Origin of the sequence: uncultured Bradyrhizobium sp., from assembly GCF_936943645.1 — a bacterium.
Lineage (GTDB): Bacteria > Pseudomonadota > Alphaproteobacteria > Rhizobiales > Xanthobacteraceae > Bradyrhizobium.
Map to the genome: position 1 here is coordinate 1 of NZ_CAKZJO010000023.1, position 42918 is coordinate 42918.

Here is a 42918-nt window from a genome sequence, read left to right on the forward strand (position 1 = left end):
GCCTGCAGATGAAAACGTCCGCGAAACCCGAAAGCTTCACAAGCTCTCAGGGTGAGGCTAAGCAGCACTCATACGGTAAAATTGCAGTTGTGGATTCCGCCCTCATCCTGAGGGCCCGCCGCAGGCGGGCGTCTCGAAGGATGGCCGCAGACGAGAATCTGCGCCACGCTCTCCCTCAAATGCGATGGCTCGGCAATCTACCCGTACAGCACCCGCGGCAGGATCGTGACGATGCCTGGCCACAGCGTCAGCAGCAGCACGAAGCCGACCATGATCATCAGGTAGGGCATCGTGACGCGCGCGATGTAGCCGAGGCCGTCGTCCGTCAGGCCCTGGATCACGAACAGGTTGAAGCCGACCGGCGGGGTGATCTGCGCCATCTCGACGGCGAGCACCAGGAAGACGCCGAACCAGACCTCGTCGAAGCCGGCGCCCTTCACGATCGGCAGCACGATCGGCAGCGTCATCACGATCATCGAGAAGCCGTCGAGGAAGCAGCCGAGCACGAGATAGAAGACGACCAGCACCACGATCAGCATGAAGGGCGACAGGCCGAGCCCCTTGACGAAGGCCGCGACGGCCTGGGGGATGCCGAGGAAGGCGGCGGCATTGCCGAGGATCGAGGCCCCTAACACGATCAACGCGATCATCGAGCATGTCACGACCGAGCCGATCAGGACGTCGCGGACCACCTGCTGCGACATCGCGCCTTGCGCCCAGGCAACCAAGGCAGCGCCGAGCACGCCGACGGCGGCGGCCTCCGACGGCGTCGCCAGCCCGCCATACATCGAGCCGAGCACGCAGGCGATCAGGAACAGCGCCGGCGCCAGATCCTTCAGCGCCGCGAAGCGTTCACTCCACGGCACCTCGGAGAGTTTCGCTTCCGTCTCCGGCACCATCGCGGGCTTGAGGCTCGTATGCAGCATCACCCAGGCCATGAAGGTGGCGGCAAGCAGGAATCCCGGCAGCACGCCGGCGGTGAAGAGCTTGAGGATGGAGACGTCGCCGAGCACGCCGTAGATGATCATGATGTTGGACGGCGGGATCAGGAAGCCGAGCGTGCCGGCGCCGGCGAGCGAGCCGATCGCGATGTCGCGCGAATAGCCGCGGCGCGTGAGCTCGGTGAGCGACATGCGGCCGATCACCTGCGTGGTCGCCGCCGAGGAGCCCGAGATCGCCGCGAAGATGGTGCAGCCGATCACGTTCACATGCAGGAGCCGGCCCGGCAGCAACCCCGCCCAGGGCGCCAAGCCCTGGAACAGCGAGCGCGACAGGCGGGTGCGAAACAGCAGCTCGCCCATCAGGATGAACAGCGGCAACGCCAGCAGCTCCTGCGTGGTCAGGATGTTCCAGGCGTATTGCGGCAGCAGCTTGTCCAGCGGGATGGAACGAAACATTGCAAGCAGCAGCGTCGCGGTGAGCGCAAGCGTGAGGCCGATCCACACGCCGCAGGCCAGCAGCGCAAACAGGATCGCGAACAGGGCAACGACTTCGATGGTCATGCGATCCTAGATCCAGGTGCGGGCAGGACGGTCATTCGACGGGCGACGCCTTCATGCGGTGATCCTCCAGCGCCAGGCCGAGCACGGCCTGGATCGCGCGCGCCAGGAACTGCAGCGTCAGCAGCAGCATGCCGAAGGTGACGACGGCTTCCGGAAACCACAGCGGCGTGTCGCTGGAGGTCGAGACCTGGCCGCGCGTGTAGGCGGCAAAGGCAAACTTCGCCATGGCTGAGGTCAGGAACGCCATGAAGGCGAAGCCGGCCGCCGCCGAGAGAATCTCGAGCGCGCGCTGCACCGGCACTGGTGCGTTCTTCAGGAGCAGCACGACGCGGATGTGCCCGCCGACGCGCAAGGTCATGGCGGCGCCGAAGGTGAAGGACGCCGCCATCAAATAAGAAGAGTATTCCCACGCGATCGAGATGGTCGGCGGGAAGAACGGCAGGAAGTTCGAGAGGAAGCGGGTGGCGACCTCGCACAGCATCAGCAGCGTCAGCGTGAGCAGACAGCCGCCGCCGATCCAGCCGTCGAGCCGGCCGAGCCGGTCGATGCCGTCAAGCAGGATGCGCAGCGGCGCGGGCGCCGCTGCATTGAGGCTCTGCGGTGCGTCGGACGAAACGCTCGCCACTATCCCGCCCTCAGCCGCGCTTCATTTCGGCGAGATAGGACCGCACCGGCTTGTCCGCGGCCGGCACGCGCTTGAGGAAGGCATCGAGCTGCGGCGCGGTCTTGGCGCGGATTTCCGTCATCATCGCGTCCGAGACCGGCACCACCTCCATGCCGCCCTCCTTGAGGCGGTTCAGGCTGTCGACGTCCGCCTTGAGCGAGTTGGCCCAGAAGCCGGGCTCCATCTTCGCCGCGATATCCGCAACGAGCTTCTGCTGATCGGCGGAGAGCGCCTTCCAGGAATCGAGATTGACGGTGAGCATCTGCGACGACCAGACGTGATTGGTCGGGTAGACGTATTTCAGGAATTCCCAGAACTTGCCGTCGACACCCGACACCGACGACGTCGAGACGCCGGCGACCGCGCCCGAGGCGAGCGCGGGGATCGTCTCGCCCCAGGGGATCATCACCGCCGCCATGCCGATCGCATTCAGCATGTCGACCGCATTCTTGTCGGGCACGCGGATCTTGATGTTCTTCAGACCCTCGACGTCGGCGACCTTCGCCTTGAGGTGCAGATATTGCGTCGGCCACGGCACGATGTAGAGGATCTTCTGGTTGTTGCGCGCGGCGATCTTCTCGTATTCGGGCCGCACATATTTGTGCAGCACCTTGAGCTCGTCCACGGATCCGCACAGGAACGGGATGCTCTCGACGCCCATGAAGGGCTCGTCGCCGACCTGCTGGATGTTGAGGACGTCGGCGAGCGGCACCAGGCCGTCGCGCACGGCGCGCAGATGCTCGGGGCCCTTGAAGCCGAGCTGGCCGCCCGCCTTCACGGTGATCGCGACCGCGCCACCCGTCTGCTTCTTCACTTCCTCGGCGAAGGCCATCGCGTTCTGGGTGTGGAAATTGCCGTCGGGCCACACCGTCGACATGTCCCAGCTCGTCGTCGCCGCCCGTGCGCGGGTGGAGATGTGGCCGGCAGCGAGCAGCGTTGCCGCACCCGCGGTGAAGTTCCTACGTGTGATCATCGAGCCCCTCCGTTTGTTATCACGCGCGCCGACGCATCAGCGCGCGTAGCCGTAAACTGCAACTGCGTTGTCAGCGGACACGAGCCCGCTTTCGATGTCTTCCTTGACCGCCGCGCGATCACGCGTCGAGGGCGCGCCGATGCCGGCGCCGCCCGGCGTCAGCACCACCAGCCGATCATCGGGCGGCACCTGCTGAAAGCCCTTGCCGCGCAGCTTCTTGCCGGACTTCAGGCCGACATAGCCGGCCTCGCCATTCCTGCCGCCGTCGCGGCCGCGCGGCGGATGATCGATGCGATCGAACGCGGCGAGGATATCGAACGGCGCATCGACGCCGCTGCCGACCTCGATGATCTGGCCGAGCCCGCCGCGGGTGCGTCCTGCTCCGCCGGAATCCGGACGCAGCTCCTTGCGCCAGAAGATCAGGGGCGTCTGCGTCTCCGCGATCTCGACCGGCGTGCCGCGCACGCCGCTCGGGTAAGCGGTGGCCGACAGGCCGTCCTTGCCGAAGCGCGCGCCGGTGCCGCCATTGGAGGTCACCGCCATCGAGAACCCGTAATTGCCGCCGACGCCGGAGCGGGTCTGGCCGCGCACGTTGAGATTCCACAGGCACGAGGTGCCTTCGGCCGGGACACGCTCGGGAATGATCTGGCGCAGGCAGCCGAACACGACGTCGGGCAGCATCTGGCCGATGATGTGGCGCGAGGCGACCGGCGCAGGCTTGGGCGCATTGAGGATCGCGCCTGCAGGTGCCGATACCGTGAGAGGCGACAGCGAGCCGGCATTGTTGGGGATCTGCGAGGCGACGACGCAGCCGAGGCCGAACACGGTGTAGGCGGTGGTATAGGACAAGGGCACGTTGATGCCGAACTTCGAGGCGGCCGAGGTGCCGTCGAAATCGACGTGGATGCCTTCGTCTGAGATCGTCAGCGTTGCCGCGAGCGTCACCGGCGCATCATAGCCGTCGACCACCATGGTGTTGCGCCAGCTGCCCTTCGGCAGCTTGGCGATCTCGGCCAGCACCGCCTCGCGCGAGCGGTCGCAGATGTAGTCGCCGAGCTCGTCGAGCGTGTCGATGCCGAACTCGGTCATCATCTCGACCAGGCGCTCGCAGCCGACGTCGTTGCAGCCGGCGAGCGAATAGGTGTCGCCCTCGGTGTCGATCGGCAGCCGCGTGTTGGTGCGGATCATCGCCATCAGCGTCTCGTTGACGACGCCCTGGTCAATCAGCTTCAGCATGGGGATGTAGAGCCCCTCCATGAACACGTCGGTGGCATCGGGCCCGAAGCCGATGCCGCCGATGTCCATGAGGTGGCTGGTGCAGGAGAACAGCGCGACGGCCTTGCCGTCCTTGAAGCAGGGCGTGGTGACAACGAAGTCGTTGAGATGGCCGGTGCCCATCCAGGGATCGTTGGTGATGTAGGCATCGCCCTCCTTCATCGTCTCGATCGGGAAATGGTCGATGAAATGCTTGACCGATTCCGCCATCGAATTGACGTGACCGGGCGTGCCCGTCACCGCCTGCGCCAGCATCCGCCCCTTGAGGTCGAACACGCCGGCCGAGAGGTCGCCGCATTCGCGCACGATCGGGCTGAAGGCGGTGCGGAGCAGCACCTGCGCCTGCTCCTCGACCACGGCGATCAGCCGGTGCCACATGATCTGCAGGTCGATCAGGCTCGCGCCATTCGTCTTGCTCATGATCAGGCTGCCTTCCGTTCCATGACGATGCTGCCGGCACCGTCGATATGCGCGTCGAAACTGGTGGAGACGAAGGTCGAGGTCTCGTCCTCCGCGATCACGGCGGGCCCGGCGATGGTCGCGCCCGGCGCCATGTCCTCGCGACGATAGAGCGGGATCTCGATCACCTCGCCCGCCCTTCCGTCGAAGAATTTGCGGCTGCCGACCGCCTTGGCCGCGGGCTTGCGCGCAACCGCGGCGACAGCAGACGGATGACGCGCCTCCGTCGTCGCAAGCACCGACCAACTCAGCACCTCGATTGCGGCGCCCGGAATCGGGCGCTCGAACATTGCCGCATAGTCCGCCTCGAACTTCTGGCGCAGCCCGGCGAGATCGGCTGACGTGAGCGGCCGGTTCGGCAGCTCGACGCTGATCTCGTGGCCCTGGCCGACATAGCGCATGAAGGCGGCGCGGCGCTCGCGCACCGGCGCGCCGGCGGCGCCGGGCTCGACCAGCGCACGCGCCTCGATCACCATCTCCTGCAGGAGATCAGAGACGGCGGTGGTGTCGAAATCGTCGAGCCGGACGTGACGGCTACGCACCAGCTCATAGGCGATGGGCGCGGCCAGGAAGCCGACCGCCGAGCCGACGCCGGCATTGGACGGCACGATCACGCGGGAGACGCCGATCTTCTCGGCAACGCGCGCCGCGTGCAGCGGCGCCGCGCCGCCGAACGCGATCAGCGTGTGCTGGCCGACCACCGCGCCGCGCTCGACCGCGTGGACGCGCGCCGCGCTCGCCATGTTCTCGCAGACGACCTCGTGAACGGCATAGGCCGCGGTTTCCGCCGACAGGCCGAGCGGTTCGCCGACGCTGCTCAGCAGCGCCTGCTTCGACAACTCCGGATCGAGCTTGATCGTGCCGCCGGCAAACGCGTCGGGATCGATCATGCCGAGCGCGACGTCGGCATCGGTCACCGCGGGGCGCTGGCCGCCACGGCCGTAACAGGCCGGCCCCGGCTCAGACGAAGCGCTCTCCGGGCCCACCGTAACGCGCTTCATCGCGTCGACATGGGCGATCGAGCCGCCGCCGGCGCCGATCTCGACCATCTCGATCACGGGGATGCGCACCGGCAGGCCCGAGCCCTTGAGGAAGCGCGCGGCGCGATCGACCTCGAACACGCGCGAGGTCTCGGGCTGGTACTTCTCGATCAGGCAGATCTTTGCGGTGGTGCCGCCCATGTCGAAGGACAGCACCTTGCTTTCACCGAGCCTTGCCGCGATCTGCGCCGCGAAGATGGCGCCGCCGGCAGGGCCGGATTCGACGAGGCGCACCGGAAAGCGCCGCGCCGTCTCGATCGAGGTGACGCCGCCGCCCGAGGTGACGAGATAGATGGCGCCGCGGAACTGCTCGACCTGCAAGGCATCGGCCATGCGGGCGAGATAACCGTCGATCAGGGGTTGCACATAGGCGTTCGCGACCGCAGTCGATGTGCGTTCATACTCGCGAATTTCGGGACAGACGGCAGAGGACACCGTCACGGAGATGCCGGGCATCTCCTCGGCCAGGATCGCGGCCGCGCGCCGCTCGTGCTCGGGATTGGCGTAGGAGTGCAGGAAGGCGATGGCGACGCTCTCGACGCCCAGCTCGCGCAATTTTGGCGCGAGTGCGCGCACGGAGGCTTCATCGAGCGCGAGGCGGACGGCGCCGTGCGCGTCGATGCGCTCGGGCACGGTGAAACGCAGGGAGCGCGGCGCCAGCGGCCTCGGCTTGTCGATGCCGAGATCATACTGGTCGTAGCGGCTCTCGGTGCCGATATCGAGCACGTCGCGAAAGCCTTCGGTGGCGATCAGGGCCGTCTTGGCGCCGCGGCGCTCGATGATCGCGTTGGTCGCGAGCGTGGTGCCGTGAATGAAGACGTCGATGTCGCTGATATGAGCACGCGCGTCAGTGAGGATGAGGCGCATGCCGTCCAGCACGGCCTGTTCGGGACGCTGCGGCGTGGTCAGCACCTTGCGCGTCTTGCGATCCTGCCCCACGTCCAGCACGATGTCGGTGAACGTGCCACCGATATCAACGGCAAGCCGCACCTCGGCTCCCTCAAGCATTCCAAATTCTCCGCGCTGATCGTCAAGACTGAGGTCGAAAGCGCAGCAATTTCCATGCCATGGACGGCAAGGACGACGCCGCGCCCGGCCATTCTGCTTGGCACCTATGCAATAGGCAAGGCGTGTTCGCGGCCTGCGCGATCAGAGCAGGAATGCAAGCGCCGCTTCGCAGCGCTCCTCGACCTTCAGCGCCAGGAGATCGTCGGCGCGGGTGCGGCCGAGATTGACCGCGGCAATCGGAATATTGCGCTGCGCTGCAGCCTGCACGAAGCGAAATCCGGAATAGACCATCAGCGACGAGCCGACGACCAGCATGGCGTCGGCCTGCGCCAGATGATCCCGCGCCGTGGCGACGATCTCGCGCGGCACGTTCTCGCCGAAGAACACCACGTCAGGCTTGAGAATGCCGCCGCAGGCCTCGCAAGCCGGCACCTGAAAGGACGAAAAATCCTCGTGCTCCAGATCGGCGTCGCCGTCGGGTGCATCAGCGGCATCGAGCGTCAGCCATTTCGCGTTGGCGTGGCCGAGCGCGTGCTGAAATTCTTCGCGCGGCGTCTTCGCTTCGCAGCCCATGCAGCGGACGAGATCGAGCCGGCCGTGCAGGTCGATCACCTCGCGGTGGCCGGCGCTCTGATGCAGCCGGTCGACGTTCTGGGTCAGCAGCATCCCGCAGCGCCCGTTCGCCTCCAGACGTGCGAGCGCATGATGCGCATCGTTCGGGCGGGCCTGGCCGAACCGCCGCCAGCCGATCAGGCTGCGCGCCCAATAGCGCTGGCGCGTGGGCTCGTCCGATATGAAGGCCTGGAAGTTGACCGGCTGGGTCCGCTTCCAGTTGCCTTGACTGTCGCGATAATCGGGAATGCCGGAGTTGGTGCTGCAGCCGGCGCCGGTCAGCACGAACAGCTTTTCGTGCCGGTCGACGAAGTCCTGGAGGAGGGAGCTTGCCATGACGCAGATGTAGTCCGCGACGGCCGGTTTTGCCAGATCACCCTCAGCTCGCCCAGTTCTCGCGAAACTCCGGAAACAGCGTCAGGCCTCCGCAGGCGTAGAGGGTCTGTCCGGTGATGTAGCTGGCATCGTCCGAGGCGAGGAAGGCGAAGACGGCGGCGATCTCCTCCGGCGTGCCGACACGGCCGAGCGGAATATGACTGGTGACTTCGCCGCGCTTCTTGGGATCATCCCGCCAGGCATCGTTGATCGGCGTGTCGATCGCGCCCGGTCCGACGGCGTTGACGCGGATGCCCCGGCCGGCGAACTCCAGCGCCAGCGTGCGCGTCAGGTTGGCCATGCCGCCCTTGCTGATGGAATAAGCGAGATAGCCGGGTTTCGGGATGATCTGGTGCACGCTGGAGCAGTTGATGATGCTGCCGCCTCCCCCGCGCGCCACGAAATGCGCGAGCGCCTTCTGTGCACAGAGCACGGCGCCGTTGAGATTGACGTCGATGATGCGACGATAGGTTTCGACGTCGAGCGCCTCGCTCGGCGATTCCTGCTGGAAGCCGGCGTTGTTGACGAGGCAGTCGAGACGTTTCCAGCGCGACAGGATCGCCTCGAACATCGCGGCGATGTCCTGCTCGTTGGCGACATTGGCCTTGACGATGCAATGATCGCCCTCGCCGTGGCCGCGATCGCGCGAAGCTGCCCGCGCGAGCGCGAGCGTCTCCGCCGCCCGATCCTCGTGCTCGAAATAATTGATGGCGACGGTCGCACCTTCCTGGGCGAGCCGGATGGCGACGGCGCGGCCGATGCCTTGGGAGGCGCCGGTCACCAGCGCGTATTGGCCGACGAGGCGCGAGGGGAACGAAGTCGAGCGATCGGGGTGCGGCATGATTTATCTCCGGGTGCCTCATCATCGACGAGAGGCGCTCTTTGTTCCATCACTTCGGCGCCTTGCCAGGATTTAATCCGCGCGGCGCGCGAGCGGCGAGGTCAGGATCTGGTAGAGAATGATCGCGCCAAAGGTTGCGGTGCCGATGCCACCGACCGTGAACGCACCGAACTTGAGCGTGAGATCGCCGGCACCTGCGGTGAGCGCCACGGCAACGGTGATCAGGTTCGCAGGGCTTGCAAAGTCGACCTTATTCTCGACCCAGATCCGGCCCGCCATCGCCGCGATCAGTCCGAACAACACGATCGAGAGGCCGCCGATGACGGGCCCGGGGATCGACAGGATCAGCGCGCCGAACTTCGGCGAGAAGCCGAGCAGGATCGACACGATGGCGGCGAAGGCAAACAGCAATGTCGAATAGACCTTGGTCGCGGCCATCACGCCGATGTTCTCGGCATAGGTGGTGACGCCGGTGCCGCCGCCGGAGGCTGCGACGATGGTCGCCAGGCTGTCGGCGAACAGCGCGCGGCCGAGATAGGCGTCGAGACTCCGGCCCGTCATGGCACCGACGGCCTTGATGTGACCGAGGTTCTCGGCGACGAGGATGATCGCAACCGGCGCAATCAGGAAGATCGCATCAGCCTGGAACGTCGGCGCAGTGAAGTTCGGCAAGCCGATCCACGGCGCAGCCGCCAATGCTGCGAAGTCGATCGGCTTGCCGAAGCCGAGGCCGTTCGCAAACAGCAGGTACAAGAGATATCCACCGATGGCGCCGAGGATGATCGGCAGCCGGCGCCACAGGCCGCGAGCTGCAACCGCGACCACGCCGATCATCAGCACGGTGGCAAGCCCGATCCCCGTGTCGAACGTGTTGGCGCTCACCGCCTTGACCGCCACCGGCGCAAGGTTGAGGCCGATCGCAGCGACCACAGCGCCGGTGACGGCCGGCGGCAGCAGCCGCTCGACCCAGCCGACCCCGGACCACATCACGACCAGCGCAATCACCCCGTAGAGCACGCCGGCTCCCACGATGCCGCCGAGTGCCACCGAAATATTGGGATTGGCTCCCTGCCCCGCATAGCCGGTAGCGGCGATGACCACGGCGATGAACGCGAAGCTCGACCCGAGATAGCTCGGCACGCGCCCGGCGACGATGACGAAGAAGATCAACGTGCCGACGCCGGAGAACAGGACCGCCACATTGGGATCGAACCCCATCAGCAACGGTGCGATGATCGTCGAGCCGGACATCGCGACGCAATGCTGAAGACCGGAGACGACGGTCTGGCCCCAGGACAGCCGTTCCTCAGGCATGATCACCCCCGAGGTCTTCAGCGTCCAACGCGGAAAATAGCTCTGTGCTTGCTCGTCCGAGCCGGTTGCTGTCGACATGTTCCCCCCAGTTGCGGTGCAGCGATCGATTGTCGTGCGATCCGACAAAAATGTGATTGTCGCTTCTGCGGTGACCATCACATGATGCAAAGATTCAAATCTTTGCAAGATCAATGCGTTCCAGGGCCCACACTATGACACAAGTTGCGATCCAGCCAGCCGTCCATCGCCGGTACCAGCCCTGGTACAAGATCCTCTATGTGCAGGTCCTGATCGCCATCGCGCTCGGCGTGCTGATTGGCTACTTCTATCCCGATCTCGGCAAGTCACTGAAGCCGCTCGGCGACGGCTTCATCGCGCTGATCAAGATGATGATCGCGCCGGTCATCTTCTGCACCGTGGTGCACGGCATCTCCTCGATGGGCGACCTCAAGCGCGTCGGCCGGGTCGGGCTGAAGTCGCTGATCTATTTCGAGACGATCTCGACCGTTGCACTCGCGGTGGGCCTGCTGGTCGGCGAAATCCTCCAGCCCGGCCACGGCTTCAACATCGATCCCGCCACGATCGATCCGAAATCGGTGGCAACATACGTCACCAAGGCCAAGGAAGAGGGCATCGTCGCCCATCTGATGGCGATCATCCCCGACAGCTATCTGGGCGCGATCGCGCGCGGCGACCTGTTGCAGGTGCTGCTGATCTCGATCCTGTCGGGCTTTGCCATCGCCTTCCTCGGCAAGGCCGGCGAGCCGATCGCGGATGCGATCGACAAGGCGGCGAAGATGTTCTTCGGCATCATCCGCATCATCGTGCGCGTCGCCCCGATCGGCGCCTTCGGCGCGATGGCGTTCACGGTCGGCGCTTACGGCCTCGGCTCGCTGCTCAACCTTGCCGCCCTGATCGGCACGTTCTACCTCACCAGCATCCTGTTCGTGGTGATCGTGCTGGGCGCGATCGCGCGGCTCGCCGGCTTCTCGATCCTGCGCTTCATCGCCTACATCAAGGACGAGCTCCTGATCGTTCTCGGCACCTCGTCGTCGGAGACGGTGCTGCCGCAGATGATCCAGAAGATGGAGCATCTCGGTGCCTCGCGCTCGGTGGTCGGCCTCGTCATTCCGACCGGCTACAGCTTCAACCTCGACGGCACCAACATCTACATGACGCTGGCGACGCTGTTCCTGGCGCAGGCGACCAACACCCATCTCACGATCTGGCAGGAGCTCGGCATTCTCGGCATCGCCATGATCACGTCCAAAGGTGCTTCCGGCGTCACCGGCGCGGGCTTCATCACGCTCGCGGCGACGCTCTCGATCGTGCCCGACATCCCGATCCAGTCGATCGCGATCCTGGTCGGCATCGACAAATTCATGAGCGAATGCCGCGCGTTGACCAACCTGATCGGCAACGGTGTTGCCTGTGTCGTCATCAGCATCTCCGAAGGCGAGCTCGACCGCGAGGCGCTGCACGAGACCATGGCGCATCCGCTGGAGATCGGCGAAGCACTGGAACCGGGTGGAAGCGTAGCCTCGTAGGCCCGTTCACCGACGACGCGGCCCGGTTCCAACGCGGTAGTTTCCCGGAGTAGAAAAGTGATGCGGCACGCGTCACAACAAACGCGTTGGGATCACGGATTGATACTCATTTTTTCCACCCGACGCGCTGGGGGCAGGGCGTCGGGTTTTTGAAAATCACTGCCACATCCAAATCGCCAGGCGGGATCAGACGGTCCCGCCATCGTGCAGCGCCTCGGCGGCAAGATCGATCCGCCGCGTCATCCCGATCGCTTCCAGGAACGCTTCATCGTGGCTGACGACGAGCAGCGCGCCGTCATAGGCCCGCAGGCCTGCTTCGACCGCTTCGATGGACTCGATGTCGAGATGATTGGTCGGCTCGTCCAGGATCAGCAGCGAGGGCGGCGCTGAACTGCCCAGCACACAGGCCAGTCCTGCGCGAAACATCTGCCCGCCGCTCAGGCTGCCGACGATCTGCAAGGCAGCGTCGGCGCGAAACATGAACCGCGCGAGCGCGGCATGACATTCATTCGCTCCCGCCATCGGATTAAGGCGCTGGAAGTTCCCGAGGATCGAGATTCCGGGATCGAGCAAGCTGACTTTCTGATCGAACAGCGCGAAGTCAGGCCGGACCCGCATGATGCCGGCGAGCGGCCGCATCTCGCCCGCGATCAGCTTCAGCAGCGTGGTCTTGCCCGAGCCGTTCGGCCCCACCAGTGCGACCCGCTCGGGGCCGACGATCGAGAACGACAGATCGCGCAAGACCGGCCGCTCCTGTTGATAGCCGGCGCAGACACCGTCGAGCGAGACCACCTCCCGCCCCGCCGGCAGGTCCGTCGCGGGCAGCTTCACAGACAGCGGCTGCAGGATTTCGACGCGCCGGCGCGCGGCATCGACGGCCTCGAGCGCTTCCGCCCGCCGCCGTTCGGCGATCTGCGTGGTCTTGCCGCCGGTATCCTCGCTGCGATCCTTGCGCGCGCCGGCGAGAATGCGCGGCATGTCGCCCTTGGCTCGCTTCTTCCGCCCGCCGCTGTCCCTGCGCGCTTTTTTCTCCGCGGCCTCCTGCGCCTTCCCGTCGATCTCCGACAGACGCTTCTCGGCATGCGCGAGATCGTGCCTGACAGCCGCGAGCGCGACGGCCTTCTGCGCACGAAAGCTGGTCCAATTGCCGCCGTATCGCGTTGCGCCGAGCGAGGTCAGCTCGACGATCGCATCCATGGTTTCGAGCAGGTCCCGGTCGTGGCTGACCACGATCGCGCCGCCGCGCCACGCCCCCAGCAAATCGGTGACGGCATTGCGCCCGTCCCGATCGAGATTGTTGGTGGGCTCGTCCAGCAGCAGGAAGTCGGGCTGGGCGAAGATCAGCGCAGCGAGCCGAACCCGTGTGATCTGGCCGCCGGACAAGCACGACAGTTCCGTGTCGGGAGACGGATCGAACCCCAGGCGTGCCAATGCGGCTTCAAGCCGAGCTTCCAGTGTCCAGTCGACCTCAGCGAGGTCGTCGACCGAAGCATCGCCGCGCTCGGCCCGGTGCAGCAACTCCAGCGCCGGCCGTACGCCGAACAGGTCGGCCACGCTCGCCTCTGCAGGCAATTGCACGTCCTGGCGCAGCAGTCCGACGCTGCCTTTGACGAGAACGCGGCCGGAGTGTGGACGATGGTCGCCCGAGATCGAGGCAAGCAGCGTGCTCTTCCCGACGCCGTTGCGGCCGACGAGACCGGTCCGCTCGGCCGCGAATGTCAGATCGACGTTGGAGACAAGAGGACGGCCGTCAGGCGTGGACAGCGACAGGTTCGACAGGATGATTGAAGCAGGCATGGAATTCCCCGTGAGCAAGGCGGATGGGCTTTGCGATCGGGTTGAAATCCATGGCTGCGAAGTTCCTGATTGAGGAGCTCTCTAGGTAGCCCCATCAGGGGGCGAGATCAAGGCGCGGAGACGGCAGCGCAAGCGTTGCTGCCGCCCTTCATGGCCGCGCGGCGCGATCAGCCCTTGAGCGCGGTGACCACCACCTCGATCAGCGCGCCGCCGAGATCGGCGACGCCGACGGTGGCGCGGGTCGGCAGATTGTCGCCGAAGAACTCGGTCCAGACCGGATCCATCTCGTTCTTCTTGGAGAGGTCGGTCACGAAGATCGAGGCACTGACGACGCGCGACTTGTCGGTGCCGGCCTCCTTCAGATAGCCGGCGATCTTGCCGAGGATATTGCGGGTCTGCTCGCCCATCGAGCCCTTGATGTCGTCGGCGATGGTGCCGCCGATGAAGACGAAGCCGTTGGCCTCGACCGCGCGGTGCTGGATGGGCGTGCGGATTTTGCGGGTGATGCTCATGAGTTCCTCTTGTGGTTAGAGCGTGGAGGGATGGAAGCGATCGATACCGAGATCGCCGATTCGGGTCTGCGTGCCGCCGTTGACGATCAGCTCCGCCATCACGGCGCCGGCGCCGGGGCCGAGCTGGAAACCGTGCAGCGAGAAGCCGAACTGGTGGTAGAGCCCCCTGTGGCGGCTGCTCGGGCCGAACACGGGAATGTCGTCCTTCATCTTCGCCTCGATGCCGGCCCAGGCGCGCACGATGGTGGCGCTGCGCATCACCGGAAACAGCTCGAACACGGTCTGCGCACTGGTCGCAAGGCTCTTCCAGTCCAGCACCGTTTCGTTGCGGTCCTGGTAGGGCGTGGCCAGATGGCCGCCGCCGATCAGCACGGTGCCGTTCTTGAACTGCTTGAAGGACAGCTTTCGGCCGCGCAGGATCACGACGGGATCGATGAAGTGCGGCACGCGCGAGGTGATCATCAGCATCGGCGCCACGGTCTCGACCGGCACGGGCTCGCCGAGATCGGCTGCGATCCTGCCGGCCCAGGCGCCGGCGGCGTTGACCAGCACGGGTGCAGCAAAGCTCTCCGTGCCGACATCGACGGACCAGAGGCCGTCGCTATAGCGGATGTTCGTGGCGGCCACGCCTTCGCGCACGGTGGCACCTAACTGCTGGGCCTTGCGCCGGAACGCGGTCGTGGTCTGCGCGGGATTGGCCGCGCCGTCGCGGCGAGAGACCACGCCGCCGGGACAGGTCTCGGCGACAGCGGGCACGAGGCGCCGCAACTCCGCCGCGTCGATCAATTCCTCATGGATGAAGCCGAGCGCATTGAGCTCCGCGACACGCGCGCGGCAGACCGCGAGCTCCTCCTCGTTCTCTGCGACCAGGACCTGGCCGTAGCTTTCAAAGCTGCAATCGTCGTCGAGAAGATCGTTGATCCTCTCCCAGATCCCCATCGAGCGGATCGAGAGCGGGATCTCGGGGATGTGCCGGGCGAGCTGGCGCACGCCGCCGGCATTGACGCCCGAAGCGTGGCGGCCGGCATAGTCCTTCTCGATCAGCACCGGCCTCAGGCCGGCGAGGCACAGATGCAGCGTGGTCGAGCATCCGTGGATGCCGCCGCCAATGACGATCGCATCCACGTTTGTTGTCATCCGCGCACCACCGCCTTGACGTCGGCCTCGCTCTTCGGCACGGCGGCGAGCTCGGCAAGGGTGATCGGCTTCACCGGCGCGCGCAGCCGGTAGTAGCCGATCTCCTGCGGGGTCTTGCCGCGCGCCTGTGCCATCAGCTCGGTGACGGTGAGGCCGCAAAGTCGGCCCTGGCACGGGCCCATGCCGGTGCGCCGATAAGCCTTGAGCTGGTTCGGCCCGGTCGCGCCGATCGCGACGGAATCGAGCACGTCCTTGGCGGTGACCTCCTCGCAGCGGCAGACGATGGTATCGCCGGAGGGGATGCGAAACTGCGGCGCCGGGCGGAACAGCGTGTCGAGGAAGACGCGGCCGCGCTCGGCCTTGGCGAGATCGGAACGGAGCGTGGCCATCGCGGGAAGTCTTACGGCAGACGCGGGCGCCAGCGCCTCCACCGCCGCACGCGCGGCGATCCGGCCGCGCACCACGGCGGCATTCGCGCCGCCGATGCCGGCGCCGTCACCGGCGATCGCAATGCCTGATACCGACGAATTGCCGCTCGCATCGAGCACAGGCGACCAGCACAATTGCAGATCGTCCCAGCGATGCTCGACACCGGCGGACATCGCCAGATTGACGTTGGGCACGACACCCTGATGCAGCAGCAACAGATCCGCCGGAATGGTCTCACGCTTGCCGCCGGCGACATAGGTCACGCTGGCGAGCTGGCCGTCGCCGGCGGCAGCAAGCTCGGTGACGCCGGAGACGACCTGCACCTTGGCCTTGACCTCGCGCATCATCGCCAGGCCCTTGGCGAAATAGGGCGAGGTCAGGAAGGCGAAGGCGTGCGGCAGCGCGGCGAAATAATTGCCGCGCTCGGTGGTGTCGAGGATGCGGTCGATGCGGCCGCCGAGGCGCAGGATCTGCGCGGCGAGCAGCCAGAGCAGCGGCCCCTGCCCCGCGATCACCGTGCGACCGTCTGGCACCAGGGCCGAGGATTTCAGCATGGTCTGCGCGGCGCCCGCGGTCATCACGCCCGGCAGCGTCCAGCCGGGAATCGGGAACGGCCGCTCCAGCGCGCCGGTCGCGAGGATCACGCGCTTGGCCTTGACGAAGGCCGAGGCGCCGCCGATCGAGACGGCGATATCGAGATTGCGGTCGAGGCTCCAGACCGTGGCGCGATGGATCACCTCGGCATTGCCGGCGCGCAGCGCCTGCACGAGATCGGCGCCGACCCAATAATCCGCGCCGAGCTGATCGCGATCGGTCACCGGGGTCGAGGAGATCGCGCGAAACACCTGGCCGCCGGGGCCGATGTTCTCGTCGAGCATCAGCGTCGTCAGACCTGCGCTGGCAGATGTCGCCGCAGCGGCAAGGCCAGCCGGCCCGGCGCCGATCACCACGACGTCGTAGTCTTCGCGCTTGGGAGCCACGCTCATCGTCCGATCTCCCGCTTGCCCTTCTGGATTTCGATCTGCATGCCCTCGGCGACCGGCACGAGGCAGCCCTGGCGATTGCCGACACCGTCAATGGTGACGAGGCAGTCGAAGCACACGCCCATCATGCAGTAAGGCAGACGCGGCGCACCGCTCACCGCGGTCCCGCGCCGCGCGTCGACGCCGGAGGCCAGCAGCGCGGCGGAAACGGTGTCGCCCTGACGCGCCGCGACGGCGACGCCATCGACGAAGATCTGCACCTGTGGCCGCTTGTCCTGTTCGGATCGTCTAAACATCCTGGCTTCCTCAAAATCCCTAATAGCCGCTGTTGTTCGCCGCGCCGGCGCCGCCGAAGCGGCTGGCGGAGAACGCGCCGACAAGCGCGGGCTCGAGCGCGCCCTGCGCCACCATGCGCGCGATATCGAAGGCGTGGTTGGAAGCAAGCGTCACGCCGGAATGGCAGCAGGCGACGAAGGCGCCGGGATGCGTCTCCGACTGGTCGTAAATCGGAAAGCCGTCCTGCGGCATGACGCGGATGCCGGCCCAGCTCCTGACCACGTTGAGCCGCGACAGATGCGGAAACATGCGCTGCGCGCGATCGGTCATGACCGCGCTGATCGAATGCTTCAGCGTGCGATCGTCGAGCTCGTCCTCCTTGCTGTCGCCGATCATCACCGTGCCCTCGTCGGTCTGGCGGATCGTGGTCAGCGGATGCGGCAGGAACGGCATGGTGCGCTCGGTCACCACGATCTGGCCGCGGGTCGGACCCATTGGCGCGAAGAGGCCGACCATCGGCGCCAGCGTCTGGTTGGCGTTGCCGGCGGCCAGAACGATCTTGGCGGCGCGCAGCTCACCCTTCGGCGTGGTCAGGCGGAATTCGCCGCCGCTCCTGCTGATCGCCGAGACCGGGCGCTCCGGGAAATAGTCGATGCCGAATGCCTTGAAGCCGGTGTGGAAGGCGCGGAACGTGCGTAGCGAATTGACATGGCCGTCGAGCGGGCAATAGCTGCCGCCGGAAACCTCGGGCCCGATCAACGGCAGCGACTTCTTCACCTCGGCGGCAGACATCATCTCCATCTTGTAGTCGGCTGCGCCGACCTGGTTGTGCATGCGCTTGACCAGCTCGGTACGCTGGCCGAATTCGTCCTCGCCGAGCGTGAGATGGAAGCCGCCATTCTGCTGGAGCGAAACGTCGAGCCCCGTCTGCTGCTTCAGCTCGGACGCAAGCCGGCCCCACGCCTGCGACGCCTGCACGGTCCACACCGTATAAGCGGGCATGCCGAGGCCCTTGCTCTGCACCCACACCAACGCAAAATTCGCACGCGAGGCGCGCTTGGTAATGTCGCCTTCGTCGAGCACGGCAACCTTCTTGCCGAGCCGGCCGAGGCCCCAGGCAATGGCGGAGCCGAGCAGCCCGCCGCCGACGACGGCGACGTCGTAGTCTCCTGACATGGATTCTCCTATCGTCCTGTGTCGCCCTTGCCGGCGAGCACGCGGTCGAGCCCGTAGAAACGGTCGAGCAGAATGAGGGCGGTCATGGTCACGGCGATCACGCAGGCCGAGACCGACGTCACCAGCGGATCGATGTTGTCCTGGATATAAAGGAACATGCGCACCGGCAACGTCTCGGTGCCGGGGGCCGCGAGGAAGACGGTCATGGTGAGATCGTCGAAGGACTGGATGAAGGCGAGCGCCCAGCCGCTGATGACGCCGGGCAGGATCAGCGGCAGCGTCACGCGGCGAAACAGCGTCCAGCCGCCGGCGCCGAGCGAGACGGCGGCCATCTCCACCGTGCGGTCCATGCCGGTCGTCGCCGCCAGCGTCAGCCGCAGCGCGAACGGAAACACGATGATGACATGCGCGATGATCAGCGCGGCGAAGCTGCCGCCGATGCCAACTGAGGTGAAGAAGCGCAGGAAGGCGATGCCGAGCACGACATGCGGGATCATCAGCGGCGACAGGAACAGCGCCGCCAGCGCATCGCGGCCGCGGAAGCGATAGCGTGCGATCGCCAGCGCCGCGGGCACCGCGAACAGCAGCGCCACGAAGGACGAGAGCGCGCCGAGGCCGAGGCTGACCCAGAAGGCGTGGATGAATTCGGGGTAGTTCGCAATGGTCCTGAACCAGCGCAGCGAAAATCCGTTGGTCGGCAGCGACAGGAAGCCTTCGGGCGTGAAGGCGACGAGGCAGACCACCAGGATCGGCGCCACCATGACGATGACGAAGATGATGTGGAAGATCAGCGCGAGCGGGCCGTTCCGGCTCATCGGAACACCTCCGCATAGCGGCGCTCGATCAGCGCATTGCTGCCGACGACGATCAGCACCAGCGCGATCAGCAGCAGCGTGGCGACCGCGGCGCCGAGCGGCCAGTTCAGGGTATTGAGGAATTCGTCATACGCCAGCGTCGCGGCGACCTTGAGCCGGCGGCCGCCGATGATCGCGGGTGTCGCGAAGGCGCTGGCCGAGAGCGAGAACACGATGATGGCGCCTGACAGCACGCCGGGCATGATCTGCGGCATGATGATGCGGCGGATGATGGTGACGGGGCCGGCGCCGAGCGACATCGCGGCATTCTCGATCTGCGGATCGAGCCGCTGCAGCGCCGCCCACACCGACAGCACCATGAAGGGCATCATCACATGCGCGAGCGCGACCACCATGCCGGTTTCGGTGAACATGAAGGGAATGGGCGAGCGCATCACCCCGAGCGACATCAGGAGCTTGTTGACGAGCCCGTTGTTGCCGCCGAACAGCAGCGCCCAGCCGAGCGTGCGCGCCACCACGGAGATCAAGAGCGGGCCGAGGATGACCAGCAGGAAGAAGCTCTTCCAGCGGCCGCTCATGCGGTTGAGAATGTAGGCCTCGGGTGCGCCGAGCAGAGCCGTGAGCAGCGTGGTCAGGATCGCAATGCGAAAGGTCCGCCAGAACATCTCGGCATAATAGGGATCGGTCGCGATCTCGTGCCAGTTCTTGAGGATGAAGACCGGCTCGATGCCCTTGTACTGGCCCCAATCGTGGAACGACAGCATTACCGTCATCGCCAGCGGAATCAGCAGCACGCCGACGAACAGCATCAAGGCGGGTGCTGTCAGCGCCCATGGCGCGCGCGCACTGCGCTCCTCGGCGGCCATGCTCATGCGCCGGCCCTCGCGCGCACGCTCATGTCCTCCGGACGCCAGGTGAGGTGAACCGCCTCGCCTTCGGCCGGCTGAGGCTGGCCGTCATTCTGGCGGATCACGATGGCGGGGCCGCACTCGCTGTCGCACTGGAACAGCCAGTGATTGCCCTGGAAGATGCGCGTGACGATCTTTGCGCCGAGACCGGCATCGCCGAAGCCGATGCGCTCGGGGCGAATGCTGACAATGACGGGGCCGCTCACGCCCGCCGGCGCCGGCGCGCGCCAGGAGCCCGCCACCAGTTGCGTCGGCGCGACGGTCCGGTCGATCGTTCCGGCAAAATCATTGGTCTTGCCCAGAAATTGCGAGACGAAGGCGGAGGCCGGCTTCTCATAAGTCTCCTGCGGCGTGCCGATCTGCTCGATCTTGCCCTGGCTCATCACCACGATGCGGTCGGACAGCGACATCGCCTCGTTCTGGTCGTGGGTGACGAGGATCGTGGTGGTGCCGATGGTACGCTGGATCTGGCGCAGCTCGATCTGCATCTCCTCGCGCAGCTTGGCGTCGAGGTTCGACAGCGGCTCGTCGAGCAGCAGCACGCTCGGCTTGATCACCAGCGCCCGCGCCAGCGCCACGCGCTGCTGCTGGCCGCCGGACATGCGGCGGGGGTGGCGGTCCTCGAAACCGGCGAGGCCGACCATCGTAAGCGCGGCACGGACGCGTTCGGCCCGCTCGTTGCGCGGCACACTGCGCATCTCGAGGCCAAAGGCGACGTTCTCCGCCGCCGTCATGTGCGGAAACAGCGCATAGCTCTGGAACACGATGCCGAGGCCGCGCTTGGCCGGATGGATCGCGGTGAGGTCCTTGCCCTCGAGGCGGATCGCGCCGCGCGAGGGATCGAGGAAGCCCGCGATCATCTGCAAGGTCGTGGTCTTGCCGCAGCCGGACGGGCCGAGGAAGGAGATGAACTCCCCTTTCCCCACGGACAGGCTGAAGTCGTCGACCACAGTCTGCGCGCCGAACTGTTTTGCGACCCGGTCGAGCTCGAGATAGGCCATACGCTGTCTCCGCGAACGATCAGATCAGCGCTCGACCTCACGATTCCAGCGCTTGGTCCACTCCTCGCGCTTCTCGTTGATGACGGTCCAGTCCGGATTGTAGAGCTTGGCCGCGCGCTCGCCGATCGGGGCCATCTTGCCGAGCTCCGGCGGGATCACCAGCGATTTCAGCACCGGGCCGTATCCATAGTCCTTCAGCATGACGAGCTGGATCTTGGGATCGAGCAGCATCTTGACGAAGCTCACCGCCAGCGGCGAGGCGTTCGGCTTGTTGATCGGACACGCCGTCGTCAGCAGCGTCGCGGCGCCTTCCTTGGGATAGACGAAGTCGACGGGGAAGCCGGTATTGGCAAAGCTCTGCACGCGGCCGGTGCCCCACACCGCGAGCACGGCCTGACCGGACTGGAACAGCTCGGTCATCTTGCCCGGCGACGGCTCATAGGCGAGCACGTTCGGATTGATCTGTTCCTTGAAGATCTTGAAGCCGGAATCGACGTTGGTCTCGCCGCCGCCGTTCATCTTCGACAGCATCACCAGCGCTTCGAGCCCATAGGTGTTGTTGATCGGCGGGATCACGAGCTGCTTGGCGTATTTCGTGTCCTTGAGATCGTTCCACGAGGTCGGCGGCGCCCAGCCTTTCTCCTTGAACACCTTGGTGTTGTACATCAGGCCGGTCGCGACGATGCCGATGGCGACGGCGCGATCGTCCTTGAAGCGCGCGGCGGCGTAGAGATCGGCGGGCAGGCCGTCGAGCTTGCCGCAGAAGCCGAGCTGGATCGCCTGGTACATCGGGCCGTCATCGACGATGGCGACGTCGATCTGCTGGTTGCCCTTCTGCGCCTGCAGCTTGGCCAGCGTGTCGGTGGAGTTGCCGGCGACGTATTCGACCTTGACGCCGTTCTCCTTCTCGAAGGCCGGGATCACCTCGTCGCGGATGGTCTTCTCGAACGAGCCGCCATAGCCGGCAATGTAGAGTGTCTTTTGCTGGGCCGAGACGACCGACGGGGCGGCAATGAGCGCTGCGATGCTGACCGCGGTCAGAAGGCGAAAAGTTGTCATGTGGACCGATCTCCATACCGGAATGAGGTGACGTGCCGTCCGGCTGGGGCGCCTTCCGCATTTCCTTCCGCGCCAGTCCCCACTCCGACCAGGACTCCGGCCCCTGGTCAGCGGGTTCTGACGCGATTTGGAGGCTTGAACCCCTCCAATCTGCCGAAAAAGCGGGCTGGCTCCAGCCCTGATGAAAAAGATCGCAGACCTATACTTCCATCGTCCAATGAATAATGGCACCCTCTGCATGCCAAAATGTTATGATTGGACTACGAGATGGCGCGGATCAATTCGCGGCAGGTGGAGGCCTTTCGCGCGATGATGCTGACCGGCAGCGTCACGGAGGCGGCGAAGCTGATGGTGGTGACGCAGCCGGCGGTGAGCCGGTTGCTGCGTGACCTCCAGGCCCTGCTGAAAATGGAGCTGTTCGAGCGGCGCGGCACCGGCCTGGTGCCGACTGCGGCGGCGATGGCGCTCTATACCGAGGTCGAGCGCTCCTTCGTCGGCCTCGAACGCATCACGGCCGCGGCCGAGGAAATCCGGGGCCGCCGCACCGGCTCGCTGCGCATTGCGGCATTGCCGGCGCTGGCGAACGGCTATCTGCCGCGTCTCGCCGGACACTTCCTGCAGGAGCGGCCGAACCTCAACCTCGCCTTCTTCGGCGTGATCTCGCCGATCGTGGTCGACTGGGTGCTGAACAATCAATGCGACATCGGCTTTGCCGAGGTGCCGATCGCCCATTCCGGCCTGCCGAGCCTGCGACTGCCGGCGCCCGCCCGCGTCGCGGTGCTGCCAACCGGCCATCGCCTCACGGAAAAGGAGGTGCTGGAGCCGCGCGACTTCGAGGGCGAGACGTTCATCTCGCTGTCGGCGGGATCATCGAGCCGGCATCTCGTCGACCAGGTCTTCAATCGTCACGAGGTCCGCCGCGTGCTGCGCGTCGAGACCACGCTGTCGGAGATCATGTGCGGCATGGTCTCCTCGGGGCTTGGCGTTGCGATCTGCGATCCCTTTACCGCGCGGGAATTCGCCACCCGCGGCGTGGTCGCGCGCCGTTTCCTGCCGCGCATCGACTTCGAATTCTCCGCCGTCTTCCCGGCACAGCGCAGTCCGTCGCCGGTGGCGCTCGATCTCGTGGAAACCATGCGCAAGGCGCTCGACAGCTTCGAGGATTAGACAGAGAGCCCGTCTGAAGGCGGTTGACGCGGCGGCCATGGGCGCAGTGTTATGGATATGAAAACGAAGCAGGGCATATGGCACGCATCACCATCATCGAGACCGGGCTCGTCCCTTCAGAATATCGCGAGCGCCACGGCTCGTTTCCCGACATGTTCGTGCGCATGGTGCACGCCGAGGATCCGGCGGCCACGGTCGAAATCGTCAGCATCCCCAACGGCGATCCCCTGCCCGATCCGGGCAAGCTCGAGGCGGTGCTGATCACCGGCGCGGCGGCCGGCGTCTATGACGGGCTCGACTGGATCGCGCCGCTGGAGGATTTCGTCCGCACCGCCTACGCCAACAAGACGCCGATGGTCGGCGTCTGCTTCGGCCATCAGCTGATCGCGCAGGCGCTCGGCGGCACGGTGCGCAAGTCGGAGAAGGGCTGGGGCATCGGCCGGCACGTCTATCGGGTGCTGCCCGAGAACGGCGTCGTCGAGGGCGAGGCGGTCGCCATCGCCGCCTCGCATCAGGACCAGGTGATCGAGCCGCCGAACGACGCGCTGACCATCCTGTCGTCCGACTTCACCCCGCATGCCGGCCTGCTCTACGCCAACGGCGCGACGCTGACCGTGCAGCCTCACCCGGAATTCGACGTCGGTTTCGCGCAAGTGTGCTGCGAACTGCGTGATGGCAAGGCGCCGGATGACGTCGTTGCCACAGCAAGGGCATCGCTGGCGCAGCCGATGGATAACGCGAAGCTCGGTGGAGCGATTACGCGGTTTCTGGCGAGGCGCACGGCGGCTTAGGCGACGAATCCGCGGCTGCTCTTACCTTCGCCCCTTGCGGGAGAAGTAAGAACAGTGCCGCTTGCGATGAATTTCAAAACGGATCGCGCCCCAACCCCGGCACATCTGCCGGCCGCGGCCCCGGCGCCGCCCAGTGAAACCGGCGATCCTTTTCCGCGATCATGATGTCGTTGATCGAGGCCTCGCGCCGCTTCATCAGGCCGTGCTCGTCGAACTCCCACTGCTCGTTGCCGTAGGAGCGGTACCACTGGCCTTTTCCGTCGTGCCATTCGTATTGGAAGCGCACCGCGATGCGGTTCTCGTCGAAGGCCCAGAGGTCCTTGATCAGGCGGTAGTCGTGCTCCTTCTCCCATTTGCGGGTGAGGAAGGCGACGATGGCCTCGCGGCCCTGGAACACCTCGGAGCGATTGCGCCAGCGGCTGTCCTCGGTATAGGCGAGCGAGACGCGCACCGGATCGCGCGAGTTCCAGGCGTCCTCGGCCATGCGCGCCTTCTGCGCGGCGGTTTCACGGGTGAAGGGTGGAAGCGGCGGGCGCGACATGATGGCCTCATCGGTTGGAGTGGGCGGCAATCTATCGCCGCACGCCACGGAGTCGAGAGGCCGTCCCCTATCGGGCGATCACGAAATCAGATCGGCCTTCATCAGCGTGCGGATCGATTTCGGGATCGGCTGCGCGCGGCCGCCGCTGATGAAAGCGACGCGGACCTCGGCTTTCACCAGCACGTCGTCGCCGCGCCGCACCTCCTGCGCCAGCATGATCGAGGCGCCCTTCACCGCGACCGGCCAGGTCACGACGTCGAGCACGTCGTCCATCCGCGCGGGCTTGAGGAAATCCAGATGCATCGAGCGCACCACGAAGGCAAAGCCCGTGCCTTCCGTTTCGGCCTGATCGAACAGTGCCTGCTGCTCGGCGCCCATCAGCCTGAGATGATTGGTGCGGCCGCGCTCCATGTAGCGCAGATAATTGGCGTGATAGACGATGCCGGAGAAATCCGTGTCCTCGTAATAGACGCGAACCTGCATGTGGTGGCGGCCGTCGCGGATCTCGCCGTCGAGATGGGCAGTCATTTCGGCTTATCGATTTTCTGTTTGCGAGCTTCCTCGAGAAACTCTTTCAAGTTCCAGGACACAACGCGGCCCGCAGCCACGTCCGCCATTCCTTCATCAATGGCGGATCTCAGCGCGCACAGCTTCTCGACATTTTCGACACGTGGCTCCATCAAGCAATGCTAGCAGTTCCAACCGCTGCTGCACAGTCCGCGGCAGTGCACTACACCATCACCGGTGCCCGCCCCAGCGTCACCTCGACGATCTCAGGCGGCACGCCGACGCGGACCGGCATGATGCTGCAACCGAGGCCGCCGGAGACGATGAGATCGCATTTCAGGCGGAAGTGGCCATAAGCGAGCCGCATGCCGTTCTTGGGCGACACGGCCGGCGACCAGCCGAGCAGGCGGACCTGGCCGCCATGGGTATGGCCGGACAGTTGCAGCGCGACGCGCGCGGGCACCAGCGGCGCGATGTTGGGCTCGTGCGCGAGCAGGATGACCGGCGCATCGTCGGTGACCTTCGCCAGCGTGCCCGAGAGATCGTCCGCGCCCAGCCGGTGCGCGCGGCCATAGCGCTTCGAGGGATAATAGGCCAGCTGATCGCCGAGCCCGGCGAGCCAGAACGGACGGCCGTCCTTGGTCAGGCGCACGACGTCGTTTTCGTAGACGGGAATGCCGGCCCCCTCCAGCGCCCGATGCGCGATGGTCGGCCCGTGCCCGGCCCGCTGCACGGTCAGGTCGTCCCAATAATCGTGATTGCCCATGACGGCATGGACGCCGAGCGGCGCCTTGAGGCCGGCCAGCACCCTCGCCCATTCGCGCGACGGGATCAGCCGCGTGACGTGGTGAAGCCCGGCGACATAGTCGCCGAGCAGCACGATGACATCAGGCTTCAGCGCATTGGTGCGGTCGACGATGCCCTCGATCCGCTCCAGCGACATCCAGGGATCGCAGGCATGGATGTCGGCGATGGCGGCGATCTTCAGCGGGAAATCCTTCGGCCATTGCCGCGGCGTCGGATGATAGCGGGTGACGCGAAGCCGCAGCACCGGCTCGACGCCGACGCCATAGGCGGCGGTCGAGATGCCGAGGGCGGACAGACCGCCAATGGAACGGATGAAGTGACGGCGCGTGATCATGGAAACCCGCTTCAGCTACATGATCTCGATGAGATCGGATTGGAGCGGAATTGGGGTACGATCGTGCAGATGGCCAGCATCTGCGTGCAGACGGTCTGCATAGGGATTACCAACGGCTCTCGCCGACCAGCGCATCGAGCCGTGCCTTCAGCTCGTCGGACGCGCGGTAGTACCAGACGCCGCCGAGCAGATCACGAAAACGTTCGTTGCTCCGCGCCTCGCGCTCGATGCGATCGATCGTGGCGGTACTGATCACGTCTTCGAGGGGACCTGCGGCCAGGAGCGACAGCAGCACCGGGTTGGCTTCGATCTTCAGGATCTCAAGGACGAGATCAATCAATTTGTCGGGATCGTCCTCGCACAGCTCGTGCTCGAAATCCATCAGCGCGAACAGATTGTCGTCCTGGTCGCGCTCGGATCTGGAATACTGCTCGACCCAGGCCCGCGCCAGCGCGGCCACCGACATGCCGGCGCAATCGAGCGGCTCGCGCGGCGTGCGCTGCGCCTGATGGTCGGCCTGCCAGGCCTTGCTGTCGGCAAGTCCTGCAATGCGCGACATCGAGGGATCGTCGGGCGCGACATGCACGCCGCCGAGCAGCCAGCGCAGCCGGTCATTGTGTTCGGCCTCACGCTCGATACGCGCGATCAAATCAGGGTCGTGCGCATGGAGCAGCACCGGCAGGAATTTGTCGTCGAGCTGCATCACCGTCGGCTTGTCGGCCTCGGTCCTGAGCACCTCCAGCACGAGATCAAGCGCGGCTTGCGGCCTGCGATGCGGCAGATGATCGAAATAGAGCTTGAGAGCCCAGACGCTGCTGACCTGGTCGCGGCGGCTGACGCGCTGAAGCGCACACCACATCGACGCCAGCTCATCGAGGGCCAGGGAGTCGAGGAACGCCTCGGTCTCGTCGGGCGTGCGCAGCTGCGGCGCGGCCGCGATCACCTCGAGCAATCCAGCGTCTCCCGTCGGCTCCATTCTTCCCACTCCAATCCATCGGCATGAACGGCGAAGTTCGCCGCGCGTTCGGATTAGTGACGGGATTGGACTTGAGGGTTCACCGGCTGCGGCCGTCAATCGTCCTCGGCCTGGTCGGTGCCGAACAGGCCGAACTGTGCGGCCGCATCACGCGAGGGTTCGGCGAGGCCGAGATGGCGGAACGCGTGCGAGGTCAGCAGGCGGCCGCGCGGGGTGCGCTGGAGATACCCGCACTGGATCAGATAGGGCTCGATGATGTCCTCGATCGCATCGCGCGGCTCGGACAGTGCGGCAGCCATCGTCTCGACGCCCACCGGGCCGCCGCCATAGTTCGTCGCGATGGTCGTGAGATAGCGGCGATCCATGGCGTCGAGGCCCGCGGCGTCGACCTCGAGCGCGCTCAGCGCGTGGTCGGCAATCTTGCGGTCGATCGTGTCGGCATTGGCTGCTGAAGCGAAATCGCGCACGCGGCGCAGCAGACGGCCGGCGATGCGCGGCGTGCCGCGGGCGCGGCGCGCGATCTCGTTGGCACCGTCGGCGCTCATGCCGACATTGAGCACGCGCGCGCCGCGGCTGACGATGCTCTCCAGCTCCTCGATCGTGTAGAAGTTCAGCCGGACCGGAATGCCGAAGCGGTCGCGCAGGGGATTCGTAAGGAGACCTGCGCGCGTGGTGGCGCCGACGAGGGTGAATTTCGACAGCTCGATCTTCACCGAGCGCGCTGCCGGGCCCTCGCCGATGATGAGGTCGAGCTGGAAATCCTCCATCGCGGGATAGAGCACTTCTTCGACCGCCGGGCTCAGGCGATGGATCTCGTCGATGAAGAGCACATCGCGCTCTTCGAGATTGGTGAGGAGCGCTGCGAGATCGCCGGCCTTGGCGATGACGGGACCCGAGGTGGCGCGAAAGCCGACGCCGAGCTCTTTCGCCACGATCTGCGCCAGCGTGGTCTTGCCGAGGCCGGGGGGACCGACGAACAGCACGTGATCCAACGCCTCGCCGCGCTTGCGCGCCGCCTCGATGAAGATCGAGAGATTCTTGCGCGCCTGCGCCTGGCCGACGAAATCGGACAGCGATTGCGGGCGCAAGGCGGTGTCGCCGACATCGTCGCTGCGGCGCTCGGGCGAAACCATGCGGTTGGCCTTCGGATCTGCCTTGGGGTCGCTCACTTCGCGAGCTCCTTCAGGCCGAGCCGGATGAGCTGCGCGGTTTCGGCACCCTCACCGGCGCTGCGCGAGGCCGATGCGATGGCGGCCGCCGCCTGCGGCTGGCCGTAGCCGAGATTGACCAGCGCCGAGATCGCATCCGCCACGGGGCGCGGCGCACGCTGGTCGTCGACGGCGCCGGCCAGATGCACCACGGCGGGATCGACATTGGCGAAGGCCGGGGCCTTGTCCTTCAATTCCGTCACGATGCGTTCGGCCACCTTCGGGCCGACGCCCGGCGTGCGCGACACCGCCGCCTTGTCGCGCAGCGCGATCGCATTGGCGAGGTCGGACGGCGCCAGCGTACCGAGCACGGCGAGCGCGACCTTGGCGCCGACGCCTTGCACGGTCTGCAGCAGACGAAACCATTCGCGCTCCTGGTCGGTGCGGAAGCCGAACAGCTTGATCTGATCCTCGCGGACATAGGTCTCGATCGAGAGCACGGCGGCCTCGCCGGGCTTGGGCAGATGCTGCAGCGTACGCGTCGAGCAGTGCACCTGATAGCCGACGCCGCCGACGTCGAGGATGACAAAATCCTCGCCGTAGGAATCGATCAGGCCCTTGAGCTTGCCGATCATCTCTGCGCACCCACTGCTTGAAGGCCGCCCGGCATGGCCTCTCCATTCCCTCCCCCCTTGTGGGGGAGGGGTAGGGAGGGGGGTGCCACACGGGGATTGTCTCGAAGGTGGACGGATTGCGCGCCAGACTCTTCAACGACGGCGGCACCGTCCCTGCGGCTACCCCTCTCCCCGCCCCTCCCCCACAAGGGGGGAGGGAGCACACCGTCCATGCGGCTCATCTGTGCCTCACAACGCGCATTAGAGGCTCGCCACCTTCAGCCTGAGCGCGGTGCTCTGGCGGTGATGGGCGTGGGTGATGGCGATGGCGAGCGCGTCGGCGGCGTCGGCCGACGGCGGATCGGCCTTCGGCAGAAGAATCTTCAGCATCATCGCGATCTGGGCCTTCTCGGCGTGGCCGGCGCCGACGACGGTCTTCTTGACCTGGTTGGGCGCGTATTCTGCGACCGGGATGCCAAACATTGCGGGCGCCAGCATGGCGACGCCGCGGGCCTGGCCGAGCTTCAACGTCGCAACGCCGTCTTTGTTGACGAAGGTCTGCTCGACCGCGGCCTCCATCGGCTGATGGTTCGAGAGCACGGAAGCGAGCCCTTCGTGGATCGCGAGCAGCCGGCCGGCCAGCGGCAGGTCGTTCGGCGGTTCCACCGAGCCGCAGGCCACATAGATCAGACGGTTGCCCTCAGCCTCGATCACGCCCCAGCCGGTGCGGCGCAGGCCGGGGTCGATGCCGATGATGCGGACGGGGCCACGAATCGGAAGTGCGGTCATGGGCCAGTGATAGCGCCATAGCAGCGTGAACGAAACATAAACAACGACCCATCCCCCGAAGGCTTTTCGCAAATCGGTGCGAAGGATCCGCAACCACGAACGGGATTTTAAGAGCGGTGCAAATCGCGCTTTGGCCGAGGCGACAACAATTTCCGTTGGCTAACTAAGTCGAACCGCTCCACGATCGCCACTAGTTCTGCCAGCGACTGCACCTTCATCTTCTCCATCAAGTGATGACGATGAACCCTGACAGTGCGCTCGCTTGTCCCTAGTTCTTGCGCAATCTGCTTGCTCAGTTTGCCGCGGACGACCAATTCAAGAACTTTCCGCTCGCGCGGGGTGAGCGTGATAGCAAGCGCCAGCATCTCCTCAGCTGTCTGCCGCTTGTCGGATACATTCGCGCGCCGCGCCAACGCACGCTCTATGGCGTCGAACAATTGCCTTTGCTCGATCGGCTTGACGAGAAAATCTTCTGCGCCCGCCTTGATGGCACGAATGCTGGTCGGCACATCAGCAACCTCAGCAAGGCACACGATCGGGAGCCTAGAACCTAGTTCGTTGAGAGAATGCTCGATGTCCAGTCCGCTCAAGCCGGGGATCCGAACGTCAAGCAGAATGCAACTGCGATCACTCTCATCCGGCAGGCGATCGAGCCGATCGCGCAACTGATGAGCCCACGGATAAGTCGCGACTTCGTAGCCCGCGCGTCTGAGTTCCTGCTCGATCGTGGCGCGGAAGGAATCGTCGTCGGCGACGACATAGACACGGCCACCCTGATCGTGAATATCTTCCTGGGCATGTTGGCGGGCAACCCGTCCTATGCTCTCTGCAACTTGCTCTTCCGAACACCCCTCGACTTGCGCCACCGTCCGCAGGGCGTCGGCAACGCGTCGTACTCCATCGGCAAATGCCGGCTCGACCGGCAGAATGAACTGCACCAGATCGTCAGTCCCAATTATCTGTTTGGAAAATATTTCGACGCCGTCAACGCGAGATGGACGTGAGGACCATCCCGTCGCGTGCAAATAAGCCTCCAACTCATGCACGGAGATGCGCTCAGCCGCCCGTAAACTGGCTGTCGCATCAATCATTCTTCAAACCTTTCTTTCGACGCTTGCAGCATCAGCTCAATCGCGCCTGGAGTGAGGCGATTCTCAAGAGGTACACTAATCCGAACGGTCCCAGAATTTGACGTTGTAGAGCCTGTTTCCCTCCACCAGAAGGCAGACGCTTTCAAGATAAGCTCGCGCGGCTGAAGCGCAAACCACGATTCAGGCTCATTCTCGAAACAAATCAGAAACAAGCAGCATGGCACCGCCTGCCTGTGCCGCCCCACAATGAGATCATAGTTCCTGGCCTGCAAGTCGTAATGGACCCGATCGCCACGAATTGACGCGGTTGTAGTCCCTTTCAGTTGAAACTCTACGGGAAACCCAGACGGGACGAACCGCGTCCGGTGCGCAGTCCGCACCTGCACTATTCGATTGAGCGTCCCGTCTACTCCGTAGTCCCTGCCTACAGCAATCACGGCACCGGCTGCGGCTGCTATGGTTTGCACGTAGGCCGTAGCTAGCTCATCGAGCAAATGCTCGCGCGGTAGCGGCAAAATCCCCTCCCCAGCCTACCCGCCCATCTTCGCGATCAGCGCGTCCGACACCTCGAAATTGGCGTAGACCTGCTGGACGTCGTCATGGTCGTTGAGGTGGTCCATCAGCTTGAGCAGCTTCTCGCCGGTCTCGTCGTCGACCGCGACCGTGTTCTGCGGCTTCCAGATCAGCGCGGCCTTGCGCGGCTCGCCGAACTTGGCCTCCAGCGCCTTGGCGACGTCGCGATAGCTTTCGGTCGAGGCGTAGATTTCGTGGCCACCTTCGCCGGAGACGACGTCGTCGGCGCCGGCCTCGATCGCGGCATCCAGCACGGCATCGTCATCGGCGACGCTGCGGTCATATTCGATGATTCCCGTGCGGTCGAACATGAACGAGACCGAACCGGTTTCGCCGAGATTGCCGCCCGATTTGGTGAAGAAGGAGCGGATGTCGGAGGCGGCGCGGTTGCGGTTGTCGGTCAGCGCCTCGACGATGACGGCGACGCCGCCGGGGCCATAGCCCTCGTAGCGGATCTCGTCATAGTTCTCGCCCTCATTGCCGAGCGCCTTCTTGACGGCGCGCTCGATATTGTCCTTCGGCATGTTCTCCTGACGCGCCGCGATGATGGCCGCACGCAGGCGCGGGTTCATGGCGGGATCGGGCGTGCCGAGCTTGGCGGCGACGGTGATTTCCCGCGCCAGCTTGCCGAACAGCTTCGACTTCTGGGCATCCTGCCGCCCCTTGCGGTGCATGATGTTCTTGAATTGGGAATGTCCGGCCATGCGTGGTCTCTCGAAATGGTCGCCGATGGGGGTGGGAAGCGCGGCCTTATAGGCCGCCGCCCCACCGGAATCAAAGGGCTGTGGTGGCCTCAAGGTAGCACTGTAGAGGTCGCAGCCGTAATGGTCCGTGCCTAGAGATCGGGCATTGTTAACCCTGATTTCATTCCGGACTGCGAAAATAGCGCCCGACCGTTCCCCGACAAGAGAGAGCTGATGGCGTTCGGACTATTTCGGAAGCGTCTGCCGGACATGGCCGTGGATTTGGCTGCGCCTGCGACCGCCCCGGCGGCTCCGCAGCCGGCGGCCCATGCCGAGCCCGCTGCCGTGGCCGAAACTGATTCGGCCCGGGAGATCCTGGAGCTGCTGGAACTCGAGCTGGGTGCCATGATCCGCCAGCTCGAGCGCGCCGCCAATTCCGTGGCCGGCGGCGCCGAGGCGACCGCGGCGACCCTTGCCGCCATCCGCGACCGCACCGATGCCCTGACGGGCCGGACCAATGCGGCGCAATCGACGGCCTCGACCTTCGCCCATGCCGCCGACAAGTTCACCCAGTCCGCCCAAGGCATCGGGACGCAGGTTCGCGAGGCCGGCAAGCTCGCCGACGAGGCCAGCGCCGCGGCGCAGGAAGCCCGCGCCAATGTCGACCGCCTGCGCGAATCCTCAGCCGCGATCGGCAACGTCGTCAATCTGATCGCGCAGATCGCGCGGCAGACGACGCTGCTCGCGCTCAACTCGACCATCGAGGCCGCACGTGCGGGTGCCGCAGGCAAGGGCTTTGCGGTCGTCGCCACCGAGGTCAAGGCCCTCGCGGTGCAGACCCAGAGCGCGACCGAAGAGATCACCAAGAAGATCGATGCGCTGCAGCGCGACGCCGCAGGCTCGGCGGATGCCGTGCACCGCATTTCGCAGGCGATCGAGGCGATCCGCCCGGTGTTCGAGACCGTCAACGGCGCGGTCGCCGAGCAGAATGCCACCACGAGCGAAGTCTCGGGCAACGCCGCCAGCGCCTCGGAGTTCATCGTCTCGGTCGGCGAGAGCGCGGCCGAGATCGATGCGGCGACCAAGGCCGCCGAGACCCACGGCGAGAGTGTCGCCAGTGCCGGCAAGGCCGTCACCACCTTTGCCCAGAAGCTGAAATCGCGCTGCGCCGTGCTGCTCCGCCAGAGCGAGCATGACGACCGCCGCAAGACCGAACGGCTGCCGTGCCATCTCAAGTTCGAGAGCGCGCGCGGCGCGATGCCGGTCTATGAAATCTCGATGGACGGTGTGCTGATCGGCGGCGCGGACGCGGGCCGGCTCGCACCGCAAGCCATGATCGAGGGCACGCTGGAAGACGTCGGCGCCTGTCGCCTGCGCGTGATCGAGCAATCCAAGGCCGGCGCCCGCGCGCAATTCGTCGCCCCCAATGCCGAGCTCCGCGAAAAGATCGAGGACAAGCTCTGGTCGATCCACGAAGAGAACACCGAGTTCGTCACCCGCGCCATGGAGGCAGGCAACGCGCTGACCGGGATCTTCGAGCAGGCGATTGCCCGCGGCGAGGTCAAGATCGACGACCTCTTCGACACCGACTATGCCGAAATCGCAGGAACCAATCCGCAGCAATACCGCACGAAATATCTCGACTGGGCCGACCGCGCCCTGCCGCCGTTTCAGGAAGCCTTTCTGGCCAAGGACCGGCGCATGGCGTTCTGCGCCATGGTCGACCGCAACGGCTTCCTGCCGGTGCACAACAAGATCTATTCGCACCCGCAACGGCCGGGCGACGTCGCCTGGAACACGGCCAACAGCCGCAACAGGCGGATCTTCAACGATCCGGCGGGGCTCGCCGCCGCGCGCAACCTGCGATCGTACCTGGTCCAGAGCTATGCGCGCGACATGGGGAATGGAAATACGGTGATGATGCGCGAGATCGACGTTCCGATCCGCGTGCAGGGCCGGCACTGGGGTGGATTCCGCACGGCTTACAAGCTCTAGAGTACATCTCAAAAAGGGTGCCGCATTTTTTCAAGCGGCCTCCGCTCGAAATAGAGAAATAAGGCGCAAATTTCGCCCGAGTGCACGCTCAGGCAAGACGCCGGCCGCGAATCATCCTTTTAAGCTGAATTGGAATGGGAATGCCGCCGTGAGCCGGGTTGCGGCTCTGACTGGAGGACTCATCGAACATGTCCGTCGTACAACTTGCAGTCATGGACACCGGCTCCAATCGCACGCTGGCCGAGCGGCTGATCGACCAGCTTGCCGACCGCATCGGCGGCCTTGGTGTGGAACTCGCCGATATCGCCGGCAACGTTCAGGAAGTCGCCAGCCGCGTCGCAAACCAGTCGGAACGGTTCCACCATCTGCAGAAGACAGCCGAGACGATGGTCTCGGCCAACCACGACATCGCCAACGCCTCCCAGGCCGTGCAGACCACGACGTCGGCCGCGGTCGGCGAGATCGCGCAGTCGCGCAGCGCCGTCGACACCGCCGTCAGCCACATCTCCGAGCTCGTCGCAGCGGTGGAGCGGATCGAGGCGCGCCTCAGCGCGGTCGGCTCGGCGCTGGCGCAGGTGGCGAAGGTCTCGGGCTCGATCGAGGCGATCGCCAAGCAGACCAATCTGCTCGCGCTCAACGCCACCATCGAGGCCGCCCGCGCCGGCAATGCCGGCCGCGGCTTTGCCGTGGTCGCAAGCGAAGTGAAGAACCTCGCGGAAGCCACGCGCCAGGCCACGCACCAGATCTCGGACACCGTGCGCGATCTCGACGGCCAGATCGAAGGCCTGATCGGCGAGAGCAGCGACGCCTCGCAGCGTGCCAAGACCGCCGGCGAAGGCGCGCAAGCGATCTCCGGCATCATCTCGCGCGTCCAGCAGGGCTTCGCCTCCGTGGAAGCGGAGATCGACAGCGTCACGCGCGCGGCGACCTCCAATCTCGGACATTGCGACACCGTCATCAGCGAGCTCAACGAGCTCGCCAAGGGCGTCGATCTCTCCTCGCGCGACCTCAAGAACGCCGACGAGCGGGTGGCGAAGCTGCTCGACACGTCCGAGGGCCTGATCGCGCTGATCGCCGACAGCGGCGTGGAGACGTCGGACACGCCGCTGATCCGGATCGTGGTCGACACCGCGAAGCGGATCTCAATCGAATTCGAAGCCGCGCTCGATCGTGGCGACATCACGCTCGACCAGCTGCTCGACGAGACCTACCGCGAAATTCCCGGCACCGACCCGAAGCAATATCTCACCAATTACGTCGAGTTCACCGATCGCGTGCTGCCGGCGATCCAGGACCCGATCCAGAAATCGGATCCGCGCATCGTCTACTGCGTCGCCTGGGCGCGGAGCGGCTATCTGCCGACCCACAACCCGAACTACCGCCTGCCGCAGGGCAAGGACCCGGTCTGGAACAACGCCAATTGCCGCAACCGCCGCCTGTTCAACGACCGCACGGTGAAGAAGGTCGCTGCCAACACCAAGCCGTTCCTGCTCCAGACCTATCGCCGCGACATGGGCGGCGGGCAGTTCGTCCTGATGAAGGACCTGTCCTCGCCGATCATGATCCGCGGCAAGCACTGGGGCGCCTTCCGGATGGGTTTCCGGCAGGGCTGACGGGCACCCGCGGCGCGTCCTGACTCAAAAAATCGAAAAACAACCCCATGCACAGTAGCCGGGGCATGCGGAATCAACGGCTTACGCCGACAGTTTGCGCCCCTCTTTGACTCGTCGGGCAAAACACGCGCATAATGCGATTATTCCGAACTCGTTATGCGACTCTCCCCTTCTCCCCGTGTGGGAGAAGGTGGCGCGAAGCGCCGGATGAGGGGTTCGTCTCCGCACACTCGACTGCGCGGGCAATGTGCGCGGAGAGATACCCCTCACCGCAACGCGCCCGGGTCGACTGACGTCGCCGCCCTCTTCCACAAGGGGAGAGGGGCACAACAACTGTCAGCGCGCTCGCCACCCGACTTTCCAAACCGCACGATTTTCGTCATCGCACGATTTTCCGCATTCGCACGATCGTCTGCGGCGATCGACGACTCTCGCGACGAAAATGCGTCGAAACATGACGATTATCATATCATTTAGCCCATAATCGCTGCAGCGATCGCCGCACAAATTCGTGAACGTCATGGTCTGACGCTTCAGCTGCGCAAATATGCATTGCTGCGAATTTGGAAGCTTCATCGTTTCGCGTCGCTATGATTATGGTCGCGCGCAAATCGGCGAGCGCCGCAAGCGTTCGTCGAGCAAGGGGATGCACATGGCAACAACTCTCACCATCAACGGCGAAACGAAATCGTTCGACGCGCCACCGGACATGCCGCTGCTGTGGGTGCTGCGCGACATTCTCGGCATGACCGGCACCAAGTTCGGCTGCGGCATCGCCCAGTGCGGCGCCTGCACGGTGCATGTCGACGGCAAGGCGGTGCGCTCCTGCGTGCTGCCGGTCAGCGCCGTCTCGAACCGCACTGTGACCACCATCGAGCATGTCGGCAGCACGCCCGCGGGCGCCAAGGTCCAGAAGGCCTGGCTTGAGGCCGAGGTGATCCAATGCGGCTATTGCCAGTCCGGCCAGATCATGGCGGCCGCCGCGCTGCTAGCCGCAACGCCCCATCCCGACGATTCCGACATCGACGCTGCGATGGCCGGCAACATCTGCCGCTGCGGCACCTATGTGCGCATCCGCGAGGCCATCAAGCAGGCCGCCAACGGCCGGCAGTCGTGAGGTCCGCCATGAATGAACTCGATAGGTTCTCTCGCCGTTCGCTGCTGACCGGCGGCCTCGCCGCCGGCTTCCTGCTCGCCTTCCATCTGCCGCTGCGCGCCGCCGTCAACGAGCCGGTGCAGCCGCGCGACACGACCGACGGCAGGTTCGCGCCGAACGCCTTCATTCGCATCGACGAGACCGGCCGTACCGTGCTGATGATGCCGCAGGTCGAGATGGGCCAGGGCACCTACACCTCGATCTCCGCGGTGCTCGCCGAAGAGCTCGACGCCGACTGGAGCAAGGTCGAAGTGCAGCACGCGCCGCCGAACGACAAGCTCTACGGCAACCCGACCTTCGGCCTGCAGGTCACCGGCAATTCCAACTCGATCCGCGCCTGGTGGACGCCGCTGCGCAAGGCCGGCGCCACCGCGCGCGCCATGCTGGTGCAGGCGGCTGCCGCGGAATGGGGCGTCGAGTCCGCCAACTGCACGGCGTCGAAGGGCGAAGTCGCGCATGCCGCCAGCGGCCGCAAGCTCGCCTACGGCGCGCTGGCGCTCGCGGCCCAAGGCCAGACCCCGCCGAAGGATGTTGCATTGAAGGACCCCAAGGACTTCGTCATCATCGGCCAGCCGCTGAAGCGGCTCGACACGCCCGACAAGGTCAACGGCAAGGCGGTCTACGGCATCGACGCCATCCTGCCCGGCATGAAGTTCGCCACCGTCGCCGCCTGCCCGGTGTTCGGCGGCAAGGTCGGCAAGGTCGACGACAGCGCCGCAGTGAAACTCCCCGGCGTGCGCAAGGTCGTCGTGCTCGACGACATGGTTGCCGTGATCGGCGATCACATGTGGGCGGCGAAGAAGGGCCTCGAAGCGCTCAAGATCGCGTGGAACGAGGGCCCGAACGCCGGGATCACAACCAGGGACATCTGGGACGATCTGCGCAAGGCCAGCCAGAAGGACGGCGCGGTCGCAAAGTCCGACGGCGACATCGCCAAGGCGCTCGCGAGCGGCGACAGGTTCGAGGCCGCCTACGAGTTGCCGTTCCTGGCGCACGCCTCGATGGAGCCGATCAACGCCACGGTGCACGTCAAGCCCGACTCCTGCGAAATCTGGACGGGCACGCAGATCATGACGCGCGTGCAGTCGGAGGCGGCGAAGGCCGCGGGCCTGCCAATCGACAAGGTGATCGTCAACAATCACCTGCTCGGCGGCGGCTTCGGCCGCAAGCTCGAGCCCGACATGGTGGTGGCGGCGGTGAAGATCGCCAAACAGGTCGACTACCCCGTGAAGGTGGTGTGGACACGTGAGGAGGACATCCAGCACGACGTCTACCGTCCGGTCTATCGCGACCAGATCACGGCGTCGCTGGTCGACGGCAAGGTCTCGGGGTGGAAGTACAAGGTCGCCGGCTCAGCCGTGCTGGCACGCTGGCTGCCGCCGGCGTTCCAGAAGGGCATCGACATCGACGCAGTCGACGCTGCGGTGGATGCGCCCTACGACTTCGCCAACTTCCACGTCGAATATGTCCGCGCCGAGCCGCTGTCGGTGCCGACAGGCTTCTGGCGCGGCGTCGGCCCAAACAACAACGTATTCGCGGTCGAATGCGCGATGGACGAGCTCGCGCGCAAAGCCGGCAAGGACCCGATCGAATTCCGGAAGTCCATGCTGACCAAGAACCCGCGCATGCTCGCGGTGCTCAACCAGGTCGCGGAGAAGTCCGGCTGGGGGCAACCATTGCCGCCGCGCGTCGGGCGCGGCGTCTGCGTACAACCGTCCTTCGCGAGCTTCATTGCAACGGTGGTGGAAGCCGAGATCGACGACATCGGCGAGATCACGCTCCGCCGCGTCACTTCGGTGGTGGACACCGGCATCGCGGTCAATCCTGACACGGTGAAGGCGCAAATCGAGGGCGGTCTCATCTTCGGCCTCACCGCTGCGCTCTACGGCGAGATCACCATCGAGAAGGGCCGCGTGCAGCAGTCGAACTTCCACGACTACCGCATGATGCGCATCAACGAGACGCCGAAGATCGAGGTGATCGTCGTCAAGAGCGGCGAAGCGCCCGGTGGCATCGGCGAAGCCGGCGTCAATGCCGGGCCGCCGGCACTGCGCAACGCCATTCTCGCAGCGACCGGCGTGACGCTGCGGCGCCTGCCAATTGACCGGAAACTGCTGGCCGTGGGGAAGAAGGCATGAGCGGCAAGATGCGTATCTTCACTGGCATCGTCGTCATCGCCATCGTGGCGATCGGGATCGGCGTCTTCGTCATCCGCGGGCCCGGCCCGCTCGATTTTGCCGGCGGCACCAAGGTGGCGCTGGTGGACTACCGCGCCGGCAAGCCGACCGGCGTGCCTGCCAAGCTGGAGAAAGCTGGCCTGGTCGAACGTGGCGAATATCTCGCCAAGGCCGCCGACTGCATGGTCTGCCACACCAAGCCGGGCGAGAAGGACTATTCCGGTGGCCTCGCGTTCAAGCTGCCGTTCGGCACGCTCTATTCGACCAACATCACGCCGGACAAGGACACCGGCATCGGCAATTACAGCGACCGGGATTTTTTGAACGCGGTCCAGCACGGCAAGCGCCGCGACGGCGCGCGCCTCTATCCGGCCATGCCGTACACGTCCTACACGTTCATGACCGGCGAGGATGTTCTGGCGGTGAAGGCGTATCTGTTCAGCCTTCCGGCGGTGCGCGCCAAAGCGCCCGACAATACGCTGTCGTTCCCGTTCAACCAGCGCTGGGCGATGATCGTCTGGTCGGCCGTGTTCAATCCGGACACGCGCTTTGCGCCCGATACCTCGAAGAGCCCCGAGTGGAACAGAGGCGCGTATCTTGCCGAAGCGCTGGCGCATTGCGGCGAGTGCCACACGCCGCGCAATCTCGGCTTTGCGCTGGACAATCGCAGGAAGTTTGCTGGTGCCATTACGGCCGGCTGGCGTGCCTTCAACATTTCCTCCGACAAGGCGACGGGTCTCGGCAGTTGGAGCGATCAGGATCTGATCTCCTATCTGTCGGTCGGCCACGCCCCTGGCCACGGCTCTGCGTCGGGCCCGATGGGCGAAGCCGTCGATCATAGCTTCAGCCAGTTCGCGCCAGAGGACATCCGCTCGATCGTTGCTTACTTGCGCAGCGTGCCTGCCGTGCCATCGCCCGACCTGCCGGCTACCACGGCCCCTGTCGCGCCCGCCTCACACAGGGACGGCGTCACGGCCGACGCCCGCGGCAAGATGCTGTTCGCCGGCGCTTGCGCCTCCTGCCACGGCTGGAGCGGCGAGAGCCCGGTCTCGCCGATGGCGACCCTCACCGGCACCTGGGCCGTCAACGATCCCGCGGCGACCAACGTCGCGCAGATCGTGATCTCGGGCACCAAGCGGCATACACCGGAGGGTGCGCTGTCGATGCCGGCGTTCGGCAATGCGTACACCGACGACGAGATCGCGGCGGTGGCGAACTACGTGACGGCGCGGTTCGGGACGAAAGGCTCGAAGCTGACGGCGAAGGATGTGGCGGAGTTGAGGGGGCAGACGGCGGATTGATACTCAGGGGGATGCTGCGGGAGAACGATGCTCCCGTCGCGCCCTGCGCTGGTGCGGCGGCCGATGCTGCCGTAAAAAGGCCGCCGCACATTCGGGGCGCGGACCCGAACACAATCGGCCTGGTTTTCGATGTCGCTTCCACCCGCCCAAATCGGCGCGCCGCTGTCCGAGATCGACACGCCGGCGCTGATCATCGACCTCGACGCCTTCGAGCGCAATCTCGACACCATGGCGGCAGCGGTCGGCAAGCTCGGCGTCCGGTTGCGTCCGCACGCGAAGACCCACAAGTCGCCGATCATCGCAGCCAAGCAGATCGCGCGCGGCGCGGTCGGCCTATGCTGCCAGAAGGTCGCCGAGGCCGAGATCCTGGTGGCGGGCGGCGTGAGCGACGTCCTCGTCAGCAACGAGGTGGTGGGCCTGCGGAAGCTGGAGCGGTTAGCTTCCCTGGCACGCCACGCACGCATCAGCGTTTGCGTCGATGATTCCACCGTGGTCGAGCAGCTGGCGCTCGCCGCGGAACGGGCCGGGTCGCAGATCGAGGTGCTGGTCGAAATCGACGTCGGCGCCGGTCGCTGCGGCGTCAGACCGGGCCCGACGGCGGCTGGCCTGGCGCGGCAGGTGGCGGGTTCGCGCCACCTCGCGTTCGGCGGCTTGCAGGCCTATCACGGCTCCGCCCAGCATCTGCGCACGCCGGAGGAGCGGCGCGCCGCCATCACCAGCGCCGCGAACGCGACCAGCGAGACACTGCGCGCCCTCGAGGACGCGGGCTTGCAATGCCGGACGATCGGCGGTGCGGGCACCGGAACGTTCGAGCTCGAAGGCGCGAGCGGCATCTGGAACGAACTGCAGGCCGGCTCCTATATTTTCATGGACGCCGACTACGCCAAGAACGTCGCCGACGGGACGCGCAACGCCAGGGCGTTCGAGCACGCGCTGTTCGTGATCGCGACCGTGATGAGCACCGGCTCCGGCGAACGCGCCGTCATCGACGCCGGCCACAAGGCGCTGTCGAACGACAGCGGATTTCCGGCCGTGCTGGGCCGCCCCGATTTGCGCTATCACAGGCCCTCCGACGAGCATGGCCTGCTCGACTTCGACAGCGCGTCCTCACGGCTGGCGATCGGCGACAAGGTGACGCTGATCCCCGGCCATTGCGACCCCACCGTCAATCTCTACGACTGGTACGTCGGCGTCCGCGGCTTCAATACGCCCAATGCCCGCGTGGAGGCACTTTGGCCGATCGCGGCGCGCGGTGCGGTCACCTGAGATGGATGCGTGATTGCGCGTCGATCTCCGCCGTCGTCCCGGACGAGCGAAGCGCAGATCCGGGATCCATAACCACAGGATTGGGTTTGGCGAAAAGTCGTCGTTCGGTACTGCGACCATCCGCAATCGACGAATCACGCGGTATGGGTCCCTGCGTTCGCAGGGACGACACCAAAGGTGAAGCTTCGCCGTTCAGCTCAACCAGAATTTCGGCGTCGCGGGCTCCAGCCGTCCACCGACACGCACCGGTGCGATCTTGAGCGCGAGGCCCGTCGCGTCGTCCGTCTCGACGGCGACGCCGCTCAGCGTCGCCACGCCTGCGGCGGGCTCGAACCGTCCTGACGGAATCCCCGAGGTGAACCGGCGCAGCGGCTCCTCCTTTTGCATGCCGATGATGGAGTCGTAATCGCCGGTCATGCCGGCGTCGGTCATATAGGCGGTGCCGCCGTTGAGGATCTGGTGATCGGCGGTCGGCACATGGGTGTGGGTGCCGACGACGAGGCTGGCGCGGCCGTCGCAGAAGAAGCCGATGCCCTGCTTCTCGCTGCTCGCCTCGCAATGAAAATCGACGACGATGGCGTCGGCGGCAACGCCGAGTGGGCAGGCCCCTAGCTCGCGCTCCAGCGCGGCGAAGGGATCGTCGAACGGGGTCATGAAGACGCGCCCCAAAGCGTTGACGACGAGCGCATGCTTGCCGTTCTTGGTTTCGACCAGCGCGGCACCGCGGCCGGGCGTGCCGCGCGGATAATTCGCCGGACGCACCAGACGGTCGGCGCGCTCGATGAACACCAGCGCCTCGCGCTGGTCCCATGAATGATTGCCGAGCGTCACCGCATCGGCGCCGGCGTCGAGAAACTCCTGGTAGATCGCTTCCGTGATACCGAAGCCGCCGGCGGAATTCTCGCCGTTGACGACGACGAGATCGAGCGACCAGTCCTTGACCATGCCGGGCAGATATTCGGCGATGGCGTTGCGCCCCGCCCGGCCGACGACATCACCCACGAAGAGAATGCGCAACTTCAGAACTCCGGAAATCGAACACATCGGATTCCGTTAGCACATAATCCAGCGCGACGTCGTGCGATAGTGCCGGAACCGCCTTGATCTCCTGCGCTGCAAAAGCGAGCCCGATGCCGACGATGTTCTTGGCTTTCCGCAAATGTGCGAAAGTGACATCGTAATGCCCGGCGCCATAGCCGATGCGATGGCCGAGGCGGTCGAACGCGGCGAGCGGCGTCAGCATGATGTCGGGAATGACTTCGGCCGCTGCCGGCGACGGCTCGGGAATGCCGAGCGGGCCGAGCATCAGGCGGTCGTTCGGATGGAAGAGGCGGAAGATCAGCGACTGGCCGCGCGCGGTGACGCAAGGCAGCGCCAGCTTCGCGCCCTCCTCCGCGAGCTTCCTCATCAGCGGCATCGGATCGATCTCGCTGCGGATCGGCGCGTAGCCGGAGACGATGCTGCCCGGCAGCAGCTTGAACGGCAGCCCGCGCTTGGCGAGCTTGGCGGCGGCGGCGCTGCGCTTCTTCTCGCTGAGCCCATCGCGCGCCGCGAGGGCTTTGGCACGGAGTTCGGATTTGGTGTTAGGCATGTGCGGATTTCCCCCGAAGGCAGAGCCTTGCCCCGCCGTCATCGTCCGCCTTGTGCGCCCTTGCGCACTGGGGCGGACGATCCAGTATTCCAGAG

The 42918-nt window shown here is 65.6% G+C and carries 40 protein-coding genes; 9 read left to right on the forward strand and 31 right to left on the reverse strand.

Features of this window, described 5'->3' with window-relative positions; translation table 11 throughout:
- Nucleotides 1-197: 197 nt before the first annotated feature.
- From Q0743_RS02840 to Q0743_RS02875, 8 genes are all read right to left on the reverse strand, one after another.
- Nucleotides 198-1502, reverse strand: a complete 1305-nt coding sequence (locus Q0743_RS02840; RefSeq protein WP_298240081.1) for a TRAP transporter large permease subunit — start codon at nt 1500-1502, stop codon at nt 198-200.
- A gap of 31 nt (nt 1503-1533) precedes the next feature.
- Nucleotides 1534-2127, reverse strand: coding sequence for a TRAP transporter small permease subunit (locus tag Q0743_RS02845; RefSeq protein ID WP_298240082.1), 594 nt, complete (start codon nt 2125-2127; stop codon nt 1534-1536).
- A gap of 10 nt (nt 2128-2137) precedes the next feature.
- On the reverse strand, nt 2138-3139 hold the full coding sequence (locus tag Q0743_RS02850) for a TRAP transporter substrate-binding protein (RefSeq protein ID WP_298240083.1): 1002 nt from the start codon (nt 3137-3139) through the stop codon (nt 2138-2140).
- Nucleotides 3140-3175: 36 nt separating this feature from the next.
- A complete protein-coding gene (locus Q0743_RS02855) occupies nt 3176-4834 on the reverse strand; it encodes a hydantoinase B/oxoprolinase family protein (RefSeq protein WP_298240084.1) in 1659 nt (552 codons plus the stop codon).
- A gap of 2 nt (nt 4835-4836) precedes the next feature.
- Nucleotides 4837-6921, reverse strand: a complete 2085-nt coding sequence (locus Q0743_RS02860) for a hydantoinase/oxoprolinase family protein (protein WP_298240085.1) — start codon at nt 6919-6921, stop codon at nt 4837-4839.
- 141 nt (nt 6922-7062) lie between these two features.
- The gene (locus tag Q0743_RS02865; RefSeq protein WP_298240086.1) at nt 7063-7869 is read right to left on the reverse strand and encodes an NAD-dependent protein deacetylase; all 807 of its coding nucleotides are present in this window, start codon (nt 7867-7869) and stop codon (nt 7063-7065) included.
- 43 nt (nt 7870-7912) lie between these two features.
- Nucleotides 7913-8749, reverse strand: coding sequence for an SDR family oxidoreductase (locus tag Q0743_RS02870; protein WP_298240087.1), 837 nt, complete (start codon nt 8747-8749; stop codon nt 7913-7915).
- A gap of 72 nt (nt 8750-8821) precedes the next feature.
- A complete protein-coding gene (locus Q0743_RS02875; RefSeq protein ID WP_298240088.1) occupies nt 8822-10141 on the reverse strand; it encodes a solute carrier family 23 protein in 1320 nt (439 codons plus the stop codon).
- A 134-nt stretch (nt 10142-10275) separates the two neighbouring features.
- Between Q0743_RS02875 and Q0743_RS02880 the strand changes: the two genes are divergently transcribed.
- Nucleotides 10276-11610 carry a dicarboxylate/amino acid:cation symporter gene (locus Q0743_RS02880; protein ID WP_298240089.1) on the forward strand — a complete coding sequence of 445 codons (1335 nt, stop codon included), beginning with the start codon at nt 10276-10278 and terminating at the stop codon, nt 11608-11610.
- Between the two features lie 186 nt (nt 11611-11796).
- Here Q0743_RS02880 and Q0743_RS02885 read toward each other — a convergent pair whose 3' ends face one another.
- From Q0743_RS02885 to Q0743_RS02930, 10 genes are all read right to left on the reverse strand, one after another.
- Nucleotides 11797-13407 carry an ABC-F family ATP-binding cassette domain-containing protein gene (locus Q0743_RS02885; RefSeq protein ID WP_298240090.1) on the reverse strand — a complete coding sequence of 537 codons (1611 nt, stop codon included), beginning with the start codon at nt 13405-13407 and terminating at the stop codon, nt 11797-11799.
- Between the two features lie 167 nt (nt 13408-13574).
- A complete protein-coding gene (locus tag Q0743_RS02890; RefSeq protein ID WP_298240091.1) occupies nt 13575-13919 on the reverse strand; it encodes a RidA family protein in 345 nt (114 codons plus the stop codon).
- 15 nt (nt 13920-13934) lie between these two features.
- Nucleotides 13935-15056 (reverse strand): FAD-binding oxidoreductase, encoded by a 1122-nt coding sequence (locus Q0743_RS02895; RefSeq protein WP_298240092.1) that lies wholly within the window; start codon nt 15054-15056, stop codon nt 13935-13937.
- The gene (locus Q0743_RS02900) at nt 15053-16471 is read right to left on the reverse strand and encodes an FAD-dependent oxidoreductase (RefSeq protein WP_298240093.1); all 1419 of its coding nucleotides are present in this window, start codon (nt 16469-16471) and stop codon (nt 15053-15055) included. The genes Q0743_RS02895 and Q0743_RS02900 overlap by 4 nt, the downstream gene beginning before the upstream one ends.
- A complete protein-coding gene (locus Q0743_RS02905; protein ID WP_298240094.1) occupies nt 16468-16764 on the reverse strand; it encodes a (2Fe-2S)-binding protein in 297 nt (98 codons plus the stop codon). The genes Q0743_RS02900 and Q0743_RS02905 overlap by 4 nt, the downstream gene beginning before the upstream one ends.
- 19 nt (nt 16765-16783) lie before the next feature.
- Nucleotides 16784-17920 (reverse strand): FAD-binding oxidoreductase, encoded by a 1137-nt coding sequence (locus Q0743_RS02910; RefSeq protein WP_298240095.1) that lies wholly within the window; start codon nt 17918-17920, stop codon nt 16784-16786.
- A gap of 8 nt (nt 17921-17928) precedes the next feature.
- Nucleotides 17929-18735, reverse strand: coding sequence for an ABC transporter permease (locus tag Q0743_RS02915; RefSeq protein ID WP_298240096.1), 807 nt, complete (start codon nt 18733-18735; stop codon nt 17929-17931).
- Nucleotides 18732-19607 carry an ABC transporter permease gene (locus Q0743_RS02920; RefSeq protein ID WP_298240097.1) on the reverse strand — a complete coding sequence of 292 codons (876 nt, stop codon included), beginning with the start codon at nt 19605-19607 and terminating at the stop codon, nt 18732-18734. The genes Q0743_RS02915 and Q0743_RS02920 overlap by 4 nt, the downstream gene beginning before the upstream one ends.
- The gene (locus Q0743_RS02925) at nt 19604-20644 is read right to left on the reverse strand and encodes an ABC transporter ATP-binding protein (RefSeq protein WP_298240098.1); all 1041 of its coding nucleotides are present in this window, start codon (nt 20642-20644) and stop codon (nt 19604-19606) included. The genes Q0743_RS02920 and Q0743_RS02925 overlap by 4 nt, the downstream gene beginning before the upstream one ends.
- Nucleotides 20645-20668: 24 nt before the next feature.
- The gene (locus Q0743_RS02930; protein ID WP_298240099.1) at nt 20669-21703 is read right to left on the reverse strand and encodes an ABC transporter substrate-binding protein; all 1035 of its coding nucleotides are present in this window, start codon (nt 21701-21703) and stop codon (nt 20669-20671) included.
- Nucleotides 21704-21970: 267 nt separating this feature from the next.
- On the opposite strand from Q0743_RS02930, the gene Q0743_RS02935 reads away from it, so the two are divergent.
- Entirely contained in the window at nt 21971-22870 is a 900-nt protein-coding gene (locus Q0743_RS02935; protein WP_298240100.1) for a LysR substrate-binding domain-containing protein, read from the forward strand.
- 77 nt (nt 22871-22947) lie between these two features.
- Entirely contained in the window at nt 22948-23661 is a 714-nt protein-coding gene (locus Q0743_RS02940; protein WP_298240101.1) for a type 1 glutamine amidotransferase, read from the forward strand.
- A gap of 73 nt (nt 23662-23734) precedes the next feature.
- On the opposite strand, the gene Q0743_RS02945 is transcribed toward Q0743_RS02940, so the two are convergent.
- The 11 genes from Q0743_RS02945 to Q0743_RS02990 form a co-directional block, all read right to left on the reverse strand.
- Entirely contained in the window at nt 23735-24202 is a 468-nt protein-coding gene (locus tag Q0743_RS02945) for a nuclear transport factor 2 family protein (protein WP_298240102.1), read from the reverse strand.
- A gap of 78 nt (nt 24203-24280) precedes the next feature.
- The gene (gene ybgC / locus Q0743_RS02950) at nt 24281-24730 is read right to left on the reverse strand and encodes a tol-pal system-associated acyl-CoA thioesterase (RefSeq protein ID WP_298240103.1); all 450 of its coding nucleotides are present in this window, start codon (nt 24728-24730) and stop codon (nt 24281-24283) included.
- The gene (locus Q0743_RS02955; RefSeq protein ID WP_298240104.1) at nt 24727-24882 is read right to left on the reverse strand and encodes a hypothetical protein; all 156 of its coding nucleotides are present in this window, start codon (nt 24880-24882) and stop codon (nt 24727-24729) included. Before Q0743_RS02955 ends, ybgC begins: the two co-directional genes overlap by 4 nt.
- A gap of 50 nt (nt 24883-24932) precedes the next feature.
- Nucleotides 24933-25850, reverse strand: coding sequence for a metallophosphoesterase (locus Q0743_RS02960; RefSeq protein WP_298240105.1), 918 nt, complete (start codon nt 25848-25850; stop codon nt 24933-24935).
- Between the two features lie 106 nt (nt 25851-25956).
- Entirely contained in the window at nt 25957-26826 is an 870-nt protein-coding gene (locus Q0743_RS02965) for a DUF6869 domain-containing protein (RefSeq protein ID WP_298240106.1), read from the reverse strand.
- A 95-nt stretch (nt 26827-26921) separates the two neighbouring features.
- Entirely contained in the window at nt 26922-27959 is a 1038-nt protein-coding gene (gene ruvB / locus Q0743_RS02970) for a Holliday junction branch migration DNA helicase RuvB (RefSeq protein ID WP_298240118.1), read from the reverse strand.
- Between the two features lie 32 nt (nt 27960-27991).
- Nucleotides 27992-28609 (reverse strand): Holliday junction branch migration protein RuvA, encoded by a 618-nt coding sequence (ruvA, locus tag Q0743_RS02975; RefSeq protein ID WP_298240107.1) that lies wholly within the window; start codon nt 28607-28609, stop codon nt 27992-27994.
- Nucleotides 28610-28849: 240 nt separating this feature from the next.
- Complete coding sequence (ruvC, locus tag Q0743_RS02980) at nt 28850-29377, reverse strand: crossover junction endodeoxyribonuclease RuvC (protein ID WP_298240108.1); 528 nt, start codon at nt 29375-29377, stop codon at nt 28850-28852.
- A gap of 107 nt (nt 29378-29484) precedes the next feature.
- On the reverse strand, nt 29485-30468 hold the full coding sequence (locus Q0743_RS02985; RefSeq protein WP_367184835.1) for a response regulator transcription factor: 984 nt from the start codon (nt 30466-30468) through the stop codon (nt 29485-29487).
- Nucleotides 30465-30983, reverse strand: a complete 519-nt coding sequence (locus Q0743_RS34260) for a DUF4365 domain-containing protein (protein ID WP_367184836.1) — start codon at nt 30981-30983, stop codon at nt 30465-30467. The genes Q0743_RS02985 and Q0743_RS34260 overlap by 4 nt, the downstream gene beginning before the upstream one ends.
- A 15-nt stretch (nt 30984-30998) precedes the next feature.
- Nucleotides 30999-31745: a YebC/PmpR family DNA-binding transcriptional regulator gene (locus Q0743_RS02990; protein ID WP_298240109.1), complete on the reverse strand. Its 747-nt coding sequence runs from the start codon at nt 31743-31745 to the stop codon at nt 30999-31001.
- 213 nt (nt 31746-31958) lie between these two features.
- Between Q0743_RS02990 and Q0743_RS02995 the strand changes: the two genes are divergently transcribed.
- The 6 genes from Q0743_RS02995 (at nt 31959) to Q0743_RS03020 (ending at nt 41232) form a co-directional block, all read left to right on the forward strand.
- Nucleotides 31959-33719, forward strand: a complete 1761-nt coding sequence (locus Q0743_RS02995; protein WP_298240110.1) for a methyl-accepting chemotaxis protein — start codon at nt 31959-31961, stop codon at nt 33717-33719.
- 188 nt (nt 33720-33907) lie between these two features.
- The gene (locus tag Q0743_RS03000) at nt 33908-35332 is read left to right on the forward strand and encodes a methyl-accepting chemotaxis protein (protein WP_298240111.1); all 1425 of its coding nucleotides are present in this window, start codon (nt 33908-33910) and stop codon (nt 35330-35332) included.
- 652 nt (nt 35333-35984) lie between these two features.
- On the forward strand, nt 35985-36449 hold the full coding sequence (locus Q0743_RS03005; RefSeq protein WP_298240112.1) for a (2Fe-2S)-binding protein: 465 nt from the start codon (nt 35985-35987) through the stop codon (nt 36447-36449).
- 8 nt (nt 36450-36457) lie between these two features.
- Nucleotides 36458-38626 carry a molybdopterin cofactor-binding domain-containing protein gene (locus Q0743_RS03010; protein WP_298240113.1) on the forward strand — a complete coding sequence of 723 codons (2169 nt, stop codon included), beginning with the start codon at nt 36458-36460 and terminating at the stop codon, nt 38624-38626.
- Nucleotides 38623-39966, forward strand: a complete 1344-nt coding sequence (locus tag Q0743_RS03015; protein ID WP_298240114.1) for a c-type cytochrome — start codon at nt 38623-38625, stop codon at nt 39964-39966. The genes Q0743_RS03010 and Q0743_RS03015 overlap by 4 nt, the downstream gene beginning before the upstream one ends.
- Nucleotides 39967-40095: 129 nt before the next feature.
- Nucleotides 40096-41232 (forward strand): DSD1 family PLP-dependent enzyme, encoded by a 1137-nt coding sequence (locus Q0743_RS03020; RefSeq protein WP_298240115.1) that lies wholly within the window; start codon nt 40096-40098, stop codon nt 41230-41232.
- Between the two features lie 192 nt (nt 41233-41424).
- Here the strand turns inward: Q0743_RS03020 and Q0743_RS03025 are convergent, their stop codons facing one another.
- Nucleotides 41425-42249, reverse strand: a complete 825-nt coding sequence (locus Q0743_RS03025) for a TIGR00282 family metallophosphoesterase (protein WP_298240116.1) — start codon at nt 42247-42249, stop codon at nt 41425-41427.
- Nucleotides 42227-42823 carry a 5-formyltetrahydrofolate cyclo-ligase gene (locus Q0743_RS03030; RefSeq protein ID WP_298240117.1) on the reverse strand — a complete coding sequence of 199 codons (597 nt, stop codon included), beginning with the start codon at nt 42821-42823 and terminating at the stop codon, nt 42227-42229. The genes Q0743_RS03025 and Q0743_RS03030 overlap by 23 nt, the downstream gene beginning before the upstream one ends.
- Between the last annotated feature and the right edge of the window lie 95 nt (nt 42824-42918).

What these genes read in the sequence shown, in the direction of transcription:
- Q0743_RS02940 (WP_298240101.1), top strand. Translation starts at nt 22,948, where the DNA reads ATGGCACGCATCACCATCATCGAGACCGGGCTCGTCCCTTCAGAATAT.
- Q0743_RS02850 (WP_298240083.1), bottom strand. Translation starts at nt 3,139, where the DNA reads ATGATCACACGTAGGAACTTCACCGCGGGTGCGGCAACGCTGCTCGCT.
- ruvC (WP_298240108.1), bottom strand. Translation starts at nt 29,377, where the DNA reads ATGACCGCACTTCCGATTCGTGGCCCCGTCCGCATCATCGGCATCGAC.
- ruvB (WP_298240118.1), bottom strand. Translation starts at nt 27,959, where the DNA reads ATGGTTTCGCCCGAGCGCCGCAGCGACGATGTCGGCGACACCGCCTTG.
- Q0743_RS02955 (WP_298240104.1), bottom strand. Translation starts at nt 24,882, where the DNA reads ATGGAGCCACGTGTCGAAAATGTCGAGAAGCTGTGCGCGCTGAGATCC.
- Q0743_RS02915 (WP_298240096.1), bottom strand. Translation starts at nt 18,735, where the DNA reads ATGAGCCGGAACGGCCCGCTCGCGCTGATCTTCCACATCATCTTCGTC.
- Q0743_RS02910 (WP_298240095.1), bottom strand. Translation starts at nt 17,920, where the DNA reads ATGTCAGGAGACTACGACGTCGCCGTCGTCGGCGGCGGGCTGCTCGGC.
- Q0743_RS02900 (WP_298240093.1), bottom strand. Translation starts at nt 16,471, where the DNA reads ATGAGCGTGGCTCCCAAGCGCGAAGACTACGACGTCGTGGTGATCGGC.
- Q0743_RS02875 (WP_298240088.1), bottom strand. Translation starts at nt 10,141, where the DNA reads ATGTCGACAGCAACCGGCTCGGACGAGCAAGCACAGAGCTATTTTCCG.
- Q0743_RS03015 (WP_298240114.1), top strand. Translation starts at nt 38,623, where the DNA reads ATGAGCGGCAAGATGCGTATCTTCACTGGCATCGTCGTCATCGCCATC.
- Q0743_RS02930 (WP_298240099.1), bottom strand. Translation starts at nt 21,703, where the DNA reads ATGACAACTTTTCGCCTTCTGACCGCGGTCAGCATCGCAGCGCTCATT.
- Q0743_RS02990 (WP_298240109.1), bottom strand. Translation starts at nt 31,745, where the DNA reads ATGGCCGGACATTCCCAATTCAAGAACATCATGCACCGCAAGGGGCGG.
- Q0743_RS02945 (WP_298240102.1), bottom strand. Translation starts at nt 24,202, where the DNA reads ATGTCGCGCCCGCCGCTTCCACCCTTCACCCGTGAAACCGCCGCGCAG.
- Q0743_RS02880 (WP_298240089.1), top strand. Translation starts at nt 10,276, where the DNA reads ATGACACAAGTTGCGATCCAGCCAGCCGTCCATCGCCGGTACCAGCCC.
- ruvA (WP_298240107.1), bottom strand. Translation starts at nt 28,609, where the DNA reads ATGATCGGCAAGCTCAAGGGCCTGATCGATTCCTACGGCGAGGATTTT.
- Q0743_RS02855 (WP_298240084.1), bottom strand. Translation starts at nt 4,834, where the DNA reads ATGAGCAAGACGAATGGCGCGAGCCTGATCGACCTGCAGATCATGTGG.
- Q0743_RS02890 (WP_298240091.1), bottom strand. Translation starts at nt 13,919, where the DNA reads ATGAGCATCACCCGCAAAATCCGCACGCCCATCCAGCACCGCGCGGTC.
- Q0743_RS03010 (WP_298240113.1), top strand. Translation starts at nt 36,458, where the DNA reads ATGAATGAACTCGATAGGTTCTCTCGCCGTTCGCTGCTGACCGGCGGC.
- Q0743_RS02960 (WP_298240105.1), bottom strand. Translation starts at nt 25,850, where the DNA reads ATGATCACGCGCCGTCACTTCATCCGTTCCATTGGCGGTCTGTCCGCC.
- Q0743_RS02885 (WP_298240090.1), bottom strand. Translation starts at nt 13,407, where the DNA reads ATGCCTGCTTCAATCATCCTGTCGAACCTGTCGCTGTCCACGCCTGAC.
- Q0743_RS02905 (WP_298240094.1), bottom strand. Translation starts at nt 16,764, where the DNA reads ATGTTTAGACGATCCGAACAGGACAAGCGGCCACAGGTGCAGATCTTC.
- Q0743_RS02840 (WP_298240081.1), bottom strand. Translation starts at nt 1,502, where the DNA reads ATGACCATCGAAGTCGTTGCCCTGTTCGCGATCCTGTTTGCGCTGCTG.
- Q0743_RS02920 (WP_298240097.1), bottom strand. Translation starts at nt 19,607, where the DNA reads ATGAGCATGGCCGCCGAGGAGCGCAGTGCGCGCGCGCCATGGGCGCTG.
- Q0743_RS03005 (WP_298240112.1), top strand. Translation starts at nt 35,985, where the DNA reads ATGGCAACAACTCTCACCATCAACGGCGAAACGAAATCGTTCGACGCG.
- Q0743_RS03030 (WP_298240117.1), bottom strand. Translation starts at nt 42,823, where the DNA reads ATGCCTAACACCAAATCCGAACTCCGTGCCAAAGCCCTCGCGGCGCGC.
- Q0743_RS02935 (WP_298240100.1), top strand. Translation starts at nt 21,971, where the DNA reads ATGGCGCGGATCAATTCGCGGCAGGTGGAGGCCTTTCGCGCGATGATG.
- Q0743_RS02865 (WP_298240086.1), bottom strand. Translation starts at nt 7,869, where the DNA reads ATGGCAAGCTCCCTCCTCCAGGACTTCGTCGACCGGCACGAAAAGCTG.
- Q0743_RS02860 (WP_298240085.1), bottom strand. Translation starts at nt 6,921, where the DNA reads ATGCTTGAGGGAGCCGAGGTGCGGCTTGCCGTTGATATCGGTGGCACG.
- Q0743_RS02870 (WP_298240087.1), bottom strand. Translation starts at nt 8,749, where the DNA reads ATGCCGCACCCCGATCGCTCGACTTCGTTCCCCTCGCGCCTCGTCGGC.
- Q0743_RS02965 (WP_298240106.1), bottom strand. Translation starts at nt 26,826, where the DNA reads ATGGAGCCGACGGGAGACGCTGGATTGCTCGAGGTGATCGCGGCCGCG.
- Q0743_RS02925 (WP_298240098.1), bottom strand. Translation starts at nt 20,644, where the DNA reads ATGGCCTATCTCGAGCTCGACCGGGTCGCAAAACAGTTCGGCGCGCAG.
- Q0743_RS02995 (WP_298240110.1), top strand. Translation starts at nt 31,959, where the DNA reads ATGGCGTTCGGACTATTTCGGAAGCGTCTGCCGGACATGGCCGTGGAT.
- ybgC (WP_298240103.1), bottom strand. Translation starts at nt 24,730, where the DNA reads ATGACTGCCCATCTCGACGGCGAGATCCGCGACGGCCGCCACCACATG.
- Q0743_RS02895 (WP_298240092.1), bottom strand. Translation starts at nt 15,056, where the DNA reads ATGACAACAAACGTGGATGCGATCGTCATTGGCGGCGGCATCCACGGA.
- Q0743_RS03020 (WP_298240115.1), top strand. Translation starts at nt 40,096, where the DNA reads ATGTCGCTTCCACCCGCCCAAATCGGCGCGCCGCTGTCCGAGATCGAC.
- Q0743_RS03000 (WP_298240111.1), top strand. Translation starts at nt 33,908, where the DNA reads ATGTCCGTCGTACAACTTGCAGTCATGGACACCGGCTCCAATCGCACG.
- Q0743_RS02985 (WP_367184835.1), bottom strand. Translation starts at nt 30,468, where the DNA reads ATGATTGATGCGACAGCCAGTTTACGGGCGGCTGAGCGCATCTCCGTG.